This is a genomic window from Pseudomonas putida S13.1.2 (assembly GCF_000498395.2).
Lineage (GTDB): Bacteria > Pseudomonadota > Gammaproteobacteria > Pseudomonadales > Pseudomonadaceae > Aquipseudomonas > Aquipseudomonas putida_Q.
Genome location: NZ_CP010979.1, coordinates 746,833 through 799,876 on the forward strand (window position 1 = coordinate 746,833; position 53,044 = coordinate 799,876).

Annotated in this window: 63 protein-coding genes and 2 tRNA genes (2 of these 65 running past the window's edge); 31 read left to right on the top strand and 34 right to left on the bottom strand. The window is 62.1% G+C overall.

What is annotated here, in order from left to right; all coding sequences use genetic code 11:
• From N805_RS03125 to N805_RS03140, 4 genes are all read right to left on the bottom strand, one after another.
• Positions 1-228: the beginning of a molybdopterin cofactor-binding domain-containing protein gene (locus N805_RS03125; RefSeq protein ID WP_019473720.1), read on the bottom strand. 3,330 nt of this gene lie to the left of the window's left edge; only the first 228 of its 3,558 coding nucleotides appear in the window; the start codon lies at positions 226-228; its stop codon lies beyond the left edge, outside the window.
• Positions 225-698: a (2Fe-2S)-binding protein gene (locus N805_RS03130; protein WP_019473719.1), complete on the bottom strand. Its 474-nt coding sequence runs from the start codon at positions 696-698 to the stop codon at positions 225-227. Before N805_RS03130 ends, N805_RS03125 begins: the two co-directional genes overlap by 4 nt.
• A 249-nt stretch (positions 699-947) precedes the next feature.
• A complete protein-coding gene (locus N805_RS03135) occupies positions 948-1,424 on the bottom strand; it encodes a MarR family winged helix-turn-helix transcriptional regulator (protein ID WP_028613315.1) in 477 nt (158 codons plus the stop codon).
• 70 nt (positions 1,425-1,494) lie between these two features.
• Positions 1,495-2,547, bottom strand: a complete 1,053-nt coding sequence (locus N805_RS03140) for a 2,5-dihydroxypyridine 5,6-dioxygenase (protein WP_016498883.1) — start codon at positions 2,545-2,547, stop codon at positions 1,495-1,497.
• A 320-nt stretch (positions 2,548-2,867) separates the two neighbouring features.
• Here N805_RS03140 and nicC point away from each other — a divergent pair, with 320 nt between their 5' ends.
• The 6 genes from nicC (at position 2,868) to N805_RS03170 (ending at position 9,195) form a co-directional block, all read left to right on the top strand.
• Positions 2,868-4,016 carry a 6-hydroxynicotinate 3-monooxygenase gene (gene nicC, locus N805_RS03145; protein WP_028613314.1) on the top strand — a complete coding sequence of 383 codons (1,149 nt, stop codon included), beginning with the start codon at positions 2,868-2,870 and terminating at the stop codon, positions 4,014-4,016.
• Positions 4,013-4,819 (top strand): N-formylmaleamate deformylase, encoded by an 807-nt coding sequence (gene nicD, locus N805_RS03150; RefSeq protein ID WP_028613313.1) that lies wholly within the window; start codon positions 4,013-4,015, stop codon positions 4,817-4,819. The genes nicC and nicD overlap by 4 nt, the downstream gene beginning before the upstream one ends.
• A 13-nt stretch (positions 4,820-4,832) precedes the next feature.
• Positions 4,833-5,585: a maleate isomerase gene (locus tag N805_RS03155; protein WP_028613312.1), complete on the top strand. Its 753-nt coding sequence runs from the start codon at positions 4,833-4,835 to the stop codon at positions 5,583-5,585.
• Positions 5,586-5,600: 15 nt separating this feature from the next.
• Positions 5,601-6,242: an N-carbamoylsarcosine amidohydrolase gene (locus tag N805_RS03160; protein WP_028613311.1), complete on the top strand. Its 642-nt coding sequence runs from the start codon at positions 5,601-5,603 to the stop codon at positions 6,240-6,242.
• A 207-nt stretch (positions 6,243-6,449) separates the two neighbouring features.
• Entirely contained in the window at positions 6,450-7,763 is a 1,314-nt protein-coding gene (locus N805_RS03165) for an MFS transporter (protein ID WP_016498888.1), read from the top strand.
• A gap of 139 nt (positions 7,764-7,902) precedes the next feature.
• The gene (locus tag N805_RS03170; RefSeq protein WP_028613310.1) at positions 7,903-9,195 is read left to right on the top strand and encodes an OprD family porin; all 1,293 of its coding nucleotides are present in this window, start codon (positions 7,903-7,905) and stop codon (positions 9,193-9,195) included.
• A gap of 173 nt (positions 9,196-9,368) precedes the next feature.
• On the opposite strand, the gene N805_RS03175 is transcribed toward N805_RS03170, so the two are convergent.
• Positions 9,369-9,554 carry a hypothetical protein gene (locus N805_RS03175; protein ID WP_019470697.1) on the bottom strand — a complete coding sequence of 62 codons (186 nt, stop codon included), beginning with the start codon at positions 9,552-9,554 and terminating at the stop codon, positions 9,369-9,371.
• Positions 9,555-10,225: 671 nt separating this feature from the next.
• On the opposite strand from N805_RS03175, the gene N805_RS03180 reads away from it, so the two are divergent.
• Positions 10,226-10,420, top strand: a complete 195-nt coding sequence (locus tag N805_RS03180; protein WP_019470696.1) for a hypothetical protein — start codon at positions 10,226-10,228, stop codon at positions 10,418-10,420.
• Between the two features lie 131 nt (positions 10,421-10,551).
• On the opposite strand, the gene N805_RS03185 is transcribed toward N805_RS03180, so the two are convergent.
• A complete protein-coding gene (locus N805_RS03185) occupies positions 10,552-11,457 on the bottom strand; it encodes a LysR family transcriptional regulator (RefSeq protein WP_019470695.1) in 906 nt (301 codons plus the stop codon).
• 98 nt (positions 11,458-11,555) lie between these two features.
• On the opposite strand from N805_RS03185, the gene N805_RS03190 reads away from it, so the two are divergent.
• Entirely contained in the window at positions 11,556-12,317 is a 762-nt protein-coding gene (locus tag N805_RS03190; RefSeq protein ID WP_019470694.1) for a sulfite exporter TauE/SafE family protein, read from the top strand.
• 1 nt (position 12,318) lies between these two features.
• Here N805_RS03190 and N805_RS03195 read toward each other — a convergent pair whose 3' ends face one another.
• The 4 genes from N805_RS03195 to N805_RS03210 form a co-directional block, all read right to left on the bottom strand.
• The gene (locus N805_RS03195; protein ID WP_019470693.1) at positions 12,319-13,743 is read right to left on the bottom strand and encodes a GGDEF domain-containing protein; all 1,425 of its coding nucleotides are present in this window, start codon (positions 13,741-13,743) and stop codon (positions 12,319-12,321) included.
• 137 nt (positions 13,744-13,880) lie between these two features.
• The gene (locus tag N805_RS03200) at positions 13,881-15,710 is read right to left on the bottom strand and encodes an SLC13 family permease (RefSeq protein ID WP_019470692.1); all 1,830 of its coding nucleotides are present in this window, start codon (positions 15,708-15,710) and stop codon (positions 13,881-13,883) included.
• Between the two features lie 225 nt (positions 15,711-15,935).
• On the bottom strand, positions 15,936-16,328 hold the full coding sequence (locus N805_RS03205; RefSeq protein ID WP_016498896.1) for a glycine zipper domain-containing protein: 393 nt from the start codon (positions 16,326-16,328) through the stop codon (positions 15,936-15,938).
• Between the two features lie 73 nt (positions 16,329-16,401).
• Complete coding sequence (locus tag N805_RS03210) at positions 16,402-16,587, bottom strand: hypothetical protein (protein WP_016487966.1); 186 nt, start codon at positions 16,585-16,587, stop codon at positions 16,402-16,404.
• A 224-nt stretch (positions 16,588-16,811) separates the two neighbouring features.
• Here N805_RS03210 and N805_RS03215 point away from each other — a divergent pair, with 224 nt between their 5' ends.
• The gene (locus N805_RS03215) at positions 16,812-17,972 is read left to right on the top strand and encodes a GGDEF domain-containing protein (RefSeq protein ID WP_019470691.1); all 1,161 of its coding nucleotides are present in this window, start codon (positions 16,812-16,814) and stop codon (positions 17,970-17,972) included.
• A 1-nt stretch (position 17,973) separates the two neighbouring features.
• Here the strand turns inward: N805_RS03215 and N805_RS03220 are convergent, their stop codons facing one another.
• Positions 17,974-18,264, bottom strand: a complete 291-nt coding sequence (locus N805_RS03220; protein WP_016487964.1) for an RcnB family protein — start codon at positions 18,262-18,264, stop codon at positions 17,974-17,976.
• A 116-nt stretch (positions 18,265-18,380) separates the two neighbouring features.
• On the opposite strand from N805_RS03220, the gene N805_RS03225 reads away from it, so the two are divergent.
• Both N805_RS03225 and N805_RS03230 read left to right on the top strand, forming a co-directional pair.
• A complete protein-coding gene (locus N805_RS03225; protein ID WP_019470690.1) occupies positions 18,381-18,731 on the top strand; it encodes a hypothetical protein in 351 nt (116 codons plus the stop codon).
• Between the two features lie 278 nt (positions 18,732-19,009).
• On the top strand, positions 19,010-19,831 hold the full coding sequence (locus N805_RS03230) for a class I SAM-dependent methyltransferase (RefSeq protein WP_019470689.1): 822 nt from the start codon (positions 19,010-19,012) through the stop codon (positions 19,829-19,831).
• On the opposite strand, the gene N805_RS03235 is transcribed toward N805_RS03230, so the two are convergent.
• From N805_RS03235 to N805_RS03250, 4 genes are all read right to left on the bottom strand, one after another.
• Entirely contained in the window at positions 19,832-20,599 is a 768-nt protein-coding gene (locus tag N805_RS03235; RefSeq protein WP_019470688.1) for an SDR family oxidoreductase, read from the bottom strand.
• A 36-nt stretch (positions 20,600-20,635) separates the two neighbouring features.
• Positions 20,636-21,703, bottom strand: a complete 1,068-nt coding sequence (locus tag N805_RS03240) for a phosphotransferase family protein (RefSeq protein ID WP_019470687.1) — start codon at positions 21,701-21,703, stop codon at positions 20,636-20,638.
• Between the two features lie 185 nt (positions 21,704-21,888).
• Positions 21,889-22,206 carry an SCP2 sterol-binding domain-containing protein gene (locus N805_RS03245; protein WP_019470686.1) on the bottom strand — a complete coding sequence of 106 codons (318 nt, stop codon included), beginning with the start codon at positions 22,204-22,206 and terminating at the stop codon, positions 21,889-21,891.
• A 56-nt stretch (positions 22,207-22,262) separates the two neighbouring features.
• The gene (locus N805_RS03250; RefSeq protein ID WP_019470685.1) at positions 22,263-22,973 is read right to left on the bottom strand and encodes a histidine phosphatase family protein; all 711 of its coding nucleotides are present in this window, start codon (positions 22,971-22,973) and stop codon (positions 22,263-22,265) included.
• 198 nt (positions 22,974-23,171) lie between these two features.
• Between N805_RS03250 and sohB the strand changes: the two genes are divergently transcribed.
• Positions 23,172-24,191, top strand: coding sequence for a protease SohB (gene sohB / locus N805_RS03255; protein WP_019470684.1), 1,020 nt, complete (start codon positions 23,172-23,174; stop codon positions 24,189-24,191).
• A gap of 154 nt (positions 24,192-24,345) precedes the next feature.
• Positions 24,346-24,419 (top strand) — tRNA-Cys (locus tag N805_RS03260).
• Between the two features lie 387 nt (positions 24,420-24,806).
• On the opposite strand, the gene N805_RS03265 is transcribed toward N805_RS03260, so the two are convergent.
• Both N805_RS03265 and N805_RS03270 read right to left on the bottom strand, forming a co-directional pair.
• Positions 24,807-25,127, bottom strand: a complete 321-nt coding sequence (locus tag N805_RS03265; protein WP_019470682.1) for a hypothetical protein — start codon at positions 25,125-25,127, stop codon at positions 24,807-24,809.
• A gap of 45 nt (positions 25,128-25,172) precedes the next feature.
• Positions 25,173-25,874 (bottom strand): SOS response-associated peptidase family protein, encoded by a 702-nt coding sequence (locus tag N805_RS03270; protein ID WP_026034375.1) that lies wholly within the window; start codon positions 25,872-25,874, stop codon positions 25,173-25,175.
• Positions 25,875-25,976: 102 nt separating this feature from the next.
• Here N805_RS03270 and N805_RS03275 point away from each other — a divergent pair, with 102 nt between their 5' ends.
• Genes N805_RS03275 through N805_RS03285 form a run of 3 tightly spaced genes read left to right on the top strand, consistent with a single transcriptional unit; the run spans position 25,977 to position 27,872 of the window.
• Entirely contained in the window at positions 25,977-26,405 is a 429-nt protein-coding gene (locus tag N805_RS03275) for a LexA family protein (RefSeq protein WP_019470680.1), read from the top strand.
• Positions 26,395-27,669: a Y-family DNA polymerase gene (locus N805_RS03280; protein ID WP_019470679.1), complete on the top strand. Its 1,275-nt coding sequence runs from the start codon at positions 26,395-26,397 to the stop codon at positions 27,667-27,669. Before N805_RS03275 ends, N805_RS03280 begins: the two co-directional genes overlap by 11 nt.
• Positions 27,663-27,872, top strand: a complete 210-nt coding sequence (locus N805_RS03285) for a hypothetical protein (RefSeq protein ID WP_019470678.1) — start codon at positions 27,663-27,665, stop codon at positions 27,870-27,872. Before N805_RS03280 ends, N805_RS03285 begins: the two co-directional genes overlap by 7 nt.
• An 81-nt stretch (positions 27,873-27,953) precedes the next feature.
• On the opposite strand, the gene N805_RS30885 is transcribed toward N805_RS03285, so the two are convergent.
• The 3 genes from N805_RS30885 to adhP form a co-directional block, all read right to left on the bottom strand.
• A complete protein-coding gene (locus tag N805_RS30885; RefSeq protein WP_080956853.1) occupies positions 27,954-28,190 on the bottom strand; it encodes a hypothetical protein in 237 nt (78 codons plus the stop codon).
• Between the two features lie 385 nt (positions 28,191-28,575).
• Positions 28,576-28,782, bottom strand: a complete 207-nt coding sequence (locus tag N805_RS03295) for a DUF6434 domain-containing protein (protein ID WP_019470676.1) — start codon at positions 28,780-28,782, stop codon at positions 28,576-28,578.
• Between the two features lie 91 nt (positions 28,783-28,873).
• On the bottom strand, positions 28,874-29,884 hold the full coding sequence (gene adhP, locus N805_RS03300) for an alcohol dehydrogenase AdhP (RefSeq protein WP_019470675.1): 1,011 nt from the start codon (positions 29,882-29,884) through the stop codon (positions 28,874-28,876).
• Between the two features lie 411 nt (positions 29,885-30,295).
• Here adhP and N805_RS03305 point away from each other — a divergent pair, with 411 nt between their 5' ends.
• The gene (locus N805_RS03305) at positions 30,296-30,493 is read left to right on the top strand and encodes a hypothetical protein (RefSeq protein WP_019470674.1); all 198 of its coding nucleotides are present in this window, start codon (positions 30,296-30,298) and stop codon (positions 30,491-30,493) included.
• 1 nt (position 30,494) lies between these two features.
• On the opposite strand, the gene N805_RS03310 is transcribed toward N805_RS03305, so the two are convergent.
• Both N805_RS03310 and N805_RS03315 read right to left on the bottom strand, forming a co-directional pair.
• Positions 30,495-30,908: a DoxX family protein gene (locus N805_RS03310; RefSeq protein ID WP_019470673.1), complete on the bottom strand. Its 414-nt coding sequence runs from the start codon at positions 30,906-30,908 to the stop codon at positions 30,495-30,497.
• A 104-nt stretch (positions 30,909-31,012) separates the two neighbouring features.
• A tRNA-Leu gene (locus N805_RS03315) sits at positions 31,013-31,097 on the bottom strand.
• Between the two features lie 216 nt (positions 31,098-31,313).
• Here N805_RS03315 and N805_RS03320 point away from each other — a divergent pair.
• The 3 genes from N805_RS03320 to N805_RS03330 are packed head-to-tail and all read left to right on the top strand — an operon-like array spanning position 31,314 to position 34,290.
• Complete coding sequence (locus N805_RS03320) at positions 31,314-32,474, top strand: two-component system sensor histidine kinase NtrB (protein WP_019470672.1); 1,161 nt, start codon at positions 31,314-31,316, stop codon at positions 32,472-32,474.
• 5 nt (positions 32,475-32,479) lie between these two features.
• On the top strand, positions 32,480-33,925 hold the full coding sequence (locus N805_RS03325) for an ATPase domain-containing protein (RefSeq protein WP_019470671.1): 1,446 nt from the start codon (positions 32,480-32,482) through the stop codon (positions 33,923-33,925).
• A gap of 11 nt (positions 33,926-33,936) precedes the next feature.
• Positions 33,937-34,290 (top strand): response regulator, encoded by a 354-nt coding sequence (locus tag N805_RS03330; protein WP_019470670.1) that lies wholly within the window; start codon positions 33,937-33,939, stop codon positions 34,288-34,290.
• Between the two features lie 43 nt (positions 34,291-34,333).
• Here N805_RS03330 and csrA read toward each other — a convergent pair whose 3' ends face one another.
• From csrA to N805_RS03365, 8 genes are all read right to left on the bottom strand, one after another.
• Positions 34,334-34,531 (bottom strand): carbon storage regulator CsrA, encoded by a 198-nt coding sequence (csrA, locus tag N805_RS03335; protein WP_012051904.1) that lies wholly within the window; start codon positions 34,529-34,531, stop codon positions 34,334-34,336.
• A 253-nt stretch (positions 34,532-34,784) separates the two neighbouring features.
• On the bottom strand, positions 34,785-35,807 hold the full coding sequence (locus N805_RS03340; protein ID WP_019470669.1) for a DNA topoisomerase IB: 1,023 nt from the start codon (positions 35,805-35,807) through the stop codon (positions 34,785-34,787).
• Positions 35,808-35,864: 57 nt separating this feature from the next.
• Positions 35,865-36,956 (bottom strand): molybdenum ABC transporter ATP-binding protein, encoded by a 1,092-nt coding sequence (gene modC, locus N805_RS03345; RefSeq protein WP_019470668.1) that lies wholly within the window; start codon positions 36,954-36,956, stop codon positions 35,865-35,867.
• A gap of 1 nt (position 36,957) precedes the next feature.
• Positions 36,958-37,638, bottom strand: a complete 681-nt coding sequence (gene modB / locus N805_RS03350; protein ID WP_019470667.1) for a molybdate ABC transporter permease subunit — start codon at positions 37,636-37,638, stop codon at positions 36,958-36,960.
• Positions 37,638-38,396, bottom strand: a complete 759-nt coding sequence (gene modA / locus N805_RS03355) for a molybdate ABC transporter substrate-binding protein (RefSeq protein WP_019470666.1) — start codon at positions 38,394-38,396, stop codon at positions 37,638-37,640. Before modA ends, modB begins: the two co-directional genes overlap by 1 nt.
• Positions 38,397-38,584: 188 nt before the next feature.
• Positions 38,585-39,661, bottom strand: a complete 1,077-nt coding sequence (locus tag N805_RS03360) for an NAD(P)H-dependent flavin oxidoreductase (protein ID WP_019470665.1) — start codon at positions 39,659-39,661, stop codon at positions 38,585-38,587.
• 23 nt (positions 39,662-39,684) lie between these two features.
• Positions 39,685-39,855, bottom strand: coding sequence for a hypothetical protein (locus N805_RS30680; RefSeq protein ID WP_016498959.1), 171 nt, complete (start codon positions 39,853-39,855; stop codon positions 39,685-39,687).
• Between the two features lie 7 nt (positions 39,856-39,862).
• Positions 39,863-40,165, bottom strand: coding sequence for a DUF1883 domain-containing protein (locus N805_RS03365; protein WP_016487931.1), 303 nt, complete (start codon positions 40,163-40,165; stop codon positions 39,863-39,865).
• Positions 40,166-40,325: 160 nt separating this feature from the next.
• On the opposite strand from N805_RS03365, the gene N805_RS03370 reads away from it, so the two are divergent.
• The 8 genes from N805_RS03370 (at position 40,326) to N805_RS03405 (ending at position 47,791) form a co-directional block, all read left to right on the top strand.
• A complete protein-coding gene (locus N805_RS03370) occupies positions 40,326-40,685 on the top strand; it encodes a hypothetical protein (protein WP_019470664.1) in 360 nt (119 codons plus the stop codon).
• 77 nt (positions 40,686-40,762) lie between these two features.
• Entirely contained in the window at positions 40,763-41,413 is a 651-nt protein-coding gene (locus N805_RS03375) for a c-type cytochrome (RefSeq protein WP_019470663.1), read from the top strand.
• On the top strand, positions 41,410-42,324 hold the full coding sequence (locus tag N805_RS03380; RefSeq protein ID WP_019470662.1) for a c-type cytochrome: 915 nt from the start codon (positions 41,410-41,412) through the stop codon (positions 42,322-42,324). The genes N805_RS03375 and N805_RS03380 overlap by 4 nt, the downstream gene beginning before the upstream one ends.
• Before the next feature lie 297 nt (positions 42,325-42,621).
• Complete coding sequence (gene galU / locus N805_RS03385) at positions 42,622-43,461, top strand: UTP--glucose-1-phosphate uridylyltransferase GalU (protein WP_016487927.1); 840 nt, start codon at positions 42,622-42,624, stop codon at positions 43,459-43,461.
• A 97-nt stretch (positions 43,462-43,558) separates the two neighbouring features.
• Positions 43,559-44,914: a glutathione-disulfide reductase gene (gene gorA / locus N805_RS03390; protein ID WP_019470661.1), complete on the top strand. Its 1,356-nt coding sequence runs from the start codon at positions 43,559-43,561 to the stop codon at positions 44,912-44,914.
• Positions 44,915-45,182: 268 nt separating this feature from the next.
• A complete protein-coding gene (gene ahpC, locus N805_RS03395; RefSeq protein WP_004375926.1) occupies positions 45,183-45,746 on the top strand; it encodes an alkyl hydroperoxide reductase subunit C in 564 nt (187 codons plus the stop codon).
• Positions 45,747-45,871: 125 nt separating this feature from the next.
• On the top strand, positions 45,872-47,434 hold the full coding sequence (gene ahpF / locus N805_RS03400; protein ID WP_019470660.1) for an alkyl hydroperoxide reductase subunit F: 1,563 nt from the start codon (positions 45,872-45,874) through the stop codon (positions 47,432-47,434).
• A 168-nt stretch (positions 47,435-47,602) separates the two neighbouring features.
• Complete coding sequence (locus N805_RS03405) at positions 47,603-47,791, top strand: hypothetical protein (protein WP_016498965.1); 189 nt, start codon at positions 47,603-47,605, stop codon at positions 47,789-47,791.
• Between the two features lie 4 nt (positions 47,792-47,795).
• Here N805_RS03405 and N805_RS03410 read toward each other — a convergent pair whose 3' ends face one another.
• From N805_RS03410 to nhaR, 3 genes are all read right to left on the bottom strand, one after another.
• Entirely contained in the window at positions 47,796-48,443 is a 648-nt protein-coding gene (locus tag N805_RS03410) for a YceH family protein (protein ID WP_019473603.1), read from the bottom strand.
• A gap of 120 nt (positions 48,444-48,563) precedes the next feature.
• Positions 48,564-49,775: a serine/threonine transporter SstT gene (sstT, locus tag N805_RS03415; RefSeq protein WP_019473604.1), complete on the bottom strand. Its 1,212-nt coding sequence runs from the start codon at positions 49,773-49,775 to the stop codon at positions 48,564-48,566.
• A 138-nt stretch (positions 49,776-49,913) separates the two neighbouring features.
• A complete protein-coding gene (nhaR, locus tag N805_RS03420) occupies positions 49,914-50,807 on the bottom strand; it encodes a transcriptional activator NhaR (RefSeq protein WP_019473605.1) in 894 nt (297 codons plus the stop codon).
• Between the two features lie 131 nt (positions 50,808-50,938).
• On the opposite strand from nhaR, the gene N805_RS03425 reads away from it, so the two are divergent.
• A complete protein-coding gene (locus N805_RS03425; protein WP_019473606.1) occupies positions 50,939-51,178 on the top strand; it encodes a hypothetical protein in 240 nt (79 codons plus the stop codon).
• A 29-nt stretch (positions 51,179-51,207) separates the two neighbouring features.
• Positions 51,208-51,960 (top strand): TerC family protein, encoded by a 753-nt coding sequence (locus N805_RS03430; protein ID WP_019473607.1) that lies wholly within the window; start codon positions 51,208-51,210, stop codon positions 51,958-51,960.
• Between the two features lie 47 nt (positions 51,961-52,007).
• On the opposite strand, the gene N805_RS30685 is transcribed toward N805_RS03430, so the two are convergent.
• Complete coding sequence (locus N805_RS30685; RefSeq protein WP_019473608.1) at positions 52,008-52,184, bottom strand: hypothetical protein; 177 nt, start codon at positions 52,182-52,184, stop codon at positions 52,008-52,010.
• A gap of 166 nt (positions 52,185-52,350) precedes the next feature.
• Here N805_RS30685 and N805_RS03435 point away from each other — a divergent pair, with 166 nt between their 5' ends.
• A protein-coding gene (locus N805_RS03435; RefSeq protein ID WP_019473609.1) for a peptidase C39 family protein crosses the window boundary here: on the top strand, positions 52,351-53,044 show its 5' portion. Its footprint extends 41 nt past the window's final position; 694 of the gene's 735 nt are visible here — the first part of the coding sequence; it begins with the start codon at positions 52,351-52,353; the stop codon falls past the right edge of the window.

The following is a 53,044-nucleotide window of genomic DNA, read 5'->3' on the forward strand; positions in this document are numbered from 1 at the left end:
CGCCAGCGAGGTGCGGATGCCGGTGCCCAGGTCGACGTGGCCGTTGAAGGCGTAGACCATGCCGTCGTCGCTGACAGCGATGAACAACGCCAGCTCGCGCGCCTTGACCACAGGCGTCACACCCTTGGCCACGGGCCCCGAGGGTGGGGTGATCTGGTCGACGATCAGCAACACGCCAGTCTTGGCCAGCAGCTGGTCGCGGCTGGGCACCTGTTGTGAGTGGTTCATGCTTTTCTCCGGGTCTCGGCGGCGCGGCGCACGGCGCGCAGGATTTCGACGTGTGTACCGCAACGGCACAGGTTGCCGGACAGTTCCTGGCGAATCTGTGCGTCGCTGGGGTCGGGAATACGGTCGAGCAGGGCCTTGGTGGTCATGATCATGCCGTTCATGCAGTAGCCGCACTGGGCTGCCTGTTCGTCGATGAACGCCTGTTGCACCGGGTGTGGTGCAGCCTTGCTGCCCAGCCCTTCGAGGGTGGTGATGTCGCGGCCGGCAGCGCCGGCCAGGGGGATGACGCACGAGCGTGCGGCCACGCCGTCGATGATCACCGTGCACGCCCCGCATTCGCCCAGGCCGCAGCCGTATTTGGGGCCGTTCAGGCACAGGTCGTTGCGCAGGATCAGCAGCAGCGGGGTGTCGGGCATGGCGCTGACTTCGACAGGCTGGCCGTTGACCCGCAGGGAGATGGTTGTTTGCATTGTTGGCTCATCTCTGGAGGTTGCTTGCGCTACCAAAGGACTCACATGACGCGAGAGTTTCGGTAAGTACTCACTACATGAAATGAGTGAGCAAGAAGCAGGCCAGAGATGAATCTGCAAAGGGCTGTGATGGGGTTGGTGGGTATGGAGGAAGATTGTCGGCGCCTGGGAAATCGAGCGCCGCCCGCGCGGCGCTCGATCTCGAAGGCCGCGCATCTGTGACGGCAAGCGCGGCAGTTACAACAAATTTCAGCCCAGGTTCTCGTCGCTGTCGATCATCTTGCGCAGGAGGTACAAAATAGCCACGCGTTCGCCGGCATTCAGGCTGCCCATGCTCAATTCGCTGATCTGCCGGGCGCAGGGGATCATTGCGTCGAGCAATGCCGCGCCGCTGTCGGTGAGTTCGACAATGACCTTGCGCCGGTCGCCCGGGTCTGGTGACAGCTGCACCAGCTCGCGGGTTTTCAGGCGCTCGACGATGCCGCGGATGGTTGCCTGGTCCACAGCGGTGGCCTTGATCAGTTCGGCCTGGGAGCTGGGGCCGTGGTCGCGCAGGGCACACAGGGTAACGAACTGGATCGAGGTAAGCTGCGGGTCGCAGGCCTGCTGCTGGAAGATTGCCGTGTGCCGTTGGTAAGCCTTGCGCAGCAGGTGGCCGACCTGTTCGGTGACGTCATAGGGGGCGGTGTCGAGCGGGGCGCTGCTAGGGGTGGTTTTCTTTGGCATGGGATGGCTTGGGCTGGGTGGAAAGGTGCTGGCCGGCCGCCAATAGCGGAGCGCCCGGCCAGTATAACCACTATCGCGCCCGCGATTCCTCTGGTGCGACCACGTCGCCGGCCAGCACCACGGCCTTGTCATCCAGGTAGATATCGCAGTTGCGCAGCGGGATGTCCAGGTGGCAGGGGGTCTTGCGCTTGCCGCCGACCTCGGTGTTCGGGCCGGTGGAGAACAGGAAGTTGCCGTAGAACGCGCGGGCGTCCATGCACATGCCGTCGTTGCGGTCGTGCAAGCCCATGGCCGTCCACTGCGCGCGCGGCTGCAGGCCCCAGCCGATGTGTGAGATGCCGTAGACCTCGGGGTCGTTGAAGTACTTCATGTAGTCGCGCAGGTACTCGGCCTCGAAGCCGCCGTGGATGCCGGTGATAAAGCCTTTTTCAATCTCCAGGGTGATGCGCTCGCGGCAGTAGTTCTTGAACGGCAGGATGATGTCGCCCACGTCCAGCACCAGCGTGCCCTCGGCACTGTCCTCGTTCGGCCAAGTGAACAGAAAACCGCTGGGCCAGTGGTCCCAGCGCCCCGGTTCGTCGGCATAGCCGTACTCGGTCACGGCCGGGTACTGGCCGAGCGGGGCGTGGAAGTCGCTGCCGGCCTTGGACCGCACATGCATGCTGCGCGCCTGCTTCAGCAAGGTTTCGGCGGCCAGCACCCGGCGTTTGTCGTCTTCGCTCGGCAGCATGCGCGCCAGCACTTCAGGTGGCTCCACGGCCAGGAGGATGCGCGTGCCGGTCTTGAGGATCTGCTCCTGCTCGGGCGAGTGCAGCAGCATCATGGTATCGACGACCAGGTCGGCTGCTTCCAGCGCCCGCTGCGCCGCCAGGTTGCCGGTCAGTGCGGTGTCGCCGCAGTAGGCAGTCATGTCGTTACCCATGGCGGTCGGGTGGTTGAACGCCGGCAGCTCTACCGCATACACCTTGGCCTTCAGGCGCTGCGCGGCCTCCATCGCGGCGTTGACCGTGCGCGGGTCGGAGTAGTGGCTCTTGAGTACGGCCACGCTCTGCGTCTCGTCCACGCGGGACAGCTTCAGTACGTGCTCGAACATCTGGGTCAGTTGTGCATTGCTCACCGGCATCGGGGTTCTCCTGGGTGGCGTTGACAGGGGTGCACCATGGCAGTGCCTGGCGCTTCATCTCGGTGCAAAATAATAGTGTGTACACCCTACTTTTGCAGATGAAAGCGCATCCGGACGGCGAGCGCAAGTTATCTATCAAACGTTACCTATTCACACAAATAACCAATGTTTGCGGTAACAGGTGGCCTGTATTGGTTTTCGCTCAGGTGTTTGAAAAATATTTTGCCGGGCCTCTATCCAAAGTTCATTTACAGCGTATACGCTCTAAATCGTCAGGCGGTCGAACCGCTGGCCACATATCAGAACAAGAGGAGATACCCATGCGTGGTAGGCAGAAAATCGCAATCGTCGGTGCGGGGCTGGGTGGGGCGGCCGCCGCCACGTTGCTGCAGCAGGCCGGGTTCGATGTCGAGGTGTTCGAGCAGGCGCCGGAGTTCACCCGCCTGGGGGCGGGCATCCATATCGGCCCTAACGTGATGAAGATCTTCCGCCGCATGGGGCTGGAGCAGAAGCTGGAACTGATGGGCTCGCACCCGGACTTCTGGTTCAGCCGCGATGGCAATAGCGGTGATTACCTGGCGCGCATCCCGCTGGGCGAGTTTGCCCGCCGCGAGTATGGCGCGGCCTATATCACCATCCACCGTGGCGACCTGCACGCCCTGCAGATCGAGGCGATCAAGCCGGGTACCGTGCACTTTGGCAAGCGCCTGCAAAAGATCGTCGACGAAGGCGAACAGGTGCGCCTGGACTTCGCCGACGGCACCCACACCGTGGCCGACATCGTCATCGGTGCCGACGGCATCCACTCCAGGATTCGTGAAGAGCTGCTGGGCGCTGAAGCGCCGATCTACAGCGGTTGGGTCGCCCACCGTGCGCTGATCCGCGGGGTAAACCTGGCGCAGCATGCCGATGTGTTCGAGCCCTGCGTCAAGTGGTGGTCCGAAGACCGCCACATGATGGTCTACTACACCACCGGCAAGCGCGACGAGTACTACTTCGTCACCGGCGTACCGCACGCGGCTTGGGACTTCCAGGGGGCGTACGTCGACAGCAGCCAGGAGGAAATGCGCGCTGCCTTCGAGGGTTACCACCCCACCGTGCAAAAGCTGATCGACGCCACCGAATCGATCACCAAATGGCCGCTGCGCAACCGCAACCCGCTGCCGCTGTGGAGCCGTGGTCGCCTGGTGCTGCTGGGTGATGCCTGCCACCCGATGAAGCCACACATGGCCCAGGGTGCGTGCATGGCCATCGAAGATGCGGCCATGCTGACCCGCTGCCTGCAAGAAACCGGGTTGTCCGACCACCGCACCGCGTTCGCGCTGTACGAGGCCAATCGCAAGGAGCGGGCATCCCGGGTGCAGGCGGTATCGAACGCCAACACCTTCCTCTACAGCCAGGAGGACCCGGCCTGGGTCTATGGCTATGACCTGTACGGCCAGGCGCTGAAAAGCGGGGAGGCGGCATGAGCACGTTCGTCGCCGGCGGCAACGTCTGCGCCAATGGCATCCGCCAGCATTACCTGCGCTACGGCGGCAAGGGCCATGCGCTGATCCTGGTGCCCGGCATCACCAGCCCGGCGATCACCTGGGGCTTCGTCGCCGAGCGCCTTGGGTTGTACTTCGACACCTACGTGCTGGATGTGCGCGGGCGCGGCTTGTCTTCAAGCGGCCCCGAACTGGACTACGGTACCGACGCCTGTGCAGCGGACATTCCGGCCTTTGCCGCAGCGCTGGGCCTGCACAGCTACCACCTGGTCGGGCACTCGATGGGTGCGCGCTTTGCCATTCGTGCGGCTGCCCAGGGAGCGCCGGGGCTGCAGCGGCTGGTGCTGGTCGACCCACCGGTGTCCGGGCCAGGCCGCCGTGCGTACCCGAGCAAGCTGCCGTGGTATGTGGATTCGATCCGCCAGGCCACTGTGGGCATGAGCGGCGACGACATGCGCGGATTCTGCGCCACCTGGAGCGACGAGCAGCTGGCGCTGCGGGCCGAATGGCTGCACACCTGCTACGAGCCGGCGATCGTGCGGGCGTTTGATGATTTTCACAACGTGGATATCCACCAGTACCTGCCTGCGGTGCGCCAGCCGGCATTGCTGATGGTGGCCGGGCGAGGTGGGGTGATCGAGCCCCGTGACATCGCTGAAATACGCGAACTCAAGCCGGATATCCAGGTCGCGCATGTCGACAACGCCGGCCACATGATCCCATGGGACGACCTGGACGGCTTCTTCGCTGCCTTTGGCGACTTCCTCGACCAACCCCTCGTCTGACGGAGCACGAGACATGACCAAGCTATACCGCATCGGCCAGATCGTGCCGAGCTCGAACACCACGATGGAAACCGAAATCCCGGCGATGCTCAACGCGCGCCAGGCGATCCGCCCCGAGCGCTTCACCTTCCATTCCAGCCGCATGCGCATGAAGCAGGTAAAAAAGGAAGAGCTGGCCGCCATGGACGCCGAGTCCGACCGCTGCGCCATGGAGCTGTCTGACGCCAAGGTGGATGTGCTGGGCTACGCCTGCCTGGTGGCGATCATGGCCATGGGCCTGGGCTATCACCGGCAATCGGAAAAGCGCTTGCAGCAGGCCACCGCCGACAACGACGCGCTGGCACCGGTAATCACCAGCGCCGGGGCGTTGGTCGAGGCCTTGCATGTGATGAAGGCCAAGCGCATTGCCATCGTCGCGCCGTACATGAAGCCTTTGACCGAGCTGGTGGTGAACTACATCCGCGAGGAGGGCTTCGAGGTGCAGGACTGGCGTGCGCTGGAAATCCCCGACAACCTCGCCGTGGCCCGCCACGACCCGGCCAACCTGCCAGGCATCGTCGCCGGTATGGATCTTGAGGGCGTCGATGTGGTGGTGCTCTCGGCCTGCGTGCAGATGCAATCGCTGCCGGCAGTGGCCAAGGTCGAGGCGCAAACTGGCAAGCCGGTGGTCACTGCTGCTATCGCCACTACCTACGCCATGCTCAAGGCGCTGGACCTGGAGCCGATCGTGCCGGGCGCCGGTGCGCTGCTGTCGGGCGCCTACTGAAATCGGGAGACGGACATGAGCGACGCACAAAGTGCCCGCGACAACTACCAGGGCGTATGGGGCCAGCGCATCGGCTTTGGCCGCAAGCCGGCCCTGTTGATGATCGACTTCATGCAGGGCTACACCACACCCGGCGCACCGCTGTACGCCCCGGGCGTGGTGGTGGCGGTCGAACAGGCCGCCAGCCTGCTGGCGCTGGCCCGCGACTGCGGTACCTTGGTGGTGCATACCAACATCCGCTACCAGCCGCCGCATTTTGCTGACGGCGGCGTGTGGGTGCGCAAGGCGCCGGTGATGAAGGACATGGTCGAAGGCAACCCGCTGGCGGCGTTCTGTGAAGCCGTTGCGCCACAGGCAGGGGAGGTGGTGCTGAGCAAGCAGTACGCCAGTGCCTTCTTCGCCACCAGCCTGGCCCCGCTGCTGCATGCTCAAGGCGTGGATACCGTGGTACTGGCTGGCTGCTCCACCAGCGGCTGCATCCGCGCCAGTGCGGTGGATGCCATGCAGCACGGGTTTCGAACCATCGTGGTGCGCGAATGTGTCGGTGATCGCCACAACGACCCGCACGAAGCCAACCTGTTCGACATCGACAGCAAGTATGGCGATGTCGTCAGCCGCCAGGAGGCCATGCAGCAACTCAGGCGCCTGGCCGGCTGAACGCCGGGCGACCCTTACCAATAACAATCAAGGACCGGTGCGGGAAGCCCGTCCATGACCGCCTGCTGTCCGGGTGGTCGCCCCGCAGGAGCACTCGGGGTCTTCAGGCGCTGCCCCGGCACGCCGCGTATAGTGCGCGGGGTGCCCGGCGCGTCGAAAACTGCTGGCCTTAAAACAACCACAAAGTCGCCCGCCAGGAGACAGGAAATGCCAATTGCGAATGCAACCACGGTCCACAGTGACATCGACCATGGCACTAAAGCGCTGTACAGCAAGATCACCTGGAGGCTCATCCCCTTCCTGTGCTTCTGCTACCTCGCAGCTTATCTGGACCGCATCAATGTCGGCTTCGCCAAGCTGCAGATGCTCGAAGACCTGCAGTTCAGCACAGCGGCCTATGGCCTGGGTGCCGGGCTGTTCTTTGTCGGCTATATCATTTTCGAAGTGCCGAGCAACCTGATCCTGCAGCGCGTTGGCGCCAAGCTGTGGATCGCACGCATCATGATCACCTGGGGCCTGCTGTCGGCCTGCACCATGTTTGTTTCCACCACCACCCAGTTCTATGTCCTGCGTTTTCTGCTGGGTGCTGCCGAGGCCGGCTTCCTGCCGGGCGTGCTGTACTACCTGACCATGTGGTACCCCACCTATCGGCGCGGGCGCATCATTGCCTTGTTCATGATCGGGCTGCCGTTGTCGAGCGTGATCGGCGGGCCGATTTCTGGCTGGATCATGGGGCATTTCGACCAGGTGCATGGCCTGCACGGCTGGCAGTGGCTGTTTTTGCTGGAGGCGATCCCCAGCGTGCTGCTCGGCATTCTCACGTTCTGGGCATTGCCTAACCATTTCCAGCAGGCCAAGTGGCTGTCGGCTGACGACAAGGCGCAGCTGGCAGCGGACCTGGCGGCTGACGATGCCGAGGGCAAGGACAGCAAGCACAGCTTCCGTGACGGCTTTTTCAACCTGAAGGTGTGGATGCTGGGGGGCATCGACTTTTCGATTTTGCTCAGCGCCTACGCCATGGGCTTCTGGATGCCGACCTTTATCCGTGATGCTGGCGTCAGCGATACCTTCCACATCGGTCTGCTCACGGCCATTCCGAGCCTGGCCGCACTGGCCGGCATGCTGATGATCGGGGCCAGCTCCGACCGCCACCGCGAGCGCCGCTGGCACATCATCGTGCCGTTCATCATTGGTGCAATCGCCATGGCCAGCAGCACCTTGTTCAGCCAGAACCTGGTAATGACCGTAGCGCTGTTCGCCATTGCCTCGGCAGCGATCATCGGCGCGGTGCCGGTGTTCTTCAGCCTGCCAGCGACCTTCCTCAAAGGCACTGCGGCTGCCACAGGCTTCGCCCTGGCCTGCTCGGTGGCCAACATCGCAGGCCTGGTGAGCAACTCACTGATGGGCCTGGTCACCGACCTCACCGGTACCTCGCACGCCGCGCTGTGGGTGTTTGCCGGCTGCCTGATCCTCAGCTGCTTCCTGGTCATCGCCTTGCCGGCGAAGCTGGTCAACCGCTAGCGGCCCAGCGCTTCAAGCAACGGCAGGGCAGGCGGGCCGGGTGCCCGCCTGCCGACCCTCTCTCGATGCAACCCGCACGTTGGCGGCCATACACGGCCGCCGCGCCGGGTTGCTGTTGCCCGAATCCAGGAGTAGCTCCATGCAAGGTTCCACTGCACCGCGTTTTTCTTCATCTGCGTGCCTGGCCGGCGGGTGTATTGCCGCCGCGTTGTGCGCCGAGGCCTCGGCAGAAGAGGCCGGTTTCATCGAAGGTGCCCGCGCCACGCTGCAGGCGCGCAATTACTTCTTCAGCCGCGATTATGCCGATATCAAGGGCGCGAGCACCCAGTCGCGTACCCAGGAATGGGCGCAGGGTTTTATCCTGAACGCAAGCTCTGGCTACACCCAGGGCACGCTCGGCGTCGGCGTGGATGTGACCGGCCTGCTGGGGTTAAAGCTCGACAGCAGCCCGCAGCATGCCAGGTCCGGTTTGCTGCCCAGCCTGGACAGCGGCAAGTCGGCGGACGAATACAGCCGCCTGGGAGCGGCGATCAAGTTCAAGGTCTCGCAAACCGAACTGAAGGTGGGCGAGTTGATGCCCAACCTGCCTGTGCTGCTGTTCAGCGATTTGCGCCTGCTGCCGCCGACCTACCAGGGCGCGATGCTGGAGTCGCGCGAGTTTGCCGGGCTGACCCTGAATGCCGGCCAGTTCCGCTCCACCAGCCTGCGCGACTCGTCCAACAGCCAGAAAATGTACGCGCTGGTCAACGACCCGATCAACCCGGCGCGGCTGGCGCGCTTTACCAGTGATCGCTTCAACTACGTTGGCGCCGACTATGCCTTCAACGACAACCGTACCAGCGTCGGTGTGTGGCAGGCGCAACTGGAGGATATCTACCAGCAGCGCTTCTACAGCTTCAAGCACGCCGAGCCGCTGGGGGACTGGACGCTGGGGGTCAATGCCGGCTATTTCGATGCCCGCGAGGACGGCCGCAAGATTGCCGGTGACTACGACAACCATGCGCTGTTCAGCCTGTTCTCGGCCAAGACCGGCGGGCATACCTTTTACGTGGGCTACCAGCAGATCGGCGGCGATGATGGCTTTATCCAGGTGGGTGCCAACACCAACCCGATGGGTAATACGCTGCCGACCTATGAGTTTTCGGCGCCGGGCGAACGCTCGTGGCAGGTGCGGCATGACTACAACTTTGTCGCCTTGGGGCTTCCGGGCCTGACGTCGACCCTGCGTTATGTGAAAGGGCGCGACGTGGACACCGGGCTGGGCTTTGAAGGGCGTGACCGCGAGCGTGACCTGGACCTGGCCTACGTGGTGCAGAGCGGGCCGCTGGCCGGCCTTGGGGTGCGCGTGCGCAATGTGATGGCGCGCTCCAACTACCGCACCGACATCGATGAGAACCGCTTGATCCTGAGTTATACGGTCAAGCTGTTCTGAATCCGCCACCGCTGCGCGGCTTTTGTAGGAGCGGCCTTGTGTCGCGATAGGGCTGCGCAGCAGCCCCAGAGTTTCAGCGAAAATGCATAAATTGCTGGGGCTGCTACGCAGCCCTATCGCGACACAAGGCCGCTCCTACAGGTCCGGGGCATGCTTTGCGGGAGCAGTAGGGGTCACTGCAAGGTCACGGGCTTCAGGCTGTCCGGCAACTGCCTGATAGCCGCTTCAATCCGCGCTATAGGGCCAGCCAGAAGGTCCGCTTCCATGTCCTTGCCCTCACTTCTCAAGCGGTCACACTCAAGGCGCAGGTCCAGCAATTTTTTTTGTAGCTTCAGGGCCGAAGTATTGAACGGATCCATGCTTTTCTCGTGGTGTAGGCTTCCGTGCCGTTGTAGGAAAAATGGACCGTAGCAGCTCGAATCTGCTGGAGAAACTGATGTTTCATACAGGTTGGCGCCCCTACCGCGATACTTCCCACAGCGCACAGTAAAAAGTCCTACAAACTGCGTTTCAATTCATGTGCTCCCAATCGCGCTCGACTTCCCGTGTCAGCTGGGTTCAGTCACCTTTCGAAGGGCAGGCCACCCTGCGTGATTGCAGCCGGAGCCTGTAACACGTCTTGAAATCTCATGTAGCAATAATGTATCTGCGCCGCATCTGATCCGCTTTTTTTCCACAAACCTGAATCTGTAACCGTATCAGCCCAAGCCCGACAATATGCCCATTCCCGCATCACAACTGTAGAGGTTCCAATGGGCAAGCTGGCGCTGTTCCTGGGTGGTTTTCTGCTACTGACCATTCTGATTGGTATTCTTGGCACCATTCCGCCAAGCTGACTTCAACGGGTTTTCCTGCGCGGCCCGTCTACTTCAACTGGCGGGCCCAATACCTGGCCAATTGGCCAGTATTCTCCCTTCTTGCACTGCTGGACCAGCGGTAGGTGCAAGTCATTCTCAAGTGCAAAAGCCTCGTGTAGTCTCACGCCGCCGCTCGTTCGGGCCGGTCTTTTTGCCTTGGAGTCGATACATCAATGGAATACAAGAAAGGCACTTCAGCCATGCTGGAGTGGCGTAGCCGTTTTCTTGCCGAAGGCACACTTGATGAGCAGGGATATGACCAGGCATTGCGCGATGCCCTGGTGCTGGAGCAGGCTGGCGTGATCAGTACGCCGGAGTGGATCGAGCTGGTCAAGCTGGCAAACACGGCGTTGCTGGTTGTGCGATAAGTCGTTCTTTGCGTTGGGAAATCTGTCCACAAAAAACGTGGGTAGGTCTGTGGATAAAGTGCTGCAAGCCAGGCCCGCGGCGGGCTCTGTTAAATTGAGCAGAAATTGAACAGTCATTTCAGGGGGCTGTTTCAGCAGGCGAGACCGGCGCGGCGCAACGCCGTCAGCAAGTCGCGCACCCGCGCCGGCAGCTCGCCAGCAGGGTACACGGCATGCATCTGCGGGTCCTGGCCGCTGCTGGAAGTCAGGCGGTAGTGCGGGCATACCCGGACCAACCGCCCGGCCTTGACCTGTGCTTCGCCAACCCAGGCAGCCAGGCGGGCGATGCCTGCGCCGGCCAGGGTGCTGTGGTACACCGCATCACCTGAGCCCAGGCGCAGCCGGGGCCTGGGGCGCAGGCTGGTGATCCGGTCGTCGCGGCAAAAATGCCAGGCCTTGAGAATGCGCGGGGCGGTGTGCAGGATCAGCGCATGCCCTTCGAGGTCCTCTGGTTGCTGGGGCGTGCCGGCCACCGCCAGGTACGCCGGGCTGGCATACAGGTGGCGCTGGTAGGGCCACAGCGGGTAGCCGATCAGCTCGCTTGATTGCGGGAAGGCCCCACGCACCACGAAATCGAACTTGCCTTGCAGCGGGTCGAGGGTTTCGTCGCAGTACTGTACGTCCAGGGTCACTTTGGGGTGGCAGCGGGAGAACTCGGCAAGCACCTGTGGCAATACATGTTCACCCAGCAGTTGCGGCACGGCAAAGCGTATCCAGCCTTGGGCGCTGCCGCTGAGCGCGGCCAACTCGTCGGCAGCATCACGTTGCACATCCAGCAAGCGTTCGGCATGGGGCAGCAGGCGCTCGCCGGCTTCGGTGAGGGTTACTGCGTTGGCGTTGCGGTTGAGCAGTTTGCTTCCAGCGTTGTCTTCCAGGGTTTGTACCGCGCGGGTTACCGCGCTGGGTGAGCGCCCCAGTGCACGTGCGGCGGCCACGAAGCTGCGCTTGTGCGCCACGCTGACGAATGCCTGAATTTCCCGCAACATGTCCAATGCCATTGCCTGCTCCTTGTTGCAGTTTTTGCAATACGGCATTTCAACACAAGCGCGACACTTTGATTAGCCTTGCAGGCGTCTTCACTGCCTGGAACTGCGTCATGATGGATATTGCTGTGCTTTCTGTGTTCGCCTTTGCTGCTGGGCTGATCGATGCCGCAGTGGGGGGCGGCGGGCTGATCCAGATCCCGGCCTTGTTCAATGTGCTGCCCACCGCGCAGCCAGCGGCTTTGCTCGGTACCAACAAGCTGGCGTCGGTCTGTGGTACGGCCTTCGCGGCGCGCTCGTTCATTCGCAAGGTGACGCTGGACTGGGGGCTGATCGTGCCGGCGGCGCTCAGCGCCTTTGTCATGTCGTTCGCTGGCGCGGCCACGGTGTCACTGGTGCCGCCCAGTGTGATGCGCCCGGCCGTGCTGGTGATGATCGTGCTGATGGCCATCTACACCTTTATCAAGAAAGACTTCGGCACGCTGCACAAGCCTGCGCACATCGGCCGCAAGGAGCAGTGCCTGGCGGTGCTGATCGGTGGCGCGATCGGCTTTTACGATGGCCTGTTCGGCCCTGGCACCGGCAGCTTCCTGATTTTCCTGTTTATCCGTTTTTTTGCCCTGGACTTCCTGCACGCCTCGGCCTCGGCCAAGGTGGTGAACATTGCCACCAATCTGGCGGCGCTGGTGTTCTTCGTGCCTTCGGGCAACGTGCTGTATGCCATCGCGCTGCCCATGGCCGCGTGCAATGTGCTCGGGGCACTTACCGGCACCTGGCTGGCGGTACGCAAGGGCGCAGGCTTTGTGCGCGGGCTGTTCCTGATACTGCTATGCGTGCTGATCGCCAAGTTGTCGTGGGACTTGCTGGCCGGTTGACTCACACCACCTGGCGCTGTGCTTCTGCCTGTTCGACGCGGTTGCGGCCATGGGCCTTGGCCCGGTACAGCGCCTGGTCGGCACTTGCCAGCAACGCATCCAGGCTGGGGGCCGGGATATTGGCGTCACAGCCGGCCAGGCCGATACTCACGGTAATCTGCAGGCGCTGGTCGGCCTGCACCACGTGCAGGTCCTGTACCGCGCGGCGCAGGCGTTCGGCGGTGAACTTGGCACGTTCTGGGGCAAGGCCCGGGAGAATGACGACAAACTCCTCGCCGCCCAGGCGCGCGAGCAGTTCATCGTTGTGCAACTGGTCTTGCAGGGTGCTGGCGAACTGGCGCAGCACCTGGTCACCAACCCCGTGGCCGTGGGCATCGTTGATTGACTTGAAGTGGTCGATGTCCAGCATCATCAGGGTCAGTGGCAGCGCCTGGGCATGCTGCTGGCGGCTGTCCAGCAGCGCGTTGGCGCGGCGGGTGAAGGCGCTGCGGGTGAGCACGCCGGTCAGGTGGTCGATGGTGGCCTGGTGCGCCAGGCGGGCCATCAGGCTGCGGTTGGCCTGGCTGACGCAGGCCACCACCAGTGGGCCGAGCACCAGCATGGCAATGCCCAGGCGCGCCGACATCAGCGTGGTCACCCCAGGCTCGCTTTGCGGCACGCTGAAGTGCATGAGGTTTTGCGCCACCGCCACAATCAAGGTGCTGCCGGCGGTGAGTGTCAGCAGCGAAACCATGAATGGCGAGTACGTCCAGGCACACCACAGCAAGGCGGCAATCGGGAAGGCAATGGCACCGGGGCCGCCAAAGGCAATGCTGACCGCCAGCGAGACCAGCAGCACCAGCAGCGGCGCCAGGCGGATGGCCTGGGCACCCCCGCGCACCAGGGCCCGTACTGAGGGCGCGGTGAGTAGCACTGGCAGCACCAGCACGCTGGTCGAGAACTGTTCGCTGAACCAGGCCAGCCAGGTGGCGCGCAAGGATTGCTCGAACCAGGGTGCAGCCATGACCGCTGCCATGCTGGCCGCCACCATGGCGGCGGCGGCACAGGCGGCGAACACGCTGAGAACGCCGTGCGGCGTGCGCATGCGCCGGTGCAGGCGGGGCAAGCGCGACAGCAGCTGCCAGAGGGTGACCACCACACCAAGATTGCACAGGTTGAACCACAGGGCCGGCACCCAGGCACTGCCACACAGCAGGTCGGCACCGACCATGGCCAGCCAGACCAGGCTGAAACCGGTCAATGTGGCCTGGCGGGGGTAGCGCAGTAGCACGCCGGCTAACACAGCGTTCACTGGCCAGAACAGCGACAGCGATTCGATCGGGCGTGCCAGAATGCCGCCCAGGGTGAGGGCAAAGGTCAGGCAAAGCAGAACGACGTAAGGCAACAAGCGCGATTGGGCTGGAAAAACCATGAACTCGACCGGCAAGCGGAAACGAAATCCAGGACAACGCCTTGAAGCACCTGGGGCAATTGCCCCCAGTGTGTTTCGTCAGGCCACTTGATGTCAATCTGCCGCGATCGGTCGAGATAATGTCAAATAGCCTCTATTCTTTTCCGCTTTTGTTACAGCCCGAAGAACCACGGCACCATCACGACGGTGACCACCATCACCAGCACGGTGAATGGCACGCCAATTTTGACGAAGTCAGCGAAACGGTATTGCCCGGGGCCCAGCACCAGTGTGTTGACTGGCGATGACACCGGCGTCATGAACGCCGCCGACGCGGCCAGCGCCACGGTCATGGCAAACGGGTAGGGCGACATGCCCAGTTGCGCTGCGGTACTGACAGCCACCGGTGCCATCAATACTGCAGTGGCCGTGTTGGAAATGAACAGGCCAATCACCGCCGTGACGGCGAACAGGCAGGCGAGAATGGCACTGGGGCCGGCGCCACCCAGCACGCTGACCAGCCCACCCACCGCCAGGTCGATACCACCGGTTTTTTGCAGTGCCTGGGCGAATGGCAGCATGCCGACGATCAGCACCAGGCTTTGCCAATGAATGGCCCGATAGGCGCTGTTCATGTCGATGCAGCGGCCGGCGCCCATCAGCAGGCAACCGATCAAGGCCGCGATGACATTGGGCACGGCACCGCTCACCATCAGCCCGACCATTACCGCCAGGCTAAGCAATGCCTGCGGCGCACGGGTGCGGGCTGGCGCGACCTGGTCGATCTCGGCGGGCAGGCTCAGTACCAGGAAGTCTTTGGGCTGGCTTTGCAACTGGCGCACGGCCTTCCACGGCCCGACCACCAGCAAGGTATCGCCAAGGCGCAGTTGTTCTTCCACCAGTTGCGCTTCGATCGCCGCCTGTTCCCGGCGCAGGCCCACCACGTTGAGGCCGAAGCGGGTGCGGAAGGCCAGTTCGAGAATGCTTTTGCCGATCAGCTGCGAGCCCGGTGGCAGCGAGACCTCGGCCATGCCCAGCTCCTGGGACTGATCGATGAAATAAGCCGCCTTGAAGTGCAGTGGCTCCAGTTGCATGGTCTGGCACAGGCTGCGCAAGTCGTCGCGGTTGGCAAACAGGTCGAGCAGCAGCACGTCGCCCTGGTGCAGCACGGTGTTGGAGTCGGCGCCGATCACCCGTGTGGTGAACTTGTGCTGGCGCTCGATGCCGATCACGTTGGCGCCGTGCCGGGTGCGCAACTCCAGCTCGCCGAGGGTGTGGCCGATCAGCGGTGAATGAGGGCGTATACGCAGGCGCCGTTCACGGCCGTTGAGCTTGTAGTCCAGCACCAGGTCCAGCAGGGTGCGGCGGGTTTCCACGCGGCCGTCCTTGCGCACTTCGCCGTTCAGCCAGTGCCGGGTCAGCAGCATGTAGCCGATGCCCAACACCAGCACCACCAGCCCGAACGGGGTAAAGCTGAAGAAGCTGAAGCCCGCCTCGCCATTGCGCACCAACTCGCTGTGCACCACCACGTTGGGCGGTGTGGCCACCAGGCTGAGCATGCCGCTGATCAGCCCGGCAAACGCCAGTGGCATCATCAGGCGGCTGGGCGACAGCTGCAGGCGTGCGGCAATGCTCAGCACCACCGGGATGAAAATGGCCACCACGCCGGTGGAGCTCATCATCGACCCTAGCCCGGCCACGGCCACCATCAGCAGCACCAGCAGACGTGTTTCGCTATTGCCGGCCCGCTCGCTCATCCATTCGCCAATGCGGTAGGCAATACCGGTGCGCACCAGGCCTTCGCCGATGACGAACAGGGCGGCGATCAGTACCACGTTGGGGTCGCTGAAGCCGGCCAGGGCCTGCTCCACGGTAAGGATGCCGAGTAGCGGCAGGGCCAGAATCACCATCAGTGCGACCACGTCCATGCGTGGGCGATTGATGATGAACAAGACGACGACGATGGCCAGCAGGCCGAGGACCCAGAGCAGATCTTGGTTCATGGGGAGGGGGTGTTCCTTCACACGGGGCACGATAGACAGTAGCAGCCAGTGTGCCAGTTCGTGATGAAGGGGGTGTTGATGTGCTGCAACAAAAAGGGCCGCTATGCGGCCCATCGCCGGCAAGCCAGGCGCCCACAGGATTGCACATGCCTTGCGGCCCAATGCAGTCGAGGTGGGAGCTGGCTTGCCGGCGATGGGCTGCGCAGCAGCCCCTGAGTCAGGTAATCAGTGACGGTGACGGCGGTGCTTCTTGCTGCCGCGGTTGTCATCACCCAAGTGGTTGCCGAGGGCACCACCGGCCGCGCCGCCCAGGCCGGCACCGACGGTGGAGCCGGTCTTGCCGCCCACCGCGCCGCCCAGCAGCGAGCCGCCAGCCGAGCCCAGGCCACCGCCGATGGCGGCTTCGGTACGGTTGCCCTTGCGCGCACCTACCGCACTGCCGGCTGCGCCGCCGACGCCGGCACCGATGGCCGCGCCGGTCTTGCCGCCCAGTTGTTGACCGACAACGTTACCCAGCACACCACCCAGGCCACCGCCAATGGCGGCAGTACCGTCACCGGCGAAAGCGCCCTGGCACAGCAGCAGGCCGAGGGCAAGGGAAGGCAGAGTCAGACGCATGATACGAACCTCAAAGGAATCATCAGGTTAAAGTGCCGCGCAGCGGGCGGCAGGTCAGGGGTGCAAAGACGCTTCAGCGGTAGTCGCGGTCACCGCGGTACTGACGATTGTCATCGTCATCGCGGTCATGCCGATGGTGGTGGCGGTGGCCACGGTCGCGGTCGCGCCAGCCATCGTCGTCGTCATGGTAGCGGTGGCTGTGGCAGCCTGCGGTCAGCAGGACGGCAGCAATCAGCGAAAGGCTTGCAAGGCGGGTCATCACGATATAGGTCCTTGATCCGCAATGGTTTACGGGACACTTCCTGAGACTGGGAATGATCCATTTGGTTTCCCGGGCGGGCAAAAAATTGTCGCTGCAGTGATAAGCGGCGAGCTTGAGGGCTGCTGTTCTGTCCCATTCGGTCATGGTCGAGTGCGCAATGTCCCCCTAGACTGTGAGGTAAGCCGCAGCCAAGACGGCAATCTGCCACTCGGTGAATCACGATGATCGCCCACACCCCCACGTTGTTCGCCGCCGTTGCCTTGGTTGCAACCATTCTGGCCTTCTGCCTGTTGCTGGTCGGGCGCAGCAATCGCCGTGACAACCTGCTGCTCACGGGTTGCGGGCTGCTGGTGCATGCCCTGGCTTATGTCTGCTACACCGTCTATGCCCAGGCCCCGCTGTGGGTCAGCTATGGGCTGGGCAACAGCTTGCTGTCGCTGGCCTTGGCGTTGTACACCGCCAGCCTGTTCCGGGTACGTGAGCAGGTGGTGCCCTGGCGTGTCATTTTCGTCATCCCCGCTTGCATGCTGGTGGGGATGATGCTGCTGCTCGATACGCTGGAGCCGCGCATGCTGCTGGCGACACTGGTATTGATGCTGCAGTGCTCGCTGATCCTTTACTGGGCGTGGCGCCATGCCGAGCGGCCGGGCAGGGCCCACCTGCTGCTGCAGATCGGTGCGTTGATCAGCCTGGTCGGCCTGGGCATGCGTGTGGTCGCGGTGGCCAATGGCACGGCGGTGGAAATGCGTTACGACACCAGCAACCTCAAGCAGAGCATTTCCGTGGCAATCGGCACGGCGACGGTGATGATGTATTCGATCGGGCTGGTGCTGATGGCCAAGGAGCGCAGCGAGTCCCGTTTGCAGCACCTGGCGCTGCACGATGTGCTGACCGGCACATTCAACCGCAGGGCGATACTGGAACGGTTTGCCGTGGCGCTGGACCATGCTCGCCAGCAACAGGCCAGCCTGGCCGTGGCAATGATCGACATCGACCATTTCAAGCGCATCAACGACCTGTATGGGCACCTGGCCGGCGACGAGGTGCTGTGCCATTGCGTGCGCCAGTTGCAGCAGCGGCTGCGCCAAGGTGACAGCCTGGGCCGTTATGGCGGTGAGGAATTCCTGCTGTTGCTGCCGGGCACTGACCGCAGCGGGGCGATGGCTGCGCTGCAAGGGCTGCGCGAGGCCATTGCGCGCAGCCCGGCGTGTTTTGCCGGTGACCAGATCGAGTTGCGCTTCAGCGTCGGCCTGTGGTGTGGCGTACCGGGCCCAAACGACAGCACCGCCAACCTGCTGGCCCAGGCGGATGCTGCGCTGTACCAGGCCAAGGCCGCCGGGCGCAACACGGTGCACATGGCGGCATTGATCCAGGCGGGTTGAATCAGGACGCCGGCTGGATCGCCAGCACTACACCGTTAGTGATCTGCACCAGCACGTAATGCTCGCCCATGCGTACCCAATGGCTTTCCTTCTCGGGTGCGGGCAGCCCTTTGGCCTTCCAGTCCTTGATGGCCTGCTCGTCACGTTTGTACTGGTCCGGTGCCTTGTCGCCCACTTCAAGCGTGCGATTGTGGGTTTCCGGGGCGGTGATGCTTTCTTCGCTGGAGGGCGCGGCGCTGACGGCCAGGGGCAGGCAGGGCAGGGCGGCGAGTAGCAGATAGTGAAGCTTCATGTGGTGCTCCTGATGGCGGCATACCTTATCTGCGACAGCGGCATGCGCGTGACAATTCACTCGCGATGGCCGCCAGTGCTAGAGTCGCATCTTTTTCAATACCCTGAGGATGGAACATGCGTGCGATTCTGCCGATGGCTGCGGCGCTGATACTGGTCGGTTGTGCTTCTGCGACCATGGAGACGGCCCGCGGCGGCAAGCCGACTGCGCAGCTCGATTCGTACAAGGCGCCGCAGCTGGTGGCGCAGTGCATCCAGTTCAGCTGGCAGGAAGAGAGGGTGTTCGGCGACGATGCCAGTGGCTACCTGGAACCGCGCAAGCAGGGCGGGTTTACCGTGTATACCCGTGAGGCCGAAGCGTTTGTGGACGTTTACCCGCAGGCGGGTGGGGCGCGGGTGGATTACTACGCGCAGAAGAATGACGGCGTGGCGCTGCAGCGCCGGGCAGCGGCGGCTACCTGCCTGTAAAGGCTGGAGCCTGTAACGGCTTTATCGCCGACCTGTAGGAGCGGCCTTGCGTCGCGATAGGGCTGCGAAGCGGCCCCAGGGTTTCAGCGCAAATGCACATATTGCTGGGGCTGCTTCGCAGCCCTATCGCGACGCAAGGCCGCTCCTACAAGGGCCAGCGCAGTCCAGTTGTTTGCTCGGTGGGTGTTTTTCGGGCTTTACAATTTTTTGCAATGCAGTGGTGTCGTAGATGGCCAAGTGGCAACTAGCATGAGCCGTTACCACTCAAGGAAGACACCATGGACCGTTCACTGCAACTCAACCGCATCAGTTGGGACGAACGCGCCCCACTGCACGCTGCCTCGAAGGACTACGAAGTCGAGATTCTGGTCCAGCGCCCCGGGCACCTGTCCGAAACCGTGCGCTTCGACCTGCCTTTGCTCGGCGATATCAAAGGGTTGAAGACCGTCCACCTGCAGTGCCACATTGGTACCGACACCCTTTCGCTGGCGCGTCTTGGTGCCAAGGTCAGCGGCCTGGACTATTCCGCGGCTTCGCTGGCCGAAGCGCGGGCACTGGCCGAGCGTTGCGCGGTGCCCATCGAGTATGTCGAGTCCGACGTCTATGCCGCCGACAAGGTACTGCCGGCAGGCACGTTCGACCTGGTCTACACCGGTATCGGCGCGCTCTGCTGGTTGCCCCGCATCGAGCCGTGGGCGCGTACGGTCGCGGCGCTGCTGAAACCCGGCGGGCGGTTGTTCCTGCGCGATGGGCACCCGATGCTGATGGCCGTGAATGAAGACCACCAGGACCGCTTGCAGCTCGAATACCCGTATTTCGAGCACGAAGCGCCCACGGTGTGGCACAACGACCAGACCTACGTTGCAACTGAACAGCGCCTTGCCCATACCGAAACCCACGAATGGAACCACGGCCTGGGTGAAGTCGTTACTGCCCTGCTGGCGCATGGGTTGCAACTGACGGCACTGGTCGAGCACCAGAGCATCCCTTGGGAGGCGCTGCCGGGGCAGATGCTCAAGGGCAGCGATGGTGAGTATCGCTTGCGCGAGCAGCCTGCACGCCTGCCCCTGAGCTACACCTTGGTGGCGGTCAAAGCCTGATCAGGACAGGTAACCGCCGTCGACGTTCAGTGCCGTGCCGGTGGTGTAGCTGGACGCATCGCTGGCCAGGTACAACACCGCGCCGGCCATTTCCTTGGGGTCGGCCACGCGTTTGAGCGGGATCTGCTGCAGGGCGGCATTCAGGATGGCATCGTTTTTCACCAGTGCAGAGGCAAACTTGGTGTCGGTCAGGCCCGGCAGCAGGGCGTTGCAGCGAATGCCGAACTGGGCGCACTCCTTGGCGAAGACCTTGGTCATGTTGATGACTGCCGCCTTGGTCACCGAATAGATACCCTGGAAGTGGCCGGGTGACACGCCGTTGATCGATGCCACGTTGATGATGCTGCCGCCGCCATGCTCGCGCATCAGCTTGCCGGCTTCCACCGACATGAAGAAGTAACCGCGGATGTTCACGTCCACGGTCTTCTGGAAGGCATTCAGGTCGGTGTCCAGCACGTTGCAGAACTGCGGGTTGGTGGCGGCGTTGTTGACCAGGATGTCCAGGCGCCCGAACTGTTCGCGGATGCCGGCGAACACCTGCTGGATCTGTTCCATCTCACCGATGTGGCAGGCCACCGCCGTCGCCTTGCCACCCGCGGCGATGATTGCCTCGGCTACCTGTTGGCAACCGTCGAGCTTGCGGCTGGAAACGATCACATGGGCACCTTGCTGGGCCAGCAGGTGGGCGATGGCTTCGCCGATGCCGCGGCTGGCGCCGGAAACAAAGGCAATCTTGCCGTCGAGGTCGAACAGGTGGGTCTTGGACATGCTGTTTTCCTTGTTATCCGTCGTCGTGGGCGTTGCTCAGAGGCTGGACTTGGCAATGACCTGCAAGGTCATCTGCTCCAGCAAGCGGTTCATGTGGATGAACTGGGCGAAACGCTTGTCCTGGGTCTGGCCGTGGTAATAGCGGTAGTAGATCTGCTGGACGATACCGGCCAGGCGGAACAGGCCATAGCAGTAGTAGAAATCGAAGTTGTCCAACGCGATACCCGCCCGCTCGGCGTAGTAATCCACGAACTGGCGGCGGGTGAGCATGCCCGGCGCGTTGCTCGGCTGGCGGCGCATCAGCTGCACCGGCGCCGGGTCGTCGGCCTCGATCCAGTAGGCCAGGCTGTTGCCCAGGTCCATCAGCGGGTCGCCCAGGGTGGCCATTTCCCAGTCAAGCACACCAATGATGTGCATGGGGTTGTCGGCGTCGAGGATCACGTTGTCGAAGCGGTAATCGTTGTGCACGATGGCGGGCTTCGGATGGTCGGCCGGCATTTTATCGTGCAACCAGGCGGTCACCTTTTCCCAGCGCGGGGCATCCGGGGTCAGGGCTTTTTCGTAGCGGCTGGTCCAGCCCTCGATCTGGCGCTGCACATAGCCTTCCGGCTTGCCCAGGTCGGCCAGGCCACAGGCGTTGTAGTCCACCTGGTGCAACTCGACCAGGCGGTCGATAAAGCTTTTGCACAGGGCCTCGGTACGGCTGGCGTCAAGGTTCAGCTCGGCAGGGATGTCCGAGCGCAGGATGATGCCCTTGACCCGTTCCATGACGTAGAACTCGCCGCCGATCAGGCTGCTGTCGGTGCAGTGGACATACGCTTTGGGGCAGAAGGGGAAGCCGCTGTTCAACTGGTTGAGGATACGGAACTCGCGGCCCATGTCGTGAGCCGACTTGGCCTTTTGCCCAAATGGCGGGCGGCGCAGCACGAAGTCCCGGCCGGGGTAGCTGACCAGGTAGGTGAGGTTGGAGGCCCCCCCGGGGAACTGGCTTATGCTCGGCAGGCCGTCCAGGCCGGGGATGTTGGCCTTGAGGTAAGGGTCGATGACGGCCGCGTCGAGTTCTTCGCCGGGGCGTACCTGGGTGGACTGGTCGGTGAGCGTCATGCGTTTTCCTTATTCTCGATCGCAAGGACTATTGGCTAATCTAATGGCCTGGCGGCGCTGGAACAAGCGTGCCAAGTGCCATATAGGCGAGGGTGTTGCAGGTCGATCACTGCACCGAATGCAGGGCAAAAAAAAACCGAAGCCGCCAAGGCTTCGGTTTTTCGATCATCCAGTGTACCCAGCCCTCAGGACGGGAACAGCTCGCTGAGTTTCATCGACAGCATCATGTCGCCTTCAACGCGCAGCTTGCCGCCCATGAAGGCCTGCATGCCGTCGGTTTCACCACTGACGATGCCCTTCAGGGTTTCGCTGTCCATCACCAGGGTGCAGTTGGCGTCCGGGTTTTCGCCTTCCTGCAGTTCGCAGGTGCCGTCTTTGACGATCAGCGCGTATTGCTTGTCTTCGTCGGTGATGTTGAAGCCGAACACCAGGTCCAGGCCGGCGGCAGCGGATGGGTTGAACTTCTCTTGCATCTTTTTGACGGCATCAGCTACGGAGGTCATGGCGCATTCCTTATAGAGTTATTTACACGTCCCCGCAGGGACACAACAAACCGGGCTCATCGATAGGTGACAAGCTCCGGTACCCTCAACAGCTGCACATGGGCCTGGCTGTTGAAGGAGGCCAGTGCCACGTCGCGGCCGCGAAACTTCAGCTGGCTGAGCGACGTGTTGATGATCTGCCAGTTCAGCGCGAACGCCTGGCTGGGGGTAATACGGGTCACCAGGTGGAGCAGGGCGGCAATGGTGCCGCCCGAGGTGAAAATAGCGACATTGTCACCGCTGCCAGCGGTATCGAGCACGCGTTCCAGGCCAGCTTGTACACGGCGGGTGAACGCCTGCCAGCTTTCCAGGCCATCGTCGGCATGTTCGCCCGTGTGCCAGCGCTGCACCATCAATGCGAACAGGCGCTGGAATTCGCTGCGGTGTTGCGCAGCATTGCGCAGGATGTGCAGGGCATCGGGCTCTTCTGGCAGCAGCCCGGGCAACAGGGCGCGGATGACGCCATCGGCATCGAACTCATTGAATGCCGCGTCGGTCTCAACAGCCGGCACCGGGCAGCCGCTGGCATGCAAGGCCTGCAGGGCCAGCCGTGCGGTATCCTGCTGGCGGCGCAGGTCGCCTGCCACGCAGCGGTCCAGCCGAACACCCAGCTGGGCCAGGTGCTCACCCAAGGCCTGGCTCTGGCGCACGCCCACGGGCGAGAGGACGTCGTAGTCATCGGCACCGAAGGAGGCTTGGCCATGTCGGATCAGGTAGAGGTTGCCCACGAAAGGTTCCGGCCTGTTTGGAGGTTGCTGCGAGGTTAGGATGCAGCACACGGGCTGTCAACGAAAAAACATACAAGCGTTTGAAAAGGTTGTTTGAAAGGTGTTGCCAGCGTTTACACCGGCTGGCAGCACCTTGGGCGCAGCGGTATGCTTGCAACAGTTACGCGCCGCTTTGGCGCAGGTATTTAAGGAGTCAACGTGGAGTTTCTTGCCGAGTACGCAAGCTTTCTCGCCAAAACCGCCACCCTGGTCATCGCCATCCTCGTGGTGCTGTCGGCCATCGCCGGGTTGCGCAGCAAAGGGCGGCGCAAACCGGGTGGGCAGCTGCAGGTCACCCGCCTGAACGAATTCTACAAGGACCTGCGCGAGCGCCTGGAGTCCGGCCTGCTCGACAAGGCCCAGCTCAAGGCCTTGCGCAAGCAGCAGGCCAAAGCGGAAAAACAGCAAAAGAAAGGCAAGGCCGAGGAAAAGGGCCGGGTTTTCGTGCTGGACTTCGATGGCGACATCAAAGCCTCTGCCACCGAAAGCCTGCGCAACGAAATTACCGCGCTGCTGACCCTCGCCACAGCGCGTGATGAAGTGGTGCTGCGCCTCGAAAGCGGTGGTGGCCTGGTGCACAGCTACGGCCTGGCGGCGTCGCAACTGGCGCGCATTCGTCAGGCGGGCATCCCGCTGACCGTGTGCATCGACAAGGTGGCCGCCAGCGGCGGATACATGATGGCCTGCATCGGCGAGAAAATCGTCAGTGCGCCGTTTGCCGTAGTGGGTTCGATCGGGGTGGTGGCGCAGTTGCCTAACGTCAACCGCCTGCTGAAAAAGCACGATATCGACTTTGAAGTGCTGACTGCTGGCGAATACAAGCGCACCCTGACCGTGTTTGGCGAGAACACCGACAAAGGCCGGGAGAAGTTCCAGGAAGACCTGGACATCACCCATCAGCTGTTCAAGGACTTTGTCGCCCGCTACCGCCCGCAGTTGCACATCGACGAAGTGGCCACTGGCGAAGTCTGGCTCGGCGTAGCCGCACTCAACCGCCAGCTGGTGGACGAACTGCAGACCAGCGACGAGTACCTCAGCGCACGCGCGCGCAACGCCAACCTGTTCCACCTACACTACGCCGAGCGCAAGAGCTTGCAAGAGCGGATCGGCATGGCGGCCAGTGGCACGGTGGAGAACACTGTGGTGGGCTTATGGAGTAAACTCGGTCGCCTGCGCTAACACCTTGAACCCGTTGAAATTTTTTTTCGTTCAGGGGGTTGCAAGGTTAAAGGAATGAAGACATAATGGCGCCCATCGAAACGCAGCAAACTTTGAAAAAGGTTCAGCGTTTCAAGGAGATAGCAAAGCGCAAGCAGCTAGATCCGACCTTTGAGGCCGAGTAGCAAAGTGGTTATGCTCCGGATTGCAAATCCGTCTACGCCGGTTCGATTCCGACCTCGGCCTCCACCATTCGAAAGCCCCGCAGATTAACGTCTGCGGGGTTTTTCTTTGTGCGTAGAAAACCCAGGTCGTTTCCGTATCAGCCCTCTCCTTGGAGTAGGGGATCCGCCGGCTTAACGCTCAGGCTGTCACTCCACGATACAGATCCACCGGTGGTTGTACCGGTAAGGAGCCCTTGTGAATGCCACGTCTGATACTAGGGTCATGCCACGCTTTTGAAGCGCTTCGGTCAGTTGAGCGAGTGTCTCTGCCTGGATAGTCATTGCTGTCACCTCGTCAGATTTACTGCGTTCTTAATTCCTGACCGAGAAGACAACCGCCGGATTCAATTTTTTTGGCTCGCTGCACGATTGCGAGAAGGATCTCGCGGGCAGCGCCTACCCCGCTGACGCCTCAAAGCTTGTATTGAATGGTGTAGGACTCATCGGCTCTAGGCTCCATGGTGATAGGAATGCCGAAGATCTTTCCGTTACATTCACTGACGACGCAGCGATACACGGCCCCTTGCCTGAGTTGGGTCCACAAGCCTTCATCATGTATCACTATGCATGCCACACGCTCTTCCGGATCATTTCTGACCTGGGCAACGTGGTGGTCCAGGTCGCAGCCGAACTCGGCAGTCGTGAACTCTGGATCGTAGCCTATCAACACCCCGTGCCTTTGCAGGTCGTCCCTTATACGTTCAATCACGTCGTCTGCTTCTTGTTTTAACATGATGGTTACCTCACGGTGCTTGTACCCCTCAAACTCTAGCTGACCCTACAGCTTTTCGTTGTCCAGTGGCGTAACCAACCATTCCCCCTCATTTCTGACATTACCCACCGCCTTGCTGACCGGGTACCAGCGAAAATCTGCTGCGGGCCGGCAGCCCTGTTCCACGATTGCCGCAGCTCGCTGCGGCGACGTAGTGGGTGCGATCCATTCCCGGGCGAGCTCAGGGGACAAGACCAAGGGTTTGCGGTCGTGGATATCGATCAGCCCTTGATCCGCTGCTGCTGTGATGATCACAAAACCATCGCGCTCGTCAGGCTCGATGTTCTGGTGCACTTCTGCAAGTGCCGCGAAGTACAGCGGCGCGCCATCCGCGCTGGTGATGTAAAAAGGCTGCTTTCGCTTTGGGTCCGCCGGATCAGGAATCCACTCGAACCAGCCATTTGCCGGTGCCAGTGCTCTGCCTGCGGGCCACAGCCCTTTGAAGAACTTGCCCGTTACCACCGTTTCGGCCCGGGCATTGATCGGATCCGGACGTTTCCCTTTCGCCCAGAACGGCGACCATCCCCATTTGACCCGATCCACACTCAGTCCTCCCTCCACCTGGCGTATGACCTCTACCCGGGTCGACGGCGCCACGTTGTAGCGGCTGATTGGCGCGTGGTCGTAGCCATTGATTACCACCAGGTCCAGCGATAGCTGGCGCAGGTAGTGATCCATCGACTCATAGATCGAGTACCGTCCGCACATCTTCCACCTCTCGCCCGTCAGAAATTTCATCGCCCAGGATTGACCGGGCAGCCGATGCCAGATTTACTGTATATGCATACAGTTTGCATTGGACCTTCCGTCATGACCATCACATCCCTGGGTACGCCAACCGGCGGCACCGCACCGCTACCGCTCTATTCGTTTCACGTTCCTGCGGGGTTCCCATCGCCTGCAGCGGACCATCTGGAAGGTCATATTTCCCTTGATGAACTGTTCGACCTGCGTGCGCCCCATGTGTATCTGGTAAAAGTCGAGGGTGACAGCATGCAAGGTGCAGGGATCTACTCGGGCGATATCGTCATCGTAGACCGCGGTCGCGAGGCCGAGCACGGCGACGTGGTGATTGCCGCCGTAAACAGCGAACCGGTCTGCAAGCGCCTCCACCGTCGCGACGGCGTGGTGATCCTGAAATCGGAAAACCCTGCCTACCCACCACGGTACATCATGGAGGGCGACGAGCTGGTCATTTGGGGCGTCGTGCGTTACAGCGTTCGCGACCATGCGCAGTGACCCGGTATTTGCGCTGATCGATTGCAACGCGTTCTATGCGAGCTGCGAGCGGGTATTCCGGCCGGACCTGACCAAGACCCCGATTGTCGTGTTGAGCAACAATGACGGCTGCGTGATCGCCAGGTCGTACGATGCGAAGCCCTACGTGAAGATGGGCGAGCCGTATTTTCAGGCAAAGGATAAGCTGCGCCGCCACGGCATCATGGCCTTCAGCAGTAATTACGCGCTGTACGGCGACATGAGCGAGCGCGTCATGACCCTGATCGAATCGATGGTGCCTGACACTGAGGTCTACAGCATTGATGAATGCTTCGCCGATCTGTCGGGCATTCAGGAAAACCTGACGCAGTTCGGGCGAACCCTGCGCTCCAGGATCTTCCAGTGCACTGGGATCCCCGTGGGTGTCGGCATCGCTGGCACAAAGACGCTCGCCAAGCTGGCCAACCACACGGCCAAGCGCCTGCAGGCCCAGACGGGCGGGGTGGTCGACATTACCGATCCGTTCAAGCGCGATTGGGTGCTGCGCAACACAGAGGTGAAAGAGGTATGGGGTGTTGGCCGGCGAATGACCGCCCACCTCGAGGCGATGGGCATTCACACGGCGATGGATCTGGCCAAGGCTGATGCCTGGACGCTGCGGCAGAAATTCAGTGTGGTGGTGGAGAAGACTGCCCGCGAGCTGGCCGGCACGCCGTGCCTGGAACTGGACGAGGCCGAACCCCCGAAGCAGGAAATCTGTTGCAGCCGGATGTTCGGCAAGCGGCTGACAGAGCTGGCGCCCATCAAGCAGGCAGTGGCCACGTACGTTGGCCGAGCAGCGGAAAAGCTCCGGGCCCAGGGCTCAGTGTGCAAGCGCATGCGCGTCAGCATCCGCACCGGCATGTTCAACCCGGATGAGGCGCACCACGCACAGGGCGCGCTGGTGGAACTGCCATACCCAACTTGCGACACGCTGCTGATGACCCGGCTGGCCACCGATGCGGTCGGGCGAATTTTCAGGCCAGGGTTTCGCTACAGCAAGGCAGAAGTGCTGCTGATGGACCTGCGGCAACCAGGTGAATTTTCAGAGGACTTGTTTGCGCTCAAGCAATCAGTGGCCTGTGACCGACTGATGCAGGTGATGGATGACATCAACGGGCGCTGGGGGAGGGGGACGATGCGAGCCGCCAGCGTGCCGGCAGCCCCGGACTGGGGCATGAGGAGGGAGATGATGAGCCAATCCTATACGACGCGGATCGATCAGCTGTGGACGGTCAAATGTTGAGCCTGCCATCGGCGTGGCTGGATGAGCTGAATGACCAGCCGGCCCTGGTGGCCGACCCCGATGGCAGGGCCGCAGTGCTTGCCGAGCTCGCGGTTTTCGCGCACCGACGCGGCGACGTTGACGCAGACCAGTTGGCCGACATGCTGGAGTTCGCCGAGGCGGCAAGGTTGTGGGCGCTTATTGAGCATGAAGAGGCGGCTTGAGCCGTGATCAAGGCAATTGATGAAGCCAAGGACGCAGGTCCTCCCCAGGGCTTCATGGTCCTCACCCTGCACGGGCACGCGCTAGCCCTCAGGCAGGCTCACCCCGCAGATAAATTCATCCGACCCAAGCCGGTGCGACCCATACTCGACGACGTAACCAGCTCCAAGGCGCTCTGCTTCAACCTTGGCTGTATTCTGGTCCGCATAAACGTCGACAAAATGCCATGGGTGGCGGTCACGAAGCACGCCCCATCCGAGCACCCAGCCGGTATTGCCTGGGTCAGGCGGGAGATTCTTGGCCAGGCTGCGTATTGTCATGTGCATCCCTCGGGCACCGGTGATTACCCGCAATTGAACCGCTACTGATAAGAAACTGCGAGGTATTTCGTGGTGGGTACTGAGAACCTTTGCCATCAGCCGAACGTGCTGCGCCTGGCGACCCAGGTTTGACGTTTTTCTTTGAACCTGAAGCCGTGATGGTGGGTCATCAGAGAGGGCGAGCTTTGGTAGCTTGTCATATGCGCAAGCAATTCTGAAACGTTTGCCCGCTATCGTTTAACGTACGTGAAACTCACCAACGACGGAGTCAAGGAATGGACTATTCCAGCATGGTTGAATCGTTGGACAAGATACTGAAAGAAGCGGCCGCCAAGCCCGATGGCAGGGCTGGGCAAGCCGGGCTACCGATGCCCGAAGCTGGTGGTCACCGTTGCATACGCAGCCATTCGTCCGCAACCTCGCCCATCGTGGATGGCGTGCCACTTTTGATCCATGCCATAAATGCACGGTCGAACTTGAATGCTTCCCCGCACTCACTGAGCAGAAACTGACGAACCTTGTGCGTGTTGCGGTAATGCTTGTCCAGCGGGGTGGCTCTGGTAATCGGCCCAGCGTGCCAGTCGACGCTCATGGTCTGTTCCTTGACTGTTGAGAAAGCACAAAGCCCGTAGAGGATCACCTACGGGCTTTGTGGTCGTGCGAAATGATCTGCTTTCAGGCTATCAGCCTTCGAACTGGATCACCATGCGGCCTTTGATCTTGCCTTCCAGCATCTCGTCAAAGATCTGGTTGATATCTTCGATCGGTCGCAGGGTCACCTTGGGCACGACTTTGCCTTCAGCCGCAAACTGGAAGGCTTCCTGCAGGTCCTGGCGTGTGCCTACCAGCGAGCCCACCACTTCGATCCCATCCAGCACCAGGCGGGGAATATTCAGGTCCATGGACTCCGACGGAAGCCCGACGGCAACCAGTCGCCCGCCAGCGCGCAGGGCATCGACGGCCGAGTTGAACGCGCCTTTGGCGACGGCCGTCACCACGGCAGCGTGGGCGCCACCGGTCTTGGCCTGGATAACCTTCGCAGCGTCTTCGTTGAGCGGGTTGACGAGCAAATCTGCGCCCATCTCGCTGGCGAAGCGCAGTTGCTCTTCGTTGACGTCGATGGCGATCACTTTGGCGTTGAAGACGTTCTTGGCATATTGCAGGGCCAGGTTGCCCAAGCCGCCGAGGCCGTAGATAGCGATCCACTGGCCGGGGCGGATATTGGAGATTTTCACCGCCTTGTAGGTGGTGACGCCGGCGCAGGTAATGCTGCTGGCGGCAGCGGAATCGAGGCCGTCAGGTACTTTGACCGAGTAGTCGGCATTGACGATGCAGGCCTCGGCCATGCCGCCATCTACGGTGTACCCGGAGTTCTTCACTTCGCGGCACAGGGTTTCGTTACCGCTGTTGCAGTACTCGCAATGCCCGCAACCCTGGTAGAACCAGGCAACACTGGCACGGTCGCCCGGCTTGAGCGAGGTAACGCCCGGCCCGACTGCCTGGACCACGCCGATGCCTTCGTGGCCCAGCACCACGCCGGTCTTGTCACCGAAGTCGCCATTCTTCACGTGCAGGTCGGTGTGGCAGACGCCGCAGCATTGCATCTTCAGCAGCGCTTCGCCGTGTTCGAGGGGCCGTAGGGGTTTCTCTACTATGGCCACGCGACGGCCTGGTGCAACAACAGCAGCTTTCATAAGAGCCTCCGTGTCTATCCGAGTGAGCTTGGGTTATCGCTGGGTTAGCATAGCCCTTGGCTGGTCGGGCAAAACTGCTACAGGTCATGCTTCAAAGCGTTAGCAAGGCACGCACCGCTCTTGCAGAACACGTCATAAAAAGAAAAGCCCGCGGCAAGTGTGCGGCGGGCTTCAAGAACGTACGGAGCAGGGGCAGTGTGCCGATCCGGTTGTCAGTATTTCGTGAAGCTCAGGTCATGAGGCTGTCATGGTCCCTGGACCAAAAAAAAGCCCGCCATGAAAGGCGGGCAAAAGACGTTTGAAGGGAGAGCCTGCAGGCTGCATGCGGCCGGTTAACCCAGGATTAAGCGAACGCATTGACCTGGGAGCCTGTTCAGCCTATACAGGCCTGCCATCACCCCAGGAGCCAGCATGCACGACGAAGACGACCTGCACGAACCCGAGCACGATCACCTGCTTGACCATGAATTTCTATACGACGGCATGGAGCCCGAGGCGGATGCCCAAGGCGCCGAGGATGAAGTGGAAGAAGACGAGGAAACGCTGGATGACCTCGATGACGAGGAGCGTGATCACCCAGCCTGGTTCGATGACTGCGAAGACGACTGACTCAGCGCCCGTCCACCGAAAAACGCCCTGGGCCGCTCACGGCCAGCAACAGAAGGCCACCCATGATGCTTATATTTTTCAGAAACTGGGTCATGTTGGCGCTGCGTTCGGGGTCGACCATGTTCCAGAACGGGTGGCCCAGCAGCGCCGTGCCCAGCACGAACAGTGCAAACAGAAACGCCAGCGGACGGGTGTAGAAGCCCAGGATTAGCAGGATGGCGACGACAAACTCCATGATTACGGCAATTGCAGCCGCCAGCATGGGGGCAGGGGCGCCCAACGACGTCATGTAGCCAACCGTGCCATCAAAGCCGGTGAGCTTGGCCCAGCCAGACAAGACGAACAGGATCATCAGTAGCACGCGGGCAATCAAGATAATGATGTCGCGTTGGCCATCGAACAGGGAGTAGCGCATGGTGGCGTTCCAGTGGACGGGGACAAGCTCCACTTTAGCAGTTGCGCCAAGGATTGCTGGCAGGCAGCAAAAAGGCGCCGCAAGGGCGCCTTTTCGAGGAAGTTTGGTGCGAGTGGCGGGACTCGAACCCGCAAGGCTCACGCCGACAGATTTTAAGTCTGCTGTGTATACCAATTCCACCACACTCGCACGCTTGAAGGGGTCGCAGCGACCAGCTCGCTTCTAAGCAGAAGGGCTTTGCAATCAAGCGCGCTTTATAACCCATTGTTATAGTTGAGTCAACTGCAGCACCTATGATCAACAGAATGAAGGGTCGAACATTGGGTAATAGCCGCATCGCTAGCCGCTGCCGGGCACCCTCGGTTAAGCTCATAGCATCCCTCCTGCTGTACCAGTGGAGTCTTCATGGTTTCAGCTGACTGCCTCGACCACCCCGTCATGCCTGCGCACCGCTATGAACAGCTGGTTCAGTCGGTGGTGGATTACGCCATCTACATGCTCAACCCGGCCGGCCATGTGGTGTCGTGGAATGCCGGTGCGCAACGGATCAAGGGCTACCGCGCCGATGAAGTGATCGGCCAGCATTTTTCGCTGTTCTTCACCCCCCAGGATTGTGCCGACGGCCGCCCTGAGCGCTTGCTGCGCCAGGCGCTGGAACAGGGTGTGGCGCAGGATGAGGGCTGGCGCGTGCGCAAGGATGGCACACAGTTCTGGGCCCTGGCGGCGCTGGACGTGATCCGCGATGACCAGGGCCAGATCATCGGCCTGGCCAAGGTCACGCGGGACATCACCGACCGCCGTGAGTCGGCGATGCAACTGGATGCAGTGCGCGCCCAGTTGTTCCAGGCGCAGAAGCTGGAAGCCCTCGGCCAGTTGACCGGCGGGCTGGCGCATGACTTCAACAACATGCTCACCATCATCATGAGCTCCGCGCGCCTGGCGCTAGCCAGCCAGGACCCGGCGCGTATCCAGCGCATGCTGCAGCATATTCTCGTCGCCGGGCAGCGGGGCACCGAGCTGACTCAGCAGTTGCTCAGCTTTGCCCGTCACCGTCAGCTCGATGTGGCGTGCGTCGCACCGCAAGACCTTGTAGCCGCTACCCGCGGCCTGTTGGAACACGCACTGCCCAGCTCGATTGAGCTGCGGGTACAGTTGCAAGCGGACTTGCCGTTGATCGAAGTGGACGCCGGGCAGTTGCAGATGGTGCTGCTGAACCTGCTGTTCAATGCCCGCGATGCCATCGCAGGGTCGGGCCGGATAGGCCTGACGGTCGAGTTGGTTGAGTTGGCGGGCGAGGTGGAAGGGCTGCACGGCAGCTTTGTGTGCTTTGTGGTGGAAGACAACGGCGAAGGGATTGCACCAGAAGTATTGCCGCGCATTTTCGAGCCATTCTTCACTACCAAGCCGTTCGGCAAGGGCACTGGCCTGGGCCTTAGCCAGGTATATGGTTTTGCCAGGCAGAGCGGTGGCGCCATCCACGTCGACAGTGATCCCGGCCATGGAACTTTCATGCAGCTTTACTTGCCCACGTATCAGGACAAGACCAACAGCCCACTCGACAGGTAAGCATCATGGCGCAGGCACTCAGGCGGTTGGTGACAGGTATCGAAGGGCTCGATGCGCTGCTCAAGGGTGGGCTGGTAGCCGGAGCCTCCTACATCATTCAAGGCCCGCCGGGTGCCGGCAAGACCATCCTGGCCAATCAGCTGGCCTGCGGGCACGTGCGCGCGGGAGGCCGGGTGCTGGTGGCCACTTTGCTGAGCGAGTCGCATGAGCGGCTGTTCCAGTACCTGGCGACCCTGGACTTTTTCGACCCGACCCTGGTCGGCGATCAGATACAGTTTGTCAGTGCCTTCGACACCCTGGAGCAGGAAGGGCTGGATGCCGTGGTGCGGCTGCTGCGCCAGGAAATCACCCGACAGCAGGCCAGCCTGCTGATCGTCGACGGTGTGCTCAATGCCCGGGTGCGTGCCGAAACCACGCTGGACACCAAGAAGTTTGTCTCCGAGCTGCAGGGCCATGCGGCCTTTGCCGGCTGCACCGTGCTGCTGCTCACCAGCGCGCGCCTGGACGAGGGCAGCCCGGAGCACACCATGGTCGATGGGGTGATCGAGCTGGGTGAGCAACTGGTGGGCAGCCGCGCCGTGCGCCATATCCAGCTGCGCAAGACCCGCGGCAGTGCGGCATTGTCGGGGCGCCACGAATGCCTCATCGACGAGGCCGGCATGCATGTCTACCCGCGTCTGGAGGCATTGTTCAGCCATCCCAGCCAGATGGGCAGCGGCACCTTGGCGCGTGTCAGCAGTGGGGTGCCAACCTTCGATGAGATGCTTGGCGGTGGCCTGGCCACGGGTTCGGTCAGCCTGTTGATCGGGCCTTCGGGTATTGGCAAGACGTCACTGGGCCTGGCCTTCCTGGCGGCCAGCACCCCGCAGGCGCCGGGGTTGCATTTCGGCTTCTACGAAACGCCCGAACGCCTGCGCAGCAAGGCTGCGTCGTTGGGTTACGATTTTGCTGCGATGGAACAGGGCGGTAGCTTGCAGCTGTGCTGGCAGCCGACCACCGAGGGCCTGCTGGACCAGGTCGGCGCGCGGCTGCTCGAGCTGGTTGCGGCGCGGGGCAGCAAGCGCGTGCTGATCGACAGCCTGGGTGCGTTCAGTCGCCTGGCCATCGACCCGACACGGCTCAATGCGTTTTTCCGCGCCATCGCTGGCGAGCTGCGCGCGCGTGATGTCAGCGTGATGCTGACCTGGGAAATGCGCGACATCTTCGGTGCCGAGATCAGCGCACCGGCCCCGGACCTGTCGAGTATCGTCGACAACCTGATGCTGATGCGCTTTGTCGAGCTGGACTCGCAACTACGGCGCATGATGTCGATTCTCAAGGTGCGTGACAGCCACCACGACCCAGCCTTGCACGAGCTGCTGATACAGCCGCAGGGCATTACCTTGCGCAGGGCATTCGAAGGCGCCTGCGGTGTGCTCTCGGGTACCCCCGTGCCCCAGGGGAGCGGGTGACGGATGAGCCAATGAACACCATCCTGATCGTTGATGACGAGTACCTGATCGCCGATATCCTCGGTTTTGCGTTGGAGGACGAGGGTTATCTGGTAGAAAAGGCCAGCAACGGCAGCAAGGCGCTGGAGGTGCTGAAGGAGAAGCGCTTTCAGCTGGTGATCACCGATTACATGATGCCGATGCTAAACGGTGAGGAGCTGGTACGTGCAATGCGTGAAGACCCGGCATTGAGCGAGTTGCCGGTCATTCTCATGAGCGGCGCGCAGGCCAGCCAAGGATGCCCGGCCCTGTTCGCCGCAGTATTCGACAAGCCCTTCGACATGGACGTGATGATTGCCAAGGTGCGTCAGTTGCTGGGCACCTGAGCCTGGCGATCGAGCGCATCCATGCACCCTGGGGGGGGTAGGCTCAGTGTGAGTCTTCGTGTTTTTCCGGGGCCGGGCTGCCGGCCTGGATACGCTTGAAGATCTCTTCGCGATGGACCTGGACATCTTTCGGTGCATCGATACCGATCCTCACCTGCATCCCTTTGACGCCCAGAATGGTGACTTTGATGTCATCGTTGATGACGATGCTTTCGCCAACCTTACGGGTGAGTATCAGCATGTAGTTCTCCTTGGTGATGTAAAAGTCCGCAGGGCTTGTTGCCACAGCGGCGGGAGCTTGTCCCTCTTCCTTCTCATTAAAGACGCTTTCGGCGGATAGGAATTCCCCGACAGACAAATTCTGTTGCGTGTCTTCACTTGCAGGGGCCGAAGCAAACCGTCAACGGTTTGTCGGCCAAGGTGCTCGATGGCAAGAATAGGGGGCTTGGCGGCTAATGGGAAATTTCTTCGCATCATGGACTAAATAGACAGGCTTAATGGCCATCCTGTTCCTCAAGTGCCTGAAGAAACAGCAACAAGGCCACTTCTTCCGGGTCCAGGCCTTTGCGCACACGGTTTTTTGGCAAGCTGGCCAGGCGCCCCAGCGCATAGTGCTCCAGCACCGCCGGGTGGATATAGCAGCGCCTGCATACGGCCGGCGTGTTGCCCAGGCGCGTTGCTACCTGGCGGACTATCGCCGCGACCTGGCGTTTGGCTTCACTCTCCGGCTCCCAGGCCAGTGGCTTCAGCAAATCCAGCGCCAAACTGCTGCCGGCCCAGGTGCGGTAATCCTTGGCGGTAAAGTCCGCGCCGGTCAGCTGCTGCAGAAACTGGTTCACCTCGCCCGAACCGACGCTATGGCGCTGGCCGTCTTCATCCAGATACTGAAACAGCGCCTGCCCAGGCAGCTCCATGCAGCGTTTGAGCAGGCTGGCCAGGCGCCGGTCGTTGAGGGTGACGTTGTGTTCGACGCCGCGCTTGCCGCGAAACTGGAAGCGGATGGTGCTGCCTTTGACTTGTACGTGGCGGTTGCGCAGGGTGGTCAGGCCGTACGACTGGTTATCGCGCAGGTAGCGCTGGTTGCCGATGCGGATCAGGGTGTGGTCCAGCAGGCTCACCACCAGCGCCATTACCTTTTCCCGGTCCAGCCCTGGGCGCGCCAGATGGGCTTCCAGCTGCCCACGCAGCTTTGGCAGCGCTTGGGCGAAGGCCAGCATGCGTCCGTACTTGTGCTGGTCGCGCAGTTCGCGCCACTGCGCGTGGTAGCGGTACTGCTTGCGGCCACGGGCATCACGGCCGGTTGCCTGCAAGTGGCCCTGCGGGTCGGTGCAGATCCACACATCGGTATAGGCCGGGGGGATTACCAGGGCGGCGATGCGCGCGAGGGTTTCGCTGTCGCGTACCCGCTGGCCATCGGTATCCAGGTAGATGAAACGGTCGCGCCAGCGGCGCCGGGTCAGGCCCGGCTGGCTGTCGTCAACGTAGTGCAGGGTGCGCGGCAGGGGGCAGTCGAGCATGGGATGCTGGCCTCGATCGGGTCACTGATCAATGGACAACACCTGTGCGCAGGATGCTCAGCCCAAAAGGGCCACCGACTTGATCTGGGCGAACAGTACCTGGCCTGGGTGCAAGCCGAGCTGGTCTGCCGAGAAGCGGGTAATGCGCGCAAGCAGGGCATTGCCACCGGCATCCAGGCTGACCAGCACATGCGCCGGGTTGGCCGCCGGGCGGCTTTCGCGCACTCGCACCGGCAGGCGGTTGAGGATGCTGGACGTGCTGTCTGCCGCCAGTGCCAGGCTTACGTCCCGGGCCTGCACCTTGACCCGCAGCGTGCTGCCCATCACCTGCGCAGGGTGGGCGATGCGCAGCAACGGCCCGCTGCCGCCGGGCAGGCGCAGGTCGAGCAGGTCGTAGTGCGGATCGTGCCCAACCACCATGCCCTCGAATACCACGCCAGCATCCTCGCCCTGGGCCAGCGACAGGTCGAGGCGGGCCAGGGTTTCGCCAATCGGGCCGCTGGCGACCACCTGACCTTGTTCAAGCAACACCAGGTGGTCGGCCAGCCGCGCCACTTCATCCTGAGCGTGGCTGACATACACCAGCGGGATGTCCAGTTCGTCGTGCAGGCGCTCAAGGTAGGGCAGGATTTCGCGCTTGCGCGGCCCGTCCAGCGCCGCCAGCGGCTCGTCCATCAGCAGCAGGCGCGGGCTGCTGAGCAGGGCACGGGCAATGCCCACCCGCTGCGCCTCGCCACCCGACAAGGTCGCCGGGCGGCGTTGCAGCAAATGGCCGATACCCAACAGCTTGCAAGCCTGGTCGAGGCTGACCTTGCGTTCGCCAGCCGCTACCCGGCGCCAGCCGAATTCCAGGTTGCCGCGCACAGACAGGTGCGGGAACAGGCTGGCCTCCTGGAACACGTAGCCCACCGGGCGCAGGTGCGGGGCCTGGAAGTAGCTGCGGGCGGTGTCTTCCCAGACTTCGCCGTTTACCTCGATGTACGCACTGGCGGCCCGTTCCAGGCCGGCCAGGCAGCGAAGGCAGCTGGTCTTGCCGGAGCCCGAGTGGCCGAACAGCGCGCTGATGCCGCGCCCGGGCAGGTGCAGGTCAACGTCAAGGGTAAAGTCATCGCGTGCCAGGTTCAGGCGCGCCACTATCGATGCGGTCATTTCAGCTCCAGCCAGCTTTGCCGCGGCGTCCGGCGTACAGCAGGAGCAGCACCAGGAAAGAGAACACCAGCATGGCACCGGCCAGCCAGTGGGCCTGCGTATACTCCATGGCCTCGACGTGATCGAAGATTTGCACCGACACCACGCGGGTCTTGTCGGGTATGTTGCCACCGATCATCAGCACCACGCCAAATTCACCCACGGTATGGGCGAAGCCGAGGATGCTGGCAGTGAGGAAGCCGGGTCGGGCCAGCGGCAGCACCACATGTACGAACGTGTCCCATGGGCTGGCGCGCAGGGTAGCGGCGACTTCCAGCGGGCGCTGGCCGATGGCGCCAAAGGCATTCTGCAGCGGTTGCACCACAAACGGCATGGAATACACCGTCGAACCGATCACCAGGCCCGTGAAGCTGAACACCACGCTGCCCAGGCCCAACGCCTGGGTAGCCTGGCCCAGCCAGCCGTGCGGGCCGAGGGCGATCAGCAGGTAAAAGCCGATCACCGTCGGTGGCAGTACCAGCGGCAGTGCCACCACTGCGCCCACCGGCCCGCGCAGCCATGAGCGCGTACGCGCCAGCCACCAGGCGATGGGTGTGCCGATAACCAGCAGGATCAGGGTGGTCAGGCTGGCCAGTTTGATGGTCAGCCAGATAGCACCCAGGTCACTGGCGTCCAGTGGCATCAGAGTTCATAGCCGTAGGACTTGATCACCGCAGCGGCTTTCGGGCCTTTGAGGTATTCGACCAGCGCCTTGGCGGCCGCATTGTCCTTGCCTTTGTTGAGGATCACCGCGTCCTGGCGGATTGGGTCGTGCAGGTTGGACGGTACGATCCAGGCCGAGCCGTTGGTTACCTTGCCGTCCTTGTAGATCTGCGACAGGGCAACGAAGCCCAGCTCGGCATTGCCGGTGGAGACGAACTGGAAGGCCTGGGTGATGTTCTGGCCTTCGACGATCTTGCCTTTGGTGGCTTCGGTGAGCTTCAGCTTGTCCAGCACCTGGGTGGCGGCCAGGCCGTAAGGTGCCGCTTTCGGGTTGGCGATGGACAGGTGTTTGTATTCGTTTTTCTTCAGTACGTCACCCTTGGCATCTACGTAGCCTTCCTTTGCCGACCACAGGGCCAGGGTGCCGATGGCGTAGGTGAAGCGCGACCCAGGGACGATTTCCTTTTCTTCTTCAAGTTTTTTCGGGGTGCTGTCGTCAGCGGCGAGGAACACTTCGAACGGTGCGCCGTTCTTGATCTGTGCGTAGAACTGGCCAGTGGCACCGTAGGCCGCGACCAGTTTGTGGCCGGTGTCTTTTTCGAAGTCTTTGGCAATGGCCTGGATGGGGGCTGTGAAGTTGGCTGCGACCGCGACCTGGACTTCGTCGGCCCAGGCGGTGTTGAAGACGAACAGGGTGGCCAGGGCAGTGACGGCCAAGTGGAATGGGCGGATACGCATGAAGACAGCTCCTTGGGGTTATCGTTATGTGCTGAACTATATAGCGATAGGCCATTTGCCGGGAAGGGGCTGGGTGATGCATTTGCAGGCTCGGCCTCTTCGCAGCACAAGGCAGCTCCTACAGGCGCCGCAACCTGTGTAGGAGCAGCCTTGTGCTGCGAAGAGGCCGAACCTGTATATGAAAATGCCTAACGATTAACCAAGGCCAGTGCCTTTTCGGCAATCTCCCGGGTCAGCTCCCCCGCAGGCATGTGCTTACCCAGCCGCAGGGCCTGCCCCGACCACAGGTTGCTGAAGTCACTGTTTCCCTGCGGATCGGTGATCGCCCGCAAAGGCATCAATGCCCCACCCGCCAGCGGAAAGCGCGGTGCCAGGTCGCTCATCGGCCCCAGCTCGCGCATGATGCGGTTGTTGATGCCACGCGCCGGTCGGCCGGTAAACAGGTTGGTCAACGCCGTGTCGCTGGCGGATGCGTTATCCAGCGCCTGGCGGTGCGCCGGCGAAACCTTGGCCTCGGGGCAGAACAGGTATGCCGTGCCGATCTGCACTGCCGAAGCGCCCAAGGCCAGTGCCGCCACCAGGCCGCGGTGGTCACCGATACCGCCTGCGGCAATCACCGGCACGCTGACCGCGTCCGCCACCTGCGGCACCAGGGCAAAGGTGCCGATCTGGCTGGTAATGTCGTCGCTGAGAAACATGCCCCGATGGCCGCCGGCTTCATACCCCATGGCGATGATCGCATCACAGTCATTGCGTTCCAGCCACACGGCTTCTTCCACCGTAGTGGCGCTGGACAGTACCTTGGCACCGCTGGCCTTCACCCGTTGCAGCAGGTCAGCCCTGGGCAGGCCGAAGTGGAAGCTCACCACCTCCGGGCGCAGTTGCTCGATCAGCTGGCAGCTTTGTTCGTCGAACGGCGCACGGTTGGACACTGGCGTAGGGGCGCTGAAATCGGCACCCGTTTCGCTGTAATAAGGCTTCAGGGCCTGCTTCCAGCGTGCATCGCGCTCGGCATCGGGCGCTGGCGGCTGGTGGCAGAAGAAGTTCAGGTTCAGCGGGCGGCCTGGGCAAGCGTTTCGAAAGGCCGCGATCTCGCCACGCACTTGTTCGCCTGTGAGCATGGCGCAGGGCAGGGCGCCAAGCCCCCCGGCGTTGGCCACGGCGATGGCCATGGCCGAACCGCTGGCACCGGCCATGGGCGCCTGGAGAATGGGCAACCCGATGCCCAACAGATCGAGGATACGACGGTCGGGCCAGTTGCTCATGCAGTTCTCCTTGGCGCGCAGCCTTACAGTGCCTTGCTCACCTGAATGTCGCTGATCTTGTCGGCGTCGTCGCCGTGGATCTTGCGCAGGGCATCGAGTGCCTGTTCCTGCGACGCGTCGGGCATGACGGCGAAATCCCAGCGGCGCTGGCCGTCGAGCTTGTATTTGATGACGTACTTGATGTTCTGGGTCATGGCAGTCTTATCTGAGTTTCGACGACGAGCGACGGATGATCTTGATCTTGTGGCTCAAGGTGGGCTTGCGCGTTACCGAGATCGGACGGGTGGTCACGGTGTCGATGGTGATGTTCCAGAAACCGGTGCTGGGTACCGTGATTTTGGCCGGGAAGTCAACGAACTGGCCGCCATGGTAGGTGTGACGGCCGCCGTTCTTGAAGCTGCGGAAATTGGCGTCGTTCATCAGGCGGATATTGCAGCGCTGGGAGCATTCGATAACGACAATGTCGTCCTCGTTGAGGTGCTCGCGCTGGTGTACGAATTTCATGTGATGCTCCGCAAGGTTTGGATCTGTAAAGGCAAAAGATACCACGATGTGTCGTTACACTGGCGCGCTCGATGGCCAGGCCCCGATAAATCTGGCAAGGCAGGGAGCAAAACTGCCTGGCTGCGGTCGAACAGGATTCTTGAAGGCTGAGGTGCTCTAAATGAAGTGGATGGTGGCGGTGTTGTCTGTGGCGCTGGGCGGTTGTGTCAGCGTTTCGGAGCTGGAGCAATCGCACGAAACGCTGGATGTGATTTCCGGCAAGACCCCACGTGAATATGCCGACTGCATCAAGCAGAAGCTGGCCGATACGCGCGATCCGCTGGTGGAAGAGCCGCGGGGCGACGGCCTGCGCCTGATCGTGCCGCAGAAGATCAGCTCTGGGGTAGGCCCGGCGGCGTTGGTGGACATCGACAAGCGTGGCAGCGGCAGCAGCATCAAGCTGCGTGAGCGGCTGAACAACTTCCCCCTGCGCCTGGGCGATGTGCGCACGGCGGCCACCCAATGCATCTCCGGACATTGATCTGAGGCAACCGATCTTCCTGTCTTTGCTTATATGTTTTAAGCCTAAACATATAACAAAAGAAAAGGAGATTCGTGATGACACCGTTCAGACGCGTCCTGATCGGCAGCCTGCTGATCCTGGCCTGGCCCACGGCGCATGCCGTCGATGGCCAGAAAGTCTTCACCCAGGGTGGGGCCAACCCCGCCGCCATGGCTTGCCTCGGGTGCCATGGCCCGGACGGCAAGGGCATTGCCGCTGCCGGCTTTCCTCGTCTGGCCGGGCTGCCGGCCGGTTACCTCAGCAAGCAGTTGCACGATTGGCGCAGCGGTAGCCGCAAGCAACCTGTGATGGAGCCGTTGGCCAAAGCCCTGACCGAGGATGAAATCAAGGCGGTGAGTGCCTACCTCGCCAGCCTGCCGGCCGATCCCGCCGGCAACCTGTGGCGCCAGCAGATTGCCGATGACCCTACCACCCGCATGGCCCTGTACGGCGACTGGAGTCGGCAGATTCCGGGCTGTGTGCAGTGCCATGGGCCTGGCGGCGGTGGGGTTGGCGAACACTTCCCGCCTTTGGCCGGCCAGCCTGCCAGTTACCTGGTGGCGCAGCTCAATGCCTGGCGCGACGGCAGCCGCAGCAATGACCCCAACCAGCTGATGGTCGGTGTGGCCAAGGCCATGACCGATGACGAGATCAAGGCTGTGGCCGAGTTCTTCGCGCGCTCCGCCAGCCAGGAGGTCGCGCCATGAAGCCGATGATTCCAGCCTTGTTGTTGCTGGCCATGAGCAGTGCCCAGGCCGCCCCGATCGCCATGGAAGACCAGTCGCAACTGAAGGTGCCCGGCATGCAGGCCGCGCCGCAGTTTGTACCGCCCGCTGAAAGCGAGTTGCCCGCCAATGCCTTTGGCAAGATGGTGCGCGAGGGCCATGCCCTGTTTGTCGATACGCGCCGGCTGATGCCCGAGGCCGTGGGCAACGGCATGAACTGCAGTAACTGCCACCTCGACCAGGGGCGCCTGGCGCATTCGGCGCCGATGTGGGGCGCCTACCCGATGTACCCCGCGTACCGCAAGAAGAACGACAAGGTGAATACCTATGCAGAGCGTATCCAGGGGTGTTTCCAGTTCAGCATGAATGGCAAGCCACCTGCCGCCGACAGCCCGCAGATGACGGCACTGGCGACCTATGCGTACTGGCTGTCGACCAAGGCGCCAACGGGCGTGGAGATTGCCGGCCGTGGTTACCCCGAGGTGCCGCAGCCCGAGGGCGGCTATGACTTCAAGCGGGGCCAGCAGGTGTACCGCGAGCAATGCGCGATTTGCCATGGCGACAACGGCGAAGGGCAGAAGGTGGCCGGTGAGTACGTGATGCCGCCGCTGTGGGGCAAGGACTCCTACAACTGGGGCGCTGGTATGCACCGCATCAACACGGCGGCCTCGTTCATCAAGTACAACATGCCGCTGGGCAAGCCGGGCAGCCTCAGCGATCAGCAGGCCTGGGACGTTGCCGCGTGGGTCAACCGCCATGAACGGCCGCAGGACCCGCGGTTGGTGGAGGGCTCCATCGAGAAGACACGGGTGAAGTTCCATGCCAATGACGGCGTGAACCTGTATGGTCAGAAGGTAGATGGGGTGCTGATCGGGCAGGGCACCGGTAGCTGATGCAGCGCCTGTGCCGGCCTGTTCGCGGGTGAACCCGCTCCCACAGATTTGTGCAGAGCTCAAGCCTGTTGCGCTACCTGTGGGAGTGGGTTTACCCGCGAAAGGGCCGGTCCAGGCACCCTGATTTTGCTGTCATCCGCCCGTCATGTATGACGGTAATATTTACGATCCCCCGGAACTATCTACACTGGGTTATCTCTATGATGGCATCGGTCGCTATCAGGGGCATTGTAAGGTAAGTGCCGCCTGATTAGACTGCGCCGAATTCCACAGGCCTAGCCTTTGTTAAGGACGTATATGATCAAAAAATGCTTGTTCCCGGCGGCCGGCTACGGCACTCGCTTCCTGCCCGCTACCAAAGCCATGCCCAAGGAAATGCTGCCGGTGGTCAACAAGCCACTGATCCAGTATGGCGTTGAAGAAGCATTGGACGCCGGTCTGAACGAAATCTCCATCGTGACCGGTCGCGGCAAGCGCGCCCTGGAAGACCACTTCGACATCAGCTACGAGCTAGAAAACCAGATCAAGGGCACCGACAAGGAAAAATACCTGGTGGGTATCCGTCGCCTGCTCGACGAGTGCTCGTTCTCCTACACCCGCCAGACCGAAATGAAAGGCCTGGGCCACGCGATTCTCACCGGCCGCCCGCTGATTGGCGACGAGCCGTTTGCCGTGGTGCTGGCGGACGACCTGTGCGTCAACCTGGACGGTGACGGTGTGCTGGCGCAGATGGTCAAGCTGTTCAAGCAATACCGCTGCTCGATCGTCGCGATCCAGGAAGTCGACCCGCAGGAAACCAACAAATATGGCGTCATTGCCGGCGAGGAGATCCGTGACGGTATCTTCCGTGTGGACTCGATGGTCGAGAAGCCCAAGCCTGAAGATGCGCCGTCGAACCTGGCCATCATCGGCCGCTACATCCTGACCCCGGATATCTTCGAGAAGATCGAGCAGACCGAGCCGGGCAAGGGTGGCGAGATCCAGATCACCGACGCGCTGATGAAGCAAGCGGCCGAAGGAAACGTGATCGCCTACAAGTTCAAGGGCAAGCGTTTCGACTGCGGTGGTGCCGAAGGCTACATCGAGGCGACCAACTTCTGCTTCGAGAACTTCTACAAGGCTGGCAAGGCTTACTGATAAGCCCAGCTGGTACGAGAGCCACCCTTCGGGGTGGCTTTTTTGTTTGCGGTGGCCAACGGCGTTATGCTGTGCGCCTGCCTAGGAGACTGAATACATGGCCTACGATTTTGATCTGTTCGTGATTGGTGCCGGGTCCGGCGGTGTGCGCGCAGCACGCTTTGCCGCGGGCTTCGGCGCAAAAGTGGCAGTGGCCGAAAGCCGCTACCTGGGTGGCACCTGCGTCAACGTCGGCTGCGTGCCGAAAAAACTGCTGGTGTACGGCGCGCATGTCGCGGATGAACTGGAGCAGGCCGCAGGTTACGGTTGGTCCCTGGAAGAAGGGCATTTCGACTGGGGCACCCTGATTGCCAACAAGAACCGCGAGATCGAGCGCCTCAACGGCATCTACCGCAACCTGCTGGTCAACAGCGGCGTCACCCTGCTGCAAGGCCACGCACGCCTGACCGGCGCTAATGAAGTGGAAGTGGAAGGCCAACGCTACACCGCCGAGCACATCCTCATCGCTACCGGTGGCTGGCCGCAGATCCCGGACATCCCGGGCAAGGAACTGGCGATCACCTCCAACGAAGCCTTCTACCTCAAAGACCTGCCACGTCGGGTGCTGGTGGTGGGCGGTGGCTACATTGCCGTCGAGTTCGCGGGCATCTTCCAGGGCCTGGGGGCCGACACCACGCTGCTGTACCGTGGCGACCTGTTCCTGCGCGGCTTCGATGGCTCGGTGCGCACACACCTGAAGGAAGAACTGGAAAAGCGCGGCCTCGACCTGCAGTTCAATGCCGATATCCAGCGTATCGACAAACTTGAAGATGGCAGCCTCAAGGCCACCCTCAAGGACGGCCGCGAGCTGGTTGCAGACTGTGTGTTCTACGCCACAGGGCGGCGCCCGATGCTGGACAACCTGGGCCTGGAAAACACCGGTGTCGAGCTGGATGCGCGTGGTTACATTCGTGTCGATGAGCAGTATCAGACGACTGCGCCTTCGATCCTGGCCATTGGCGATGTCATCGGCCGTGTGCAGCTTACCCCGGTGGCCCTTGCCGAAGGCATGGCCGTGGCACGGCGCCTGTTCAAGCCGGAGCAGTACCGCCCGGTGGACTACCAGAACATCCCGACGGCGGTGTTCAGCCAGCCGCCTATCGGTACTGTCGGCCTGACCGAGGAGCAGGCGCTGGAGGCCGGGCACCAGGTGCAGGTGTTCGAAAGCCGCTTCCGCGCCATGAAGCTGACCCTGACCGACATTCAGGAAAAGACCCTGATGAAATTGGTGGTCGATGCCGAGACCGACAAGGTGCTGGGGTGCCACATGGTTGGCCCTGACGCCGGCGAGATCATCCAGGGCCTGGGCATTGCCCTGAAGGCCGGGGCGACCAAGCAGCAGTTCGACGAAACCATTGGCGTGCACCCGACGGCGGCCGAAGAGTTCGTGACCATGCGCACAGTCACTCGTTAACGCCACTGGCCTCATCGCCGGCAAGCCAGCTCCCACAGGTATTGCACAAGTCCATGGGCCTGCGCTGTACCTGTGGGAGCTGGCTTGCCGGCGATGGGGCCAATGAATGCAGCGCAATCCTTTGCTCAGCCCATTCCCTTCTATTAATTAACCCCGGTTATAGCCAAAACCAATCGCAAGCATGAGCTTTGCCAATGAGCCTTCAGCGGGATGATTAGTTAGGATTCTATCCATCAACTGATTCCAACCCCATGAAGGAGCGTCTCTCATGCCAATCATCAACAGCCAAGTCAAACCGTTCAACGCCACCGCCTACCACAAGGGCGAGTTCGTCCAGGTCAGCGAAGCCGACCTGAAAGGCAAGTGGTCTGTCGTGTTCTTCTACCCGGCTGACTTCACCTTCGTCTGCCCGACCGAGCTGGGTGACCTTGCCGACAACTACGCCGAGTTCCAGAAACTGGGTGTAGAAATCTACGGCGTGTCCACCGACACCCACTTCACCCACAAAGCCTGGCACGACACTTCGGACACCATCGGCAAGATCCAATACCCGCTGATCGGTGACCCGACCCATGTCATTTCGCGCAACTTCGACGTGCTGATCGAAGAAGCCGGCCTGGCCGATCGCGGTACCTTCGTGATCAACCCGGAAGGCCAGATCAAGATCGTCGAACTGAACGACGGTGGTGTAGGCCGCGATGCTGCCGAACTGCTGCGTAAAGTGAAGGCTGCCCAGTACGTGGCCGCCCACCCGGGCGAAGTGTGCCCGGCCAAGTGGAAAGAAGGCGAAGCGACTCTCGCCCCGTCCCTGGACCTGGTTGGCAAGATCTAAGACTGTGAGCCAGTCGCGGGCGGTACTCAGCCGCCAAAGCTGAAGTTGTTACCGCCCCGTCAAACGCCCGGGCGACATCGCCTGGGCGTTTTTGTATCCGAGTTTTGAAAAAAGGAATCGCCCGTATGTTGGACGCCACGCTTAAATCGCAACTGAAAACCTACCTGGAGCGGGTCACCCAGCCGATCGAGATCGTAGCCTCCCTCGACGACGGCGCGAAGTCCCGCGAATTGCACGACCTGCTGGTGGAAATTGCCGGTTTGTCGAACCTCATTACCTTCAGCGCGGACGGTACCGATGCCCGTCGCCCGTCGTTCTCGCTGAACCGCCCGGGTAGCGATATCAGCCTGCGCTTCGCCGGCATACCCATGGGCCACGAATTCACCTCGCTGGTGCTGGCGCTGCTGCAAGTCGGCGGCCACCCGTCCAAAGCCAGTGCCGAAGTGATCGAACAGATCCAGGCGCTGCAAGGCGAGTTCACCTTCGAAACCTACTTCTCACTGTCGTGCCAGAACTGCCCGGACGTGGTCCAGGCGCTGAACCTGATGGCAGTGCTCAACCCTAATGTGCGCCATGTGGCCATCGACGGTGCGCTGTTCCAGGACGAAGTGGAATCGCGCAAGATCATGGCGGTGCCAAGCGTGTACCTGAACGGCGAGGTGTTCGGCCAGGGCCGCATGGGCCTGGAAGAAATCCTTGGCAAGATCGACACCAATGCCGGCGCTCGCCAGGCCGAGAAGATCAACGCCAAGGACGCTTTCGATGTACTGGTGGTCGGCGGTGGCCCAGCCGGCGCGGCAGCGGCCATCTACGCCGCACGTAAAGGCATCCGCACCGGTGTCGCCGCCGAGCGTTTCGGCGGCCAGGTGCTCGATACCCTGGCCATCGAAAACTTCATCTCGGTGCAGGAAACCGAAGGGCCGAAGCTGGCCACGGCACTGGAAGAACACGTCAAGCAATACGACGTGGACATCATGAACCTGCAGCGCGGCGAAGCGCTGATTCCGGCCACCGATGGCGGCCTGCATGAAGTACGCCTGGCCGGCGGTGCCTCGCTCAAGGCCAAGACCGTGATCCTGGCCACCGGTGCCCGCTGGCGCGAAATGAACGTGCCGGGCGAGCAGGAGTACCGTGGCCGTGGCGTGGCCTACTGCCCGCACTGTGACGGCCCGCTGTTCAAAGGCAAGCGCGTGGCGGTGATTGGCGGCGGTAACTCAGGCGTGGAAGCGGCGATCGACCTGGCCGGTATCGTTGCCCAGGTGACGCTGATCGAATTCGACAGCCAGCTGCGTGCCGATGCGGTGTTGCAACGCAAGCTGCACAGCCTGCCGAACGTGAAAGTGATCACCAGCGCGCTGACCACCGAGGTGCTGGGCAATGGTGAGAAAGTGAGCGGCCTGCGCTACAAGGACCGCACCACCGACCAGCAGCACGAGGTGGCGCTGGAAGGCATCTTCGTGCAGATCGGCCTGCTGCCGAACACCGATTGGCTGAAGGGCACCGTCGAGCTGTCGCCGCGTGGCGAAATCATCGTCGATGCCAAGGGCCAGACCAGCATCCCGGGTGTGTTTGCCGCCGGTGACGTGACTACCGTGCCGTACAAGCAGATCGTGATTGCTGTGGGTGAAGGGGCCAAGGCTTCGCTGGCGGCCTTCGATCACCTGATTCGTACTTCGGCACCGGCATAAGCCTGTACCGGCCTCTTCGCGGCTAAAGCCGCTCCCACAGGGACCGCACAGACTTCAAAATCTGTGCAGTACCTGTGGGAGCGGCTTTAGCCGCGAAAGGGCCGGTCCAGGCAAAGAAGAACCCGAGGGTGTCTATGATTAGTGCAGATCCCCTCAGGAATCACACCCATGACCCTGATCAGCCGCGAACCCTGGTGGTTAGTCCCCCCAAAGCCTGGCCAGCAAGAACAGGACCTGCACTGGGGTTACCTGGAAATCTACGCCGACGGCCGCACCGTGTTCGTCGACCAGCGCCCCAGTGACCGGGAGCTGGCCGAACGCAAGAGCTGCCGCAACTTCCCCGACCGCGAGCCGTGACGGCTCAGCCTTCCAGCTCGGCCAGGCGTGCCTCCAGCGCCGCGATACGGGCTTCGAGGGCTTCGATGCGGTCTTCCGAGACACTGCCGCCACTGCTGCGCGCACCACCTTCCTGTTGACGTGCAGCGAGGATCACCTCGATCTCTGCCGGGTCGCCCAGGGCGTGGGTGTAGCGGTCTTCACGCTGGCCGGCCAGGCGTGGCAGATGCAAGGCCAGGCCCCGCGAGATCAGGCGCTCCAGCTGGTGCTGGATCTGATCGGTGTCGTCGAAGTCGTGCAGGCGGTTGCTGCGGGTCAGCAGTTCGTTGAGGGTTTGCGGGCCACGCAGGAACATCAGGCCCATCAGTATCAGCTGGGCCGGCACCAGCTCCAGTGCCTTGTCCACCCGTTGTTCCCAGCGGTCGGCACGGCTGCCCATCTGCAGGCGGGTCATGTCCTGCCCTTCGAGGGCGCGCAAGGCCTGGCCGACCTGGCCTTGGGTCAGGTTCATCACCGGCTCGCGGCTGGTCTTCTGGTTGCAGGCCAGGACCAGTGCATTGAGGGTCAGCGGGTAGCTTTCCGGGCTGGTGGCCTGCTTTTCGATCAGCGAACCGAGAATGCGGATCTCAACGCTGTTGAAGCGGCCTTCACCTGCGGTTTCGTGTTCTGACATGGCCCTGTCTCATTACTGGGGAAAGGCCACTAGCCTAGGTAATGCGCCTGGCTTAAGCAATCACTGACATCACCGCTGGTAGGCTTGCCTGCGAGGGGCCGCACAGCGGCCCCTTGTTCCTCAAGCGTTACGCCGCTCTTCGGCTTGGCAAGCTGCCGCTGTGAACAGCACGTCGGTCGACGAATTGAGCGCTGTCTCGGCCGAATCCTGCAACACGCCAATAATGAAGCCCACCGCCACCACCTGCATGGCAATTTCACTGGGGATGCCAAACAGGCTGCACGCCAGCGGAATCAGCAGCAGCGAGCCGCCGGCCACACCCGAGGCGCCGCAGGCGCACACCGCCGCCACCACGCTGAGCAGCACGGCCGTCGGCAGGTCAACCGGGATACCCAGGGTATGCACCGCAGCCAGGGTCAGCACGGTAATGGTGATTGCTGCACCGGCCATGTTGATGGTTGCGCCCAGCGGGATCGACACCGAATAGGTGTCTTCATGCAGGCCAAGGCGCTCCGACAGTGCCAGGTTGACCGGGATGTTGGCCGCCGAGCTGCGGGTGAAGAACGCGGTAATGCCGCTTTCGCGCAGGCACAGCAGGGTGAGTGGGTAAGGGTTGCGGCGAATCTTCCAGAACACGATCAGCGGGTTCATCACCAGCGCCACGAACAGCATGCAGCCGATCAGCACAGCCAGCAGGTGCAGGTAGCCGAGCAGTGCGTCAAGGCCAGACTGGGCAAGCGTGGAGCTGACCAGGCCAAAAATGCCCAGCGGGGCGAAGCGGATGACCACGCGCACGATCAGGGTCACGCCATTGGACAAGTCTTCGACCACGGTACGGGTGGTTTCGCCAGCATGGCGCAGGGCTACGCCCAGGCCGATTGCCCAGGTCAGCACGCCGATGAAGTTGGCGTTGAGCAGGGCATTGATCGGGTTGTCGACCGCGCTCAGCAGCAGGTTCTGCATCACCTCGGTGATGCCGCCCGGCGCGCTCAGCGTTGCCTCGCCAGTGCTCAGCACCAGGCTGGACGGGAACAGCATGCTGGCGACCACGGCCACCACCGCTGCGGCGAAGGTGCCCAGCAGGTACAGCCAGAGGATCGGGCGGATATGGGTTTCCTGGCCGTGGCGGTGGTTGGCGATCGAGGCCATGACCAGGACGAACACCAGCACGGGCGCCACGGCCTTCAGGGCGCTGACGAACACCTTGCCAAGGAAGGCCAGGTCGCGGGCAATGCCAGGCGCGAGCAGGGCAAGGGCGATGCCGGCGAGCAGGCCGATGACGATCTGTGTCACCAGGCTGGTGCGGTTGAGGAGGCGGAAGACGGGGGTCATGTGCAGCGGTATCTCGGAATCTGGAAAGGGCGAGACTTTACCATAGACCGCCTGTAGGGCTGTTCTGGCCTGTTCGCGGGTAAACCCGCTCCCACAAATACTGCATGGATCTCGGTACCCGCGAAGACGCCATCACAATCACCAATGAAACAACTCCCGCCGCGCCCCCTCGGTAATCGCCACGATCCCCGGGTGCTTGACCTTGCGCTCCACCGAAATGGCATAGAACGATTCGTGCACGGCCTCGGTCTGGCCGATCAGTGCCACGCCATACTGGCGGCACACTTCTTCGGCGATCACGCTGGGGGCGACGAATATGCCGCTGCCCGACTGGCCGAACGCCTGCATCAGGGCACTGTCATCGAACTCGCCGACGATGCGTGGCTGCACCTGTTGCTCACTTAGCCACCGCAGCAAGCGGCTACGCACCACGGTTTCCTGGCCGGGCACCAGCAGCGGCGCATCCTGCAGGCAGGCGGGGAAGGGGCCGTCCAGGCGCTGTGCCAGCGCCGGGGTAGCGAAGAAGCTCAGCCCGCACTCGCCCAGCTTCTGGCTATAGCCCTTGATGTCCAGGTTGCCGGGCATGGGGCTGTCGGAAATCACCAGGTCCAGGCGCTGGATGGCCAGGTCGGCCAGCAACCGCTCAAGTTTGTCTTCGCGGCAGTTGATGCGCAGCACTTCATCCAGCTCCATGGTCGGTGCCAGCAGGCGGTAGACGATGGATTTGGGCACCACGTCGGCCACCCCCACGCGGAACAGGATCTGCTCCTGCGGGCCTGCGCGCAGCATGGCTTCCAGCTCGCCGCCAATCTGGAACATCTGCTCTGCATACACCAGCGCCTGGCGGCCAGTCTCGGTCAGCTCCAGCTGCCGGCCGGCGCGCTGGAACAATTCAAGGCCGTAGGTTTGCTCGAACAGGCTAATCTGCCCGCTGATGGTCTGCGGTGTGAGGTTCAGTTGCTCGCTGGCACGGGTGATGCTGCCGGTCTTGGCCACGGCCCAGAAGTAATGCAGCTGGCGATAATTGAGCACCGTCGGTCGTCCCGATTCGTAAAAACCGAAGTATACGCCATGAAAATACGAATTTTCCTGAACTATTCGCGTCTCTAGAATGCACCGCATCAGGCGCCATGCGCCGACGGGATATTTCAAGCGAGGACACCATGCTGCAACTCAAATCCATCGGTACCCCATTGGTGCTGGCGTTGGCCCTGTTTACCCTGGCAGGCTGCGACCAGGCCGAGAAATCCGCCCAGCAGATGCTCGACCAGGCCGCGCAGTCGGCCAAGCAGGCCATCGACGACACCAACAAGGCCGCCCAGCAGGCGTTGAACGAGGCCATCGGCGGCGAAGGGCAGAAGCCTGAGGATGCCGACAAGAAAAAAGACACCCAGGAAATCTGACCCTAAACCGCCGCTGCAGGATTTGAACAATGGAATACTTGCTGGAACTCGCCGCTAGCCCTACCGCCTGGGTTGCCCTGGCTACATTGGTGGCCATGGAAGTTGTGCTGGGCATCGACAACCTGATCTTCATCTCCATCCTGACCAACAAACTGCCGGTGGAGTACCGCTCCAAGGCACGGCGTATCGGTATCAGCATGGCCTTGGTCATGCGCCTGGCCTTGCTCAGTACCGTGGCCTGGATCGTACAGCTGACCGACCCGGTGTTCGAAGTGTTCGGTAACGCCTTCTCCTGGAAGGACATGATCCTGATTGCCGGTGGCCTGTTCCTGCTGTGGAAGGCGACCAAGGAAATCCACGAAAGCGTCGACCCGCATGGCGCCAAGGAAGAAGCCAAGGTCGGCTCGACAGTTACCTTGGGCTTTGCAGCGGCAATCTTCCAGATCCTGCTGCTGGACATCGTCTTCTCGGTTGACAGCATCATCACCGCCGTGGGCATGACCGAGCACTTGCCGATCATGATCATTGCCGTGATCACGGCAGTCATCGTCATGATGGTGGCCGCCGACCCGCTGGCCAACTTCATCAATGACAACCCGACGGTGGTCATGCTGGCCTTGGGCTTCCTGATCATGATCGGCATGACGCTGATCGCCGAAGGTTTTGGCGCTCATGTACCGAAGGGGTATGTGTATGCGGCCATGGCGTTCTCGACCGTGATCGAGATGCTCAACATTTTTGCTCGCCGGGCGCGATTGAAGCGTGAGGCGGCTGAAGGTTGATGTAAAAAGGCGGGGCGCATTGCGCCCCGTTCGCGTTTTCTGAAGTTTTAATGCACCCCGGCTGGCCGCCGTGCCCGGCGCACAGGCTGCGGTTTGGCAGGGGCCTGCGGCGGCAGGTGGTGGTGGGAATGGCGCCGCACGATGCGCATTACACCCCACAGCATGGCGGCTGCAACGCTTAGCCACATGCCTACCAGCATGAGAATTGCCATGGTCAGGCTCATCTGTGCCTCCATCTCTACGGTAAACGCTCGATTGGCAAGCGCTTGCCTTCCAGACACTGCTTTAGTCTAGCCCTTCGCCTGTGACGTTCCATCGAACAAAGGTCTATCTCTGAGTCCGATTCGCTCCAAGCCGCTGTCGGACTATACCCGCGCCGCTGTCGGACCTATGATCGGTGCCCAGAGCCGGGCGCTGCCTGCCTGGCGTTGGAACAAGCGAGTGTCCATGCAGCAACATTCCATCAAAGCTGCCCCACGGCGGCTGTTGGTCGCCTGTCTGATGGCGGCCACCTTGGCCGGCTGTGCCAGCGCACCGCCTGCCAACCTCAAAGGCCTGCCGCAGCGGGTCGAGATCAGCAGCGTGCCGTTCTACCGTGGCAACGCCAACCACAGCGGTGCCATGGCGCTGGCAGCGGTGCTGTCGCAACAGGGCGCGCCGATTACGCCTGGTTTGCTGGACAAGCCGCTGAACCTGCCGCAGGGCGCAGAAGCGCTGGACACGGCTATCCCTCGCGTGGCGCGGGACTACGGCATGGTGGTTTACCCACTGGACAAGCAACTGGACGCGCTATTGACCCAGGTGGCGGCGGGCAACCCGGTGCTGCTGCGTTACGAGGAGGGTTCGGCCTGGTGGAGTGAGCCACGTTATGCGGTGCTGATCGGCTATGACCGGTACAAGCAGCGTGTACTGCTGCGCTCGGGCATGCACCGGCGCCAGGTGATGGCGTTCGATGACTTTGCCTCGGCGTGGGCGAAGCAGGGGAGTTGGGCGGTGCTGGTGCAGCCACCGCGGCAGTTGCCGGCCCAGGTGGATCGCCAGCGGTGGTTGCAAGCTGCGGATGAACTGGCGCGGGCGGGGCAGG

What these genes read in the sequence shown, in the direction of transcription:
- N805_RS03130 (WP_019473719.1), bottom strand. Translation starts at nt 698, where the DNA reads ATGCAAACAACCATCTCCCTGCGGGTCAACGGCCAGCCTGTCGAAGTC.
- N805_RS03135 (WP_028613315.1), bottom strand. Translation starts at nt 1,424, where the DNA reads ATGCCAAAGAAAACCACCCCTAGCAGCGCCCCGCTCGACACCGCCCCC.
- N805_RS03140 (WP_016498883.1), bottom strand. Translation starts at nt 2,547, where the DNA reads ATGCCGGTGAGCAATGCACAACTGACCCAGATGTTCGAGCACGTACTG.
- nicC (WP_028613314.1), top strand. Translation starts at nt 2,868, where the DNA reads ATGCGTGGTAGGCAGAAAATCGCAATCGTCGGTGCGGGGCTGGGTGGG.
- nicD (WP_028613313.1), top strand. Translation starts at nt 4,013, where the DNA reads ATGAGCACGTTCGTCGCCGGCGGCAACGTCTGCGCCAATGGCATCCGC.
- N805_RS03155 (WP_028613312.1), top strand. Translation starts at nt 4,833, where the DNA reads ATGACCAAGCTATACCGCATCGGCCAGATCGTGCCGAGCTCGAACACC.
- N805_RS03160 (WP_028613311.1), top strand. Translation starts at nt 5,601, where the DNA reads ATGAGCGACGCACAAAGTGCCCGCGACAACTACCAGGGCGTATGGGGC.
- N805_RS03165 (WP_016498888.1), top strand. Translation starts at nt 6,450, where the DNA reads ATGCCAATTGCGAATGCAACCACGGTCCACAGTGACATCGACCATGGC.
- N805_RS03170 (WP_028613310.1), top strand. Translation starts at nt 7,903, where the DNA reads ATGCAAGGTTCCACTGCACCGCGTTTTTCTTCATCTGCGTGCCTGGCC.
- N805_RS03175 (WP_019470697.1), bottom strand. Translation starts at nt 9,554, where the DNA reads ATGGATCCGTTCAATACTTCGGCCCTGAAGCTACAAAAAAAATTGCTG.
- N805_RS03180 (WP_019470696.1), top strand. Translation starts at nt 10,226, where the DNA reads ATGGAATACAAGAAAGGCACTTCAGCCATGCTGGAGTGGCGTAGCCGT.
- N805_RS03185 (WP_019470695.1), bottom strand. Translation starts at nt 11,457, where the DNA reads ATGGCATTGGACATGTTGCGGGAAATTCAGGCATTCGTCAGCGTGGCG.
- N805_RS03190 (WP_019470694.1), top strand. Translation starts at nt 11,556, where the DNA reads ATGATGGATATTGCTGTGCTTTCTGTGTTCGCCTTTGCTGCTGGGCTG.
- N805_RS03200 (WP_019470692.1), bottom strand. Translation starts at nt 15,710, where the DNA reads ATGAACCAAGATCTGCTCTGGGTCCTCGGCCTGCTGGCCATCGTCGTC.
- N805_RS03205 (WP_016498896.1), bottom strand. Translation starts at nt 16,328, where the DNA reads ATGCGTCTGACTCTGCCTTCCCTTGCCCTCGGCCTGCTGCTGTGCCAG.
- N805_RS03210 (WP_016487966.1), bottom strand. Translation starts at nt 16,587, where the DNA reads ATGACCCGCCTTGCAAGCCTTTCGCTGATTGCTGCCGTCCTGCTGACC.
- N805_RS03215 (WP_019470691.1), top strand. Translation starts at nt 16,812, where the DNA reads ATGATCGCCCACACCCCCACGTTGTTCGCCGCCGTTGCCTTGGTTGCA.
- N805_RS03220 (WP_016487964.1), bottom strand. Translation starts at nt 18,264, where the DNA reads ATGAAGCTTCACTATCTGCTACTCGCCGCCCTGCCCTGCCTGCCCCTG.
- N805_RS03225 (WP_019470690.1), top strand. Translation starts at nt 18,381, where the DNA reads ATGCGTGCGATTCTGCCGATGGCTGCGGCGCTGATACTGGTCGGTTGT.
- N805_RS03230 (WP_019470689.1), top strand. Translation starts at nt 19,010, where the DNA reads ATGGACCGTTCACTGCAACTCAACCGCATCAGTTGGGACGAACGCGCC.
- N805_RS03235 (WP_019470688.1), bottom strand. Translation starts at nt 20,599, where the DNA reads ATGTCCAAGACCCACCTGTTCGACCTCGACGGCAAGATTGCCTTTGTT.
- N805_RS03240 (WP_019470687.1), bottom strand. Translation starts at nt 21,703, where the DNA reads ATGACGCTCACCGACCAGTCCACCCAGGTACGCCCCGGCGAAGAACTC.
- N805_RS03245 (WP_019470686.1), bottom strand. Translation starts at nt 22,206, where the DNA reads ATGACCTCCGTAGCTGATGCCGTCAAAAAGATGCAAGAGAAGTTCAAC.
- N805_RS03265 (WP_019470682.1), bottom strand. Translation starts at nt 25,127, where the DNA reads ATGTTAAAACAAGAAGCAGACGACGTGATTGAACGTATAAGGGACGAC.
- N805_RS03270 (WP_026034375.1), bottom strand. Translation starts at nt 25,874, where the DNA reads ATGTGCGGACGGTACTCGATCTATGAGTCGATGGATCACTACCTGCGC.
- N805_RS03275 (WP_019470680.1), top strand. Translation starts at nt 25,977, where the DNA reads ATGACCATCACATCCCTGGGTACGCCAACCGGCGGCACCGCACCGCTA.
- N805_RS03280 (WP_019470679.1), top strand. Translation starts at nt 26,395, where the DNA reads ATGCGCAGTGACCCGGTATTTGCGCTGATCGATTGCAACGCGTTCTAT.
- N805_RS03285 (WP_019470678.1), top strand. Translation starts at nt 27,663, where the DNA reads ATGTTGAGCCTGCCATCGGCGTGGCTGGATGAGCTGAATGACCAGCCG.
- N805_RS30885 (WP_080956853.1), bottom strand. Translation starts at nt 28,190, where the DNA reads ATGACAATACGCAGCCTGGCCAAGAATCTCCCGCCTGACCCAGGCAAT.
- N805_RS03295 (WP_019470676.1), bottom strand. Translation starts at nt 28,782, where the DNA reads ATGAGCGTCGACTGGCACGCTGGGCCGATTACCAGAGCCACCCCGCTG.
- adhP (WP_019470675.1), bottom strand. Translation starts at nt 29,884, where the DNA reads ATGAAAGCTGCTGTTGTTGCACCAGGCCGTCGCGTGGCCATAGTAGAG.
- N805_RS03305 (WP_019470674.1), top strand. Translation starts at nt 30,296, where the DNA reads ATGCACGACGAAGACGACCTGCACGAACCCGAGCACGATCACCTGCTT.
- N805_RS03310 (WP_019470673.1), bottom strand. Translation starts at nt 30,908, where the DNA reads ATGCGCTACTCCCTGTTCGATGGCCAACGCGACATCATTATCTTGATT.
- N805_RS03320 (WP_019470672.1), top strand. Translation starts at nt 31,314, where the DNA reads ATGGTTTCAGCTGACTGCCTCGACCACCCCGTCATGCCTGCGCACCGC.
- N805_RS03325 (WP_019470671.1), top strand. Translation starts at nt 32,480, where the DNA reads ATGGCGCAGGCACTCAGGCGGTTGGTGACAGGTATCGAAGGGCTCGAT.
- N805_RS03330 (WP_019470670.1), top strand. Translation starts at nt 33,937, where the DNA reads ATGAACACCATCCTGATCGTTGATGACGAGTACCTGATCGCCGATATC.
- csrA (WP_012051904.1), bottom strand. Translation starts at nt 34,531, where the DNA reads ATGCTGATACTCACCCGTAAGGTTGGCGAAAGCATCGTCATCAACGAT.
- N805_RS03340 (WP_019470669.1), bottom strand. Translation starts at nt 35,807, where the DNA reads ATGCTCGACTGCCCCCTGCCGCGCACCCTGCACTACGTTGACGACAGC.
- modC (WP_019470668.1), bottom strand. Translation starts at nt 36,956, where the DNA reads ATGACCGCATCGATAGTGGCGCGCCTGAACCTGGCACGCGATGACTTT.
- modB (WP_019470667.1), bottom strand. Translation starts at nt 37,638, where the DNA reads ATGCCACTGGACGCCAGTGACCTGGGTGCTATCTGGCTGACCATCAAA.
- modA (WP_019470666.1), bottom strand. Translation starts at nt 38,396, where the DNA reads ATGCGTATCCGCCCATTCCACTTGGCCGTCACTGCCCTGGCCACCCTG.
- N805_RS03360 (WP_019470665.1), bottom strand. Translation starts at nt 39,661, where the DNA reads ATGAGCAACTGGCCCGACCGTCGTATCCTCGATCTGTTGGGCATCGGG.
- N805_RS30680 (WP_016498959.1), bottom strand. Translation starts at nt 39,855, where the DNA reads ATGACCCAGAACATCAAGTACGTCATCAAATACAAGCTCGACGGCCAG.
- N805_RS03365 (WP_016487931.1), bottom strand. Translation starts at nt 40,165, where the DNA reads ATGAAATTCGTACACCAGCGCGAGCACCTCAACGAGGACGACATTGTC.
- N805_RS03370 (WP_019470664.1), top strand. Translation starts at nt 40,326, where the DNA reads ATGAAGTGGATGGTGGCGGTGTTGTCTGTGGCGCTGGGCGGTTGTGTC.
- N805_RS03375 (WP_019470663.1), top strand. Translation starts at nt 40,763, where the DNA reads ATGACACCGTTCAGACGCGTCCTGATCGGCAGCCTGCTGATCCTGGCC.
- N805_RS03380 (WP_019470662.1), top strand. Translation starts at nt 41,410, where the DNA reads ATGAAGCCGATGATTCCAGCCTTGTTGTTGCTGGCCATGAGCAGTGCC.
- galU (WP_016487927.1), top strand. Translation starts at nt 42,622, where the DNA reads ATGATCAAAAAATGCTTGTTCCCGGCGGCCGGCTACGGCACTCGCTTC.
- gorA (WP_019470661.1), top strand. Translation starts at nt 43,559, where the DNA reads ATGGCCTACGATTTTGATCTGTTCGTGATTGGTGCCGGGTCCGGCGGT.
- ahpC (WP_004375926.1), top strand. Translation starts at nt 45,183, where the DNA reads ATGCCAATCATCAACAGCCAAGTCAAACCGTTCAACGCCACCGCCTAC.
- ahpF (WP_019470660.1), top strand. Translation starts at nt 45,872, where the DNA reads ATGTTGGACGCCACGCTTAAATCGCAACTGAAAACCTACCTGGAGCGG.
- N805_RS03405 (WP_016498965.1), top strand. Translation starts at nt 47,603, where the DNA reads ATGACCCTGATCAGCCGCGAACCCTGGTGGTTAGTCCCCCCAAAGCCT.
- N805_RS03410 (WP_019473603.1), bottom strand. Translation starts at nt 48,443, where the DNA reads ATGTCAGAACACGAAACCGCAGGTGAAGGCCGCTTCAACAGCGTTGAG.
- sstT (WP_019473604.1), bottom strand. Translation starts at nt 49,775, where the DNA reads ATGACCCCCGTCTTCCGCCTCCTCAACCGCACCAGCCTGGTGACACAG.
- N805_RS03425 (WP_019473606.1), top strand. Translation starts at nt 50,939, where the DNA reads ATGCTGCAACTCAAATCCATCGGTACCCCATTGGTGCTGGCGTTGGCC.
- N805_RS03430 (WP_019473607.1), top strand. Translation starts at nt 51,208, where the DNA reads ATGGAATACTTGCTGGAACTCGCCGCTAGCCCTACCGCCTGGGTTGCC.
- N805_RS30685 (WP_019473608.1), bottom strand. Translation starts at nt 52,184, where the DNA reads ATGAGCCTGACCATGGCAATTCTCATGCTGGTAGGCATGTGGCTAAGC.